The sequence below is a fragment of the Mesorhizobium waimense genome (assembly GCF_003601975.1).
Lineage (GTDB): Bacteria > Pseudomonadota > Alphaproteobacteria > Rhizobiales > Rhizobiaceae > Mesorhizobium > Mesorhizobium waimense.
The window spans coordinates 507,769-554,847 of record NZ_QZWZ01000001.1 but is presented as its reverse complement, the minus strand read 5'-3'; the positions used below and the strand labels follow the sequence as shown (position 1 = coordinate 554,847).

General features: G+C 63.7%; 42 protein-coding genes (1 of these 42 only partly in view). 30 read left to right on the top strand and 12 right to left on the bottom strand.

What is annotated here, in order from left to right:
• Positions 1-145: 145 nt before the first annotated feature.
• Complete coding sequence (locus D3227_RS02610; RefSeq protein ID WP_120012139.1) at positions 146-937, bottom strand: cyclase family protein; 792 nt, start codon at positions 935-937, stop codon at positions 146-148.
• Positions 938-1,056: 119 nt separating this feature from the next.
• Here D3227_RS02610 and D3227_RS02605 point away from each other — a divergent pair, with 119 nt between their 5' ends.
• The 12 genes from D3227_RS02605 (at position 1,057) to D3227_RS02550 (ending at position 13,958) form a co-directional block, all read left to right on the top strand.
• Positions 1,057-2,631, top strand: coding sequence for a phytoene desaturase family protein (locus D3227_RS02605; protein ID WP_120012137.1), 1,575 nt, complete (start codon positions 1,057-1,059; stop codon positions 2,629-2,631).
• A gap of 108 nt (positions 2,632-2,739) precedes the next feature.
• Positions 2,740-4,266 (top strand): ABC transporter substrate-binding protein, encoded by a 1,527-nt coding sequence (locus tag D3227_RS02600; protein ID WP_120012135.1) that lies wholly within the window; start codon positions 2,740-2,742, stop codon positions 4,264-4,266.
• A gap of 71 nt (positions 4,267-4,337) precedes the next feature.
• Positions 4,338-5,345 (top strand): ABC transporter permease, encoded by a 1,008-nt coding sequence (locus D3227_RS02595; RefSeq protein WP_120012133.1) that lies wholly within the window; start codon positions 4,338-4,340, stop codon positions 5,343-5,345.
• Entirely contained in the window at positions 5,338-6,186 is an 849-nt protein-coding gene (locus D3227_RS02590) for an ABC transporter permease (RefSeq protein ID WP_120012131.1), read from the top strand. The genes D3227_RS02595 and D3227_RS02590 overlap by 8 nt, the downstream gene beginning before the upstream one ends.
• Entirely contained in the window at positions 6,183-7,061 is an 879-nt protein-coding gene (locus D3227_RS02585) for an ABC transporter ATP-binding protein (RefSeq protein WP_120012129.1), read from the top strand. The genes D3227_RS02590 and D3227_RS02585 overlap by 4 nt, the downstream gene beginning before the upstream one ends.
• Positions 7,054-7,890 carry an ATP-binding cassette domain-containing protein gene (locus tag D3227_RS02580; protein ID WP_120012127.1) on the top strand — a complete coding sequence of 279 codons (837 nt, stop codon included), beginning with the start codon at positions 7,054-7,056 and terminating at the stop codon, positions 7,888-7,890. Before D3227_RS02585 ends, D3227_RS02580 begins: the two co-directional genes overlap by 8 nt.
• A gap of 116 nt (positions 7,891-8,006) precedes the next feature.
• A complete protein-coding gene (locus D3227_RS02575; RefSeq protein WP_120012125.1) occupies positions 8,007-10,301 on the top strand; it encodes a bifunctional salicylyl-CoA 5-hydroxylase/oxidoreductase in 2,295 nt (764 codons plus the stop codon).
• Complete coding sequence (locus D3227_RS02570) at positions 10,298-11,071, top strand: SDR family NAD(P)-dependent oxidoreductase (protein WP_120012123.1); 774 nt, start codon at positions 10,298-10,300, stop codon at positions 11,069-11,071. The genes D3227_RS02575 and D3227_RS02570 overlap by 4 nt, the downstream gene beginning before the upstream one ends.
• Complete coding sequence (locus D3227_RS02565; RefSeq protein WP_120012121.1) at positions 11,065-11,535, top strand: MarR family winged helix-turn-helix transcriptional regulator; 471 nt, start codon at positions 11,065-11,067, stop codon at positions 11,533-11,535. Before D3227_RS02570 ends, D3227_RS02565 begins: the two co-directional genes overlap by 7 nt.
• Complete coding sequence (locus D3227_RS02560; protein ID WP_120012119.1) at positions 11,532-12,344, top strand: enoyl-CoA hydratase family protein; 813 nt, start codon at positions 11,532-11,534, stop codon at positions 12,342-12,344. Before D3227_RS02565 ends, D3227_RS02560 begins: the two co-directional genes overlap by 4 nt.
• The gene (locus tag D3227_RS02555) at positions 12,344-13,492 is read left to right on the top strand and encodes an acyl-CoA dehydrogenase family protein (RefSeq protein WP_120012117.1); all 1,149 of its coding nucleotides are present in this window, start codon (positions 12,344-12,346) and stop codon (positions 13,490-13,492) included. The genes D3227_RS02560 and D3227_RS02555 overlap by 1 nt, the downstream gene beginning before the upstream one ends.
• Before the next feature lie 70 nt (positions 13,493-13,562).
• Positions 13,563-13,958 (top strand): RidA family protein, encoded by a 396-nt coding sequence (locus D3227_RS02550; protein ID WP_120012115.1) that lies wholly within the window; start codon positions 13,563-13,565, stop codon positions 13,956-13,958.
• Position 13,959: 1 nt separating this feature from the next.
• On the opposite strand, the gene D3227_RS02545 is transcribed toward D3227_RS02550, so the two are convergent.
• Complete coding sequence (locus D3227_RS02545) at positions 13,960-15,051, bottom strand: LLM class flavin-dependent oxidoreductase (RefSeq protein WP_120012113.1); 1,092 nt, start codon at positions 15,049-15,051, stop codon at positions 13,960-13,962.
• 123 nt (positions 15,052-15,174) lie between these two features.
• On the opposite strand from D3227_RS02545, the gene D3227_RS02540 reads away from it, so the two are divergent.
• The 5 genes from D3227_RS02540 to D3227_RS02520 all read left to right on the top strand — a co-directional run bounded on the left by D3227_RS02540 (position 15,175) and on the right by D3227_RS02520 (position 20,423).
• Positions 15,175-15,951 carry an HpcH/HpaI aldolase family protein gene (locus D3227_RS02540; protein WP_120012251.1) on the top strand — a complete coding sequence of 259 codons (777 nt, stop codon included), beginning with the start codon at positions 15,175-15,177 and terminating at the stop codon, positions 15,949-15,951.
• A 79-nt stretch (positions 15,952-16,030) separates the two neighbouring features.
• Complete coding sequence (locus tag D3227_RS02535) at positions 16,031-17,326, top strand: pyridoxal phosphate-dependent aminotransferase (protein WP_245451621.1); 1,296 nt, start codon at positions 16,031-16,033, stop codon at positions 17,324-17,326.
• A 73-nt stretch (positions 17,327-17,399) separates the two neighbouring features.
• Positions 17,400-18,194, top strand: coding sequence for an ABC transporter substrate-binding protein (locus D3227_RS02530; RefSeq protein WP_120012111.1), 795 nt, complete (start codon positions 17,400-17,402; stop codon positions 18,192-18,194).
• A 213-nt stretch (positions 18,195-18,407) separates the two neighbouring features.
• Positions 18,408-19,082, top strand: coding sequence for an amino acid ABC transporter permease (locus tag D3227_RS02525; RefSeq protein ID WP_120012109.1), 675 nt, complete (start codon positions 18,408-18,410; stop codon positions 19,080-19,082).
• A gap of 48 nt (positions 19,083-19,130) precedes the next feature.
• On the top strand, positions 19,131-20,423 hold the full coding sequence (locus D3227_RS02520) for a cysteine desulfurase-like protein (RefSeq protein ID WP_120012107.1): 1,293 nt from the start codon (positions 19,131-19,133) through the stop codon (positions 20,421-20,423).
• A gap of 39 nt (positions 20,424-20,462) precedes the next feature.
• Here D3227_RS02520 and D3227_RS02515 read toward each other — a convergent pair whose 3' ends face one another.
• From D3227_RS02515 to D3227_RS02495, 5 genes are read right to left on the bottom strand one after another with little or no spacing between them, the layout of a single operon-like run.
• Positions 20,463-21,293 carry a dipeptide ABC transporter ATP-binding protein gene (locus D3227_RS02515; protein WP_120012105.1) on the bottom strand — a complete coding sequence of 277 codons (831 nt, stop codon included), beginning with the start codon at positions 21,291-21,293 and terminating at the stop codon, positions 20,463-20,465.
• Entirely contained in the window at positions 21,290-22,147 is an 858-nt protein-coding gene (locus D3227_RS02510) for an ABC transporter ATP-binding protein (protein ID WP_120012103.1), read from the bottom strand. Before D3227_RS02510 ends, D3227_RS02515 begins: the two co-directional genes overlap by 4 nt.
• Positions 22,147-23,007: an ABC transporter permease subunit gene (locus D3227_RS02505; protein ID WP_245451627.1), complete on the bottom strand. Its 861-nt coding sequence runs from the start codon at positions 23,005-23,007 to the stop codon at positions 22,147-22,149. The genes D3227_RS02510 and D3227_RS02505 overlap by 1 nt, the downstream gene beginning before the upstream one ends.
• A gap of 47 nt (positions 23,008-23,054) precedes the next feature.
• Positions 23,055-24,062 carry an ABC transporter permease subunit gene (locus D3227_RS02500; protein WP_120012099.1) on the bottom strand — a complete coding sequence of 336 codons (1,008 nt, stop codon included), beginning with the start codon at positions 24,060-24,062 and terminating at the stop codon, positions 23,055-23,057.
• A 46-nt stretch (positions 24,063-24,108) separates the two neighbouring features.
• Positions 24,109-25,707, bottom strand: a complete 1,599-nt coding sequence (locus D3227_RS02495) for an ABC transporter substrate-binding protein (RefSeq protein ID WP_120012097.1) — start codon at positions 25,705-25,707, stop codon at positions 24,109-24,111.
• Between the two features lie 101 nt (positions 25,708-25,808).
• Between D3227_RS02495 and D3227_RS02490 the strand changes: the two genes are divergently transcribed.
• From D3227_RS02490 to D3227_RS02480, 3 genes are all read left to right on the top strand, one after another.
• Positions 25,809-26,060 (top strand): hypothetical protein, encoded by a 252-nt coding sequence (locus tag D3227_RS02490; protein ID WP_120012095.1) that lies wholly within the window; start codon positions 25,809-25,811, stop codon positions 26,058-26,060.
• A 117-nt stretch (positions 26,061-26,177) separates the two neighbouring features.
• Positions 26,178-28,133, top strand: coding sequence for a long-chain fatty acid--CoA ligase (locus D3227_RS02485; RefSeq protein ID WP_120012247.1), 1,956 nt, complete (start codon positions 26,178-26,180; stop codon positions 28,131-28,133).
• Between the two features lie 8 nt (positions 28,134-28,141).
• Positions 28,142-28,870 (top strand): class I SAM-dependent methyltransferase, encoded by a 729-nt coding sequence (locus D3227_RS02480; RefSeq protein ID WP_120012093.1) that lies wholly within the window; start codon positions 28,142-28,144, stop codon positions 28,868-28,870.
• A gap of 334 nt (positions 28,871-29,204) precedes the next feature.
• Here D3227_RS02480 and D3227_RS02470 read toward each other — a convergent pair whose 3' ends face one another.
• A complete protein-coding gene (locus D3227_RS02470; RefSeq protein ID WP_120012245.1) occupies positions 29,205-29,927 on the bottom strand; it encodes an HAD family hydrolase in 723 nt (240 codons plus the stop codon).
• A 5-nt stretch (positions 29,928-29,932) separates the two neighbouring features.
• Complete coding sequence (gene pgi, locus D3227_RS02465; protein ID WP_120012243.1) at positions 29,933-31,576, bottom strand: glucose-6-phosphate isomerase; 1,644 nt, start codon at positions 31,574-31,576, stop codon at positions 29,933-29,935.
• A gap of 435 nt (positions 31,577-32,011) precedes the next feature.
• Between pgi and pdxR the strand changes: the two genes are divergently transcribed.
• The gene (pdxR, locus tag D3227_RS02460) at positions 32,012-33,505 is read left to right on the top strand and encodes a MocR-like pyridoxine biosynthesis transcription factor PdxR (protein ID WP_120012089.1); all 1,494 of its coding nucleotides are present in this window, start codon (positions 32,012-32,014) and stop codon (positions 33,503-33,505) included.
• Positions 33,506-33,703: 198 nt separating this feature from the next.
• A complete protein-coding gene (locus tag D3227_RS02455) occupies positions 33,704-35,293 on the top strand; it encodes a trimethylamine methyltransferase family protein (RefSeq protein ID WP_120012087.1) in 1,590 nt (529 codons plus the stop codon).
• Positions 35,294-35,311: 18 nt separating this feature from the next.
• On the opposite strand, the gene D3227_RS02450 is transcribed toward D3227_RS02455, so the two are convergent.
• On the bottom strand, positions 35,312-35,710 hold the full coding sequence (locus D3227_RS02450) for a hypothetical protein (RefSeq protein WP_120012085.1): 399 nt from the start codon (positions 35,708-35,710) through the stop codon (positions 35,312-35,314).
• A gap of 163 nt (positions 35,711-35,873) precedes the next feature.
• On the opposite strand from D3227_RS02450, the gene D3227_RS02445 reads away from it, so the two are divergent.
• Positions 35,874-36,293 carry a GFA family protein gene (locus tag D3227_RS02445; RefSeq protein WP_120012083.1) on the top strand — a complete coding sequence of 140 codons (420 nt, stop codon included), beginning with the start codon at positions 35,874-35,876 and terminating at the stop codon, positions 36,291-36,293.
• 102 nt (positions 36,294-36,395) lie between these two features.
• Here the strand turns inward: D3227_RS02445 and D3227_RS02440 are convergent, their stop codons facing one another.
• Complete coding sequence (locus tag D3227_RS02440; protein WP_120012241.1) at positions 36,396-38,201, bottom strand: IlvD/Edd family dehydratase; 1,806 nt, start codon at positions 38,199-38,201, stop codon at positions 36,396-36,398.
• Between the two features lie 148 nt (positions 38,202-38,349).
• Here D3227_RS02440 and D3227_RS02435 point away from each other — a divergent pair, with 148 nt between their 5' ends.
• Positions 38,350-38,799, top strand: a complete 450-nt coding sequence (locus D3227_RS02435) for an SRPBCC family protein (protein WP_120012081.1) — start codon at positions 38,350-38,352, stop codon at positions 38,797-38,799.
• Between the two features lie 12 nt (positions 38,800-38,811).
• Here the strand turns inward: D3227_RS02435 and D3227_RS02430 are convergent, their stop codons facing one another.
• A complete protein-coding gene (locus D3227_RS02430; protein WP_120012079.1) occupies positions 38,812-39,981 on the bottom strand; it encodes an Mrp/NBP35 family ATP-binding protein in 1,170 nt (389 codons plus the stop codon).
• 199 nt (positions 39,982-40,180) lie between these two features.
• Between D3227_RS02430 and D3227_RS02425 the strand changes: the two genes are divergently transcribed.
• From D3227_RS02425 to fdhD, 6 genes are all read left to right on the top strand, one after another.
• Positions 40,181-40,558: a VOC family protein gene (locus D3227_RS02425; RefSeq protein ID WP_120012239.1), complete on the top strand. Its 378-nt coding sequence runs from the start codon at positions 40,181-40,183 to the stop codon at positions 40,556-40,558.
• A gap of 53 nt (positions 40,559-40,611) precedes the next feature.
• Positions 40,612-41,511 (top strand): LysR family transcriptional regulator, encoded by a 900-nt coding sequence (locus tag D3227_RS02420; protein ID WP_120012077.1) that lies wholly within the window; start codon positions 40,612-40,614, stop codon positions 41,509-41,511.
• Between the two features lie 134 nt (positions 41,512-41,645).
• Entirely contained in the window at positions 41,646-42,125 is a 480-nt protein-coding gene (locus tag D3227_RS02415; RefSeq protein ID WP_120012075.1) for a formate dehydrogenase subunit gamma, read from the top strand.
• Entirely contained in the window at positions 42,122-43,678 is a 1,557-nt protein-coding gene (locus tag D3227_RS02410) for a formate dehydrogenase beta subunit (RefSeq protein WP_120012073.1), read from the top strand. The genes D3227_RS02415 and D3227_RS02410 overlap by 4 nt, the downstream gene beginning before the upstream one ends.
• 10 nt (positions 43,679-43,688) lie before the next feature.
• The gene (fdhF, locus tag D3227_RS02405; RefSeq protein ID WP_120012071.1) at positions 43,689-46,598 is read left to right on the top strand and encodes a formate dehydrogenase subunit alpha; all 2,910 of its coding nucleotides are present in this window, start codon (positions 43,689-43,691) and stop codon (positions 46,596-46,598) included.
• A 2-nt stretch (positions 46,599-46,600) separates the two neighbouring features.
• On the top strand, positions 46,601-47,079 hold the 5' portion of the coding sequence (gene fdhD, locus D3227_RS02400) for a formate dehydrogenase accessory sulfurtransferase FdhD (RefSeq protein ID WP_120012069.1). 352 nt of this gene lie beyond the right edge of the window; the window shows 479 of its 831 coding nt (coding positions 1-479); its start codon is at positions 46,601-46,603; its stop codon lies off the right edge, out of view.

The following is a 47,079-nucleotide window of genomic DNA, read 5'->3' as shown; positions in this document are numbered from 1 at the left end:
GGTTGTAAGAGACAGGAACAAGTGGGCGGGGTGGCGCTCCTTCGCGCCCCCCTCTGTCCTGCCGGACATCTCCCCCGCTTGGGGGGAGATTGGCCGTCACCACCGCCTTCGCCATGATCTTCTCCCGAAGACCGCCACCTTGCCCCTATTTCCCTGGCACCAGCGCCAGCGCGCGGATCGGGCTGCCGGTGCCGTGCTCGATCTTGAGCGGTGCGGCGATCAGGATCGCGCCTTTCGGCGGCAGCTGGTCGAGGTTGCAGAGGCTGGCGAGGCCGTAGCGGTTGGCCTTGTGCATCAGCGTGTGCGCCGGGAATGGCGGCTCCATGCCGCCGGCCTTGCCGGCATCGGTGCCGATCGTCTCGCTGCCCCAGCCCTTGATGTCCTTGCTGATCAGGAACTGGATCGCCTCGGCCGTCGGTCCTGGCGTATGCGGGCCGGTCTCGTTGGCGTTGAGGAATTCGGCTTCCGAGCCGTTGCGCTTGTACCAGTCGGTGCGCATTACCACCCACTCACCGGCGTTGATGGCGCCGTGCTTTGCTTCCCATGCCTTGATGTGGTCGACGGTAAGCAGGAAATCGTGATCGGCGGCGGCTTCCTTCGAGCAGTCGATGACATTGACCGGGCCGACGAAATTCTGCGCCGGAATGGTGTCGGTGGCGCCGTCCGGATAATCCTTGCCGGTGATCCAATGCTGCGGCGCGTCGAAATGCGTGCCCGAATGCTCGCCGAGCTTCAGCCAATTCCAGGCCCACCACGGGCCGTTCTTGTCATAGCGGGAGATCGAGTGGATCTCGACCTTCGGCGTGTCGACGGCAAGCTCTGGCGGCAGCTTGATCAGCGGTGTGTCGGGTCCGAGCGGCGCCGACAGGTCGACCACCTTGATGCCGCCTGAAAGCAGCTGGCCGGCGACTTCGCCGAGGAGTTTTTGCGTGTCCATGGTCTCAGTTCCCTCTTTGTCGTTGATGATCGAGGCTCGTCTCGGCCCTTAATATCCTACTAGACGAAAACATATGCATCTGCAATTATCTTTAAGCATAAAGGAAATGGGTTTGGGGCGTGAGCGAGTTCGACGCCATCTTTGTCGGGGCAGGCCACAACAGTCTGGCATGCGCCGCGCATCTGGCGCTCAAGGGTTGGAAAACAGCGGTTTTTGAACGCAGTGCAGCAATAGGCGGCGCGGTCCAGACCCACGAGTTCACCCTGCCTGGCTTCAAGCATGATTTCGGCGCGATGAATCTGAGCCTGTTTGCCGGCTCAGCCTTCCACCGGAAATATGCAAATGAATTGAAAACACACGGACTGGAATTCGCCCCGGTCGGCGACTGCTTTGCCAGCGCCTTTCCGGATGGACGCTGGTTCGGCGTCAGCAACGACCTGGAAAAGACCGCGGCGCGGCTGGAGGCTTTCTCCGCCGCCGACGCTGCCACATGGCGCCGGCTGGTTGCCGGTTTTCTACCCGAGGCCGAGCATCTGTTTCGCCTGCTGGGTTCGCCGATGAGCGCACGCGCCCTTGCCGGCACGGCCTGGAACCTGTGGCGCAAGAAGGGTTTTTCCGGCGCGCTCGATACTGGCCGTTTGCTGCTTTCCTCACCTCGCGCGTGGCTCGAGGAGAATTTCCAGTCCCCGCATTTCAGGGCAACGCTTGCCGCCTGGGGCATGCATCTCGACTTTGCTCCCGACATCGCCGGGGGCGCCGTGTTCCCCTATCTGGAATCGATGGCCAACCAGAGCTTCGGCATGGTGCTGGGCAAGGGCGGCGCGGACACGATGATCCGGGCGCTGTCCGGCATGGTCACAGCGGCCGGCGGCAAGATCGCCACCGGAGCGGAAGTGGCTGAGATCACGGTCGCCGGCGGTAGAGCGACCGGCGTGCGGCTCGCATCCGGCGATTTCCACATCGCCAGCAAGGCGGTCATCGCCAGCGTCGCGCCCAGGGCGCTCGCCGGCAGGCTGCTGCCCGATGGCTCCGGCGATGCAACCTTCGACGCAGCGATGAGAAAGTTCCGTCATGCCCCGGGCACGATGATGATCCATCTGGCACTGGACGATCTGCCGGACTGGCGCGCCGGGGCAGAGCTTCGGCAATTCGCCTATGTACATCTGTCGCCATCGCTCGATGCGATGTCGCGCACCTATCAGCAGGCGATGGCCGGCATGTTGCCGGACGAGCCGGTGCTGGTCGTGGGCCAGCCGACCGCAATCGATCCATCGCGGGCGCCCGAAGGCAAGCATGTGCTCTGGGTGCAGGTGCGCATGTTGCCGGCCGAAATCCTGGGGGATGCGGCTGGGCAGATCGCGCCGGACCGCTGGGACGAGGTCAAGCAAGTCTACGCCGAGCGTGTGCTCGACATCATCGAAACCTATGCGCCCGGCCTGCGCCAAAAAATCCTTGGCCGCGCCGTGTTCTCGCCGCTCGATCTCGAGCGTGAGAATCCGAACCTGGTCGGCGGCGATCAGATCTGTGGCAGCCATCATCTAGCGCAGAATTTTCTCTTCCGCCCGGCGCGCGGCTACGCCGGCTGGAACACGCCGGTCGCCAATCTGCACCTGACGGGTGCCGCAACGTGGCCGGGCGCCGGCACCGGTGCGGCCTCGGGCTTCATGCTCGCGCAACAGCTTGGCGGGAGGTAGCAGCCAAAAAATCTTAGGGTGAAGGAAGGTTAAGGCGCGGTTGCCCAGGAGCCTGAACCCAGCGAACGACAATGATACCGCGCAGATAAAACCAACAGGGGAACGACCATGACAATCAACAGACGAGACTTGCTCGGATACAGTGCTGCCGCACTCGGCGCGACCGCACTCGGCCTGCCGCAGATCGCCAAGGCGGCCGGTGAACTGACCATCGCCTACAACGTCAACCTGCCATCCTGGGATCCGACCACCGGACCCTCGGCGGTCAACCCGACCATCCAGGGCCTCTACCAGTCGGTGTTCGACCAGTTCATCCCGCAGAAGCCGGACCTGTCCTTCGCGCCCGGCCTGCTCACCGAATGGGGCTGGAACGACGACCGAACCAAGATCACGATGACGGTACGCGACGGCGTGAAATGGCATGACGGCTCGCCGTTCACGGCCGAGGACGTGGTCTGGTCGCTGCAGCGGGCGGGCGACGAGAAGACCGGCAACCCGATCCAGTTCGTCTGGAAGAACGTCAACAACTTCAAGATCGACGGCAACAAGATATCAGGCGACGTCGTCCAGTTCGACCCGGTATATTTCAAGTGGATGTCGTTCCTCACCGGCTACATCATGCCGAAGGCCTATTACGAGAAGGTCGGCGCCGAGGGTTTCGAGAAAGCGCCGATCGGCACCGGCCCCTATATGGTCGACAAATTCGAGCGCAACGCCTTCCTGCGGCTCAAGGCCAATCCGAACTACTGGGGCGATAAGCCGGCCTTCGAGAATGTGACGATCAAGTTCGTCACCGATGCGGCGAGCCGCGTCGCCGAAATCGAGTCGGGTTCCTCGCAGGTGACACTCGAAATCCCCTATGAGGAATATGACCGGCTGATTGCCAAGGACGGGCTTGCCGGCTCGTGCAAGAACGTTTCCGACATCGGCATGATCTTTTTCAACGACATCGAGGCGATGCTGGACAAAAACGTCCGCCAGGCGGCCGTCATGGCGGTGGACAAGGAGCTGCTGGTCAAGCGGCTGCTGCGCGGCTACGGCCAGCCAATCGCTACGCTGGAGACGCCGGAATACACCGCCTTCGATGCCTCAATCAAGGTCGAGCACAATCCGGAGAAGGCCAAGGAACTGCTCGCCGCTTCCGGCTATTCGCCGGAAAAGCCAGTCAAGTTCACCATCCAGACAACCAAGGGCTTCAAGCCCAAGGATTACGAGATGATCCAGGCGATTGTCGGTATGTGGCGCAAGGTCGGCATCGAGGCGACGATCGAGGTCTACGAGATCGCCAAGCACTACGAGCTGCGCGCCGCCGACAAGCTGGCACCGGCGGCCTTCTACAATTGGGGCAACGCCATCGGCGATCCGACGACGTCGACCGGCTTTGCCATGTACGGCCCGAGTCCGCATTCGGTCTGGGACAGCCAGGACCTGATCGACATGATCAACCCGCTGTGGGGCGAGAAGGACGAAGCCAAGCGCATCGCCGGCTGGAAGGCGGTCGACAAATACATTGCCGAGCAGGCCTATGTGCTGCCGCTGATCCAGTATGCGCAGCCGATCGTGCATGCCAAGGGCGTCAACGTGGTGCAGCATGTGTCCGGCGCACTGCTGCCGGCGCTGATGACCCCGGCCTGATAGCGGCATAGACTGCATGCGCGCCACCGCAACCGGTGGCGCGCCCTTTTTCGCCAGACGTACAGGCGACCATGCTTCTGCAAAGATTTCTGATCCGTCTTCTGACGATGCTGGTCACGCTGTTCGGCGTCGCTGTCGTCGTCTTCGTCGTCATCCGCGTCGCGCCGGGCGACCCGATCGCGATGATGCTGCCGCCGGGCGCGACCGACGCCGACATCGCCCGGCTGCGCGCGCTCTATGGGTTGGACAAGACCATCGTGCAGCAATTCTTCATCTGGCTGTCCGGTGTCGTCAGGGGCGATTTCGGCACCTCGATCTCGCTGCGCCAGGATGTGCTGAGCCTGGTCTTAAACCGGCTGCCGGCGACGCTGGAGCTTGCCACCTTCGCATTGCTGATGGCGGTGGCGATCGGCGGTACGGCGGCGATCCTCGGCGCGCGCGAGCGCGGCACGGCGGTCGAGGCCGGCATCGACATTGCCAGCGGGACGGCGCTCGCCATTCCGGACTTCCTGTGGGGGCTGGTGCTGATCCTGCTGTTCGGTGTGCTGATGCCGGTGTTCGACATTTCCGGCCGGGTGTCGCCGCAGCTCGACCTGCCCTTCGTCACGCAATTCTATCTGGTCGAGAGCATTCTGCGACTGCGCTTCGACCTGACCTGGGACCTGCTGAAACATATGCTGATGCCGGCCGTGGCGCTGGCGCTGCCCCTAGCGGCGATTATCACGCAGCTTTTGAAACAGTCTCTGAAGGAAGTGCTCGACCTCGACTATGTCGTGCTGGCGCGGGTGAAGGGTTTTTCCGAAACGCAGGTCATCCTGCGCGAGGCGCTGAAGAATGCCGCGCTGCCGACGCTGACGCTGGTCGGCGTGCAGTTCACCTTCCTGATCGGCGGCACGGTCATCGTCGAGCGCCTGTTTTCCTATGAAGGTCTCGGCAACATGGCGATCGATGCCGTCATCAACCGCGATCTGCCGCTGATCCAGGGCATCGTGCTGGTCTTCGCGCTATTGTTCGTGCTGATCAACCTTGCCGTCGACATGATGTATGCGCTGCTCAATCCGAGGCTGCGCCATGGATGAGGCCCGCATGGCCAGGCGTGGCGTCGGACCAAGGCTGTGGCTGGCCGGTGGCTGGCTGCTGCTGGCACTGCTGGCGGCGATCCTGGCGCCACTGATCGCGCCGCAGGACCCGCTGGCGCAGGATCTGATGCTGGAACGGCTGCCGCCTTTCTGGCTGGACGGGGCAGAGCCCGGCTACTGGCTCGGCACCGACAGCCTCGGCCGGGATCTCTTGTCGCGATTGATCTTCGCCGGCCGCATCGCCTTCATAGTCGCATTCGCCGCTGCAATCGCCGCTTGCCTGGTCGGCTCGGCGCTCGGTCTGATCGCTGGCTATTTCGGCGGCTGGGCCGACCGCATCATCTCGCGTATCGTTGATATCTGGATGGCCTTCCCGCCGGTGCTGTTCGCCATCCTGCTGGTTGCGGTACTGGGCACCGGCCTGAGCTCGGTCATCATCGCCATCGCGGTCATCGACTGGACGCGCTTTTGCCGGGTGATCCGGGCCGAGGCGATGGGCCAGTCGCGCATGGACTATGTCGAAAACGCGCGCATCGCCGGCTATGGCCGCATCGGCATCATGCTGCGCGAAGTGCTGCCCAATGTGGTGCCGTCGATCGTGGCGCTTTTGTCGCTGGACATGGGCATTGCCGTCATCGTCGAGGCGATCCTGTCCTTCGTCAATCTGTCGATTTCGACCGACGACCCGACCTGGGGAGGCATCATCGCCGAGGGCCGGTTGTCGATCCATCAGGCCTGGTGGGTGCTGGTGTTCCCGCTGATCACGCTGATCCTGACCGTGTTGTCGTTCAGCCAATTCGGCGAAGCGCTGAAGGCGCGTTTCGATCCGGTGCTGCGATGAGTGCTTGTCTCGACATCCGCTCCTTGAGCGCCGTGCTGCCCAATGGCCAGCGCGTGCTGCGCTCGGTGTCGCTGTCGGTCCAACCCGGCGAGGTGCGCGCGCTGGTCGGCGAGAGCGGCGCCGGCAAGACGATGATCGGCAAGGCAGTGCTCGGCGTGCTGCCGTCCAGCGTGCGCATCGTCGAGGGCGACATGCTGCTCGAAGGCGAGGATCTCGGCCGGCTTGCACCCAAGGCACGGCGCACGCTGATCGGCGCCCGTACCGCGCTGATCCCGCAAGATCCGCTGACTGCGCTCAACCCGTCGCGCCGCATCGGCCCACAGATCACCGACCGGCTGGTCCGCATTCTCGGCTGGAGCGGCGAGAGGGCCGACAAGCGCATCCGCCAGTTGCTGGACGCGGTGCAGATTCGCGATCCGGAGCGCGTGCTGAAATGCTATCCGCACGAGCTTTCCGGCGGCATGCGCCAGCGCGTGCTGATCGCCGCCGCCTTCGCCGCAGAGCCAAGACTGATCGTCGCCGACGAGCCGACGACGGCGCTGGACGTGACCGTGCAAAAGCAGATCCTGCGCCTGATCGCGCAACTGCAGCGCGACCACGGCACGGCGATCCTGTTCGTCACGCATGATCTCGGCGTCGTTGCCAAGATCAGCCAGAAAGTCTCGGTGCTTTATGCCGGCAAGGTGGTGGAGGAGGCCGCGACGGCCGATCTCTTCACCGCGCCGCAGCACCCCTATTCGCGGGCACTGATGGCGGCGACACCGCGTTACACCGATCCGCTTGCGTCGCTGAAACCAGTGGATGATGCGGTGCTCGCCGGACTGGCGGCGGAGATCGCGGCGGCAGACCAGGCCTGGAGGCGCCCCCATGGCTGAGCCGCTGATTTCCGTGCGCGGGCTGAAGGTCGCGCTGCCTGACATGACGCGCAAACCGCTGATCGGCCGAGCGCCGTTGGCCGAGATCCTGAAGGGGCTGGACTTCGACCTGCCGAAGGGGTCGGTGACCGGCATTGTCGGCGAATCCGGCTCCGGCAAATCGACGCTCGGCCGCGCCTTGGTGCGGCTGATCGAACCCTGCGCCGGGTCGATCAGTTTCGATGGCCGCGACATCAGCCATCTTTCGGAGGCTGAGCTCAGGCCGCTGCGCCGCAATCTGCAGATGATCTTCCAGGATCCGATGTCGTCGCTCAATCCGCGCCGCACCATCTTCAGCATCATCGCCGCACCACTCAAGCAGAACGGCCTTGGCGACAATCTGAAGGCCCGGGTCGCCGAGGCGCTGCAGCGTGTCGGCCTGCCGCAGAGCTTCGCCAGCCGCTATCGCCACCAACTGTCGGGCGGCCAGCGCCAGCGCGTCGGCATCGCTCGCGCCCTGGCGCTGTCGCCGAAATTCGTGCTCGCCGACGAGATCGTCTCCGGCCTCGATGTGTCGACGCAGGCGCAGATCCTGACCTTGCTGGAGAAACTCGCGACTGAGATGGGCCTGACGGTCGCTTTCATCAGCCACGATCTGTCGGTGATCCGGCGGCTCTGCCAGCAGGTGATCGTCATGCGTGAAGGCAGGATCATCGAAGCGAGCGCCACCGACGCCCTTTTCGACAGTCCCAAGGACGCCTACACACGCGAGCTGATATCAGCCATCCCACTGCCTGAAATCGATGCGGGCTGGCTAGGCACGCTTGCCACGACAAAGGCCCTGACGTGAGTTCATTCGCATGCCATACGCGGATGCGGGGATCGTTTCGATATAAAACTTTAAGCTTGAAATAATTTGCCTGCTGCGCGATACTCGGACCAGCAAGCGAAGAGGAGATCGCACGCATGAAGGTTGCGGTTCTCGGCGGTGGACCAGCCGGCCTCTACTTTGCCATTTCGATGAAGCTCCGCGATGCCGCGCATGACGTGACGGTGTTCGAGCGCAACCGTGCCGACGATACATTCGGCTGGGGCGTGGTGCTGTCGGCCGAAACGCTTGAAAACCTCTCCAAGAACGATCCGGTGAGCGCCGTCTGGATCAAGAAGCACTTCGCCTATTGGGACGACATCGCGGTTATCCATGACGGCGTGCGCACGGTCTCGACCGGCCACGGCTTTTGCGGCATCGGCCGCAAGCGGCTGCTGACCCTGCTGCAGCGGCGGGCGCGCGAGCTCGGCATCAAGCTCGTCTTCGAGACCGATATCGCCGACCCCAGGCCCTATATGGAAACGCACGATCTGGTGGTCGCCGCCGACGGTCTGAACTCGAGAGCGCGCAGCACTTTCGTCGATGTGTTCAAGCCCGACATCGACACCCGCAAATGCAAGTTCGTCTGGCTTGGCACCAACCAGAAATTCGACGACGCCTTCACCTTCATCTTCGAGAAGACGCAGCATGGCTGGGTGTGGGCGCACGCCTACCAGTTCGACAGCGAGACCGCGACTTTCATCGTCGAATGCAGTGAGCAGACCTGGCAGCGCTTCGGCTTCGGCGCGATGACGCAGCAGGAATCGATCGCGGTCTGCGAGCGCATCTTCGAAAAACATCTCGGCCGCCATGCGCTGATGACCAATGCCAACCATATAAGAGGTTCGGCCTGGATCAATTTCCCGCGCGTCCTGTGCGAGCGCTGGTCGTACAATAACCTTGCCCTGATGGGCGATGCGGCGGCATCGGCGCATTTTTCTATCGGCTCCGGCACCAAGCTGGCGCTGGAAAGTGCGGTGGCGCTGGCCGACTATGTCGAGTCCGAGCCGGATCTCGAGGCAGCCTTCCGCAAATATGAGGATGCGCGGCGCACCGAAGTGCTGAAGCTGCAGTCGGCGGCGCGCAATTCGCTGGAATGGTTCGAGGAGGTCGAGCGCTATCTCGGCCTCGACCCGGTGCAGTTCAACTATTCGCTGCTGACCCGCTCGCAGCGCATCAGCCACGAGAATCTCCGGCTGCGCGATGCCGAATGGCTGGCCGGCGCCGAGGAATGGTTCCAGCGCCAAGCCGGCGCCGGCGGCAACAGCCTGCGCCGTGCGCCGATGTTCGCACCGTTCAAGCTGCGCGACATGGTGCTCGCCAACCGCATCGTCGTCTCGCCGATGGCGCAGTACAAGGCCGTCGACGGATGTCCGACCGACTGGCATTTCGCCCACTATGCCGAGCGCGCCAAGGGCGGCGCGGGGCTGCTCTATATCGAGATGACCTGCGTCAGCCCGGAAGGCCGGATTACGCCCGGCTGCACAGGATTCTACGCCCCGCGGCACGAGGCGGCGTGGAAGCGGCTGGTCGATTTCGTCCATGCCGAAACCGAGGCGAAGATCTGCGCCCAGATCGGCCATTCCGGCGCCAAGGGTTCGACCCGGCTCGGCTGGCAAGGAACCGACGTGCCGCTGGTATCGGGCAACTGGCCGGTGATGGCGGCCTCGGCAGTCGCATGGTCGCCGCAGAACCAGGTGCCGAAGGCGATGGACCGCACCGACATGGATCTGGTGCGCGACCAGTTCGTAGCTTCCGCCGAGATGGCAGCGCGTTGCGGCTTCGACATGCTGGAGATCCACGCCGCGCATGGCTATTTGCTGTCGTCCTTCATCACGCCAATCACCAACCGGCGCACGGATGAACATGGCGGCTCGCTGGAAAACCGCATGCGCTACCCGCTGGAAATCTTCCGTACGGTGCGCGCCGCCTGGCCGGCGGAAAAGCCGATCTCGATGCGCATTTCGGCCAATGACTGGGTCGGCATCGAAGGCGTAACGCCTGCCGAGGCGGTCGAGATCGCGCGCATGCTGCACGAGGCCGGCGTCGATATCTGCGACGTCTCGGCCGGCCAGACTTCTGCGCTGGCAAAACCTGTCTACGGCCGCATGTTCCAGACGCCGTTTTCCGATCGCATCCGCAACGAGGTCGGCATGGCGACCATGGCGGTCGGCAACATCTACGAGCCGGACCATGTCAACTCGATCCTGATGGCCGGCCGCGCCGACCTCGTCGCGCTGGCAAGGCCGCATCTCACCGATCCCTACTGGACGCTGCATGCTGCCGTCGCGCTCGGCGACCGCGGCGTCAAATGGCCGGATCCCTATCTGCCGGGCCGCGACCAGATCTATCGGCTGGCCGAGCGCGACGCGGCAGCGGGGCTGAAAGTATGATCGCCACCACGACATTGGCCGACCGCCATGCGCTGGTCACCGGCGGTGGCTCCGGCGTCGGCCGGGCGATCGCGCTGGCATTGGCCGGTGCCGGTATCAAGGTCACCATCTGCGGCCGGCGCGAGGCGGCACTTGCCGAAGTCGCGGGGGAAAGCGACCGCATCTTCGGCATCGCCGCCGATGTCACCAACGAAGCATCGATGACCTCCCTCTACAGCCAGGCGGAAGCGGCGCGCGGACAATTCGACATCGTTGTCGCCAATGCCGGCATGTCCGGCAGCGCGGCTGCGCAGCGGACCTCACTCAGCGACTGGCAGCGCACGCTCGACGTCAACCTGACGGGCGCGTTCCTGACGGTGAAGCCGGCACTGGCCGGCATGGCGGCGCGCAAGGCGGGCCGGATCGTCTTCGTTGCCTCGACCGCCGGCCTGAAAGGCTACGCTTACGTTTCGGCCTATGTCGCCGCCAAGCACGGTGTCGTCGGGCTGATGCGGGCGCTGGCCGCCGAGACCGCCAGATCCGGCGTCACCGTCAACGCCGTTTGCCCAGGCTTCGTCGAAACCGAGATGCTGGAAACCTCCATCCAGCGCATCGTCGAAAAGACCGGGCGCTCGCTCGAGGACGCGCGAACAAGTCTTTCTTCGACAAATCCGCAGGGACGTTTCATCCAGCCGGAGGAAGTCGCAGCCGCAGTGCTGTGGCTGTGCGGCGATGCGGCAGCATCGATCACCGGACAGGCGATTTCGATTTCAGGAGGCGAGACATGGTAGCCGGTCCCCTGCCCACCCCTTCAGGACCCGGCAAGGACCGGCTGCGCCTGTGGATACGCCTGCTGCGCGCCTCGCGCACCATAGAGGCCGAACTGCGCGAGCGGCTGAAGAAGGAATTCAACACCACGCTGCCGCGCTTCGACGTGATGGCGGCGCTCTACCGTGCGCCGGAAGGCATGCTGATGAGCGACCTGTCGCGCTTCCTGCTGGTCTCCAACGGCAATGTCACGGGCATCGTCGACCGGCTGGTGTCGGAGGGGCTTGTCGCGCGGGCCCGCCGCAACGGCGACCGCCGCACTTCGATGGTGCGGCTGACCGAGGAAGGTTCGAAGGCCTTCGCCGTGATCGCCGCCGCGCATGAAGGCTGGGTCGGCGAGTTGCTCGGCAATGTCAGCGAGGAGGAAGCGCGCCGGCTGACCGGCATGCTGACCTCATTCCGCAGCAATTGGGAGGGACGCGAATGACCCAAATGGCAGGCCGCAAGTCCAAGCACTTTCTCTGGCAGGTCGAAGGCAAGATCGCAAAGATCCGGCTCGACCGGCCGGAGCGCAAGAACCCGCTGACCTTCGACAGCTATGCCGAGCTGCGTGATGCGTTTCGCGACCTCGTCTATGCCGACGATGTCGATGCCGTAGTGTTCCTGCCCAATGGCGGCAATTTCTGCTCGGGCGGCGATGTCCACGACATCATCGGGCCGCTGGTCAGGATGGGTATGAAGGAACTGCTCGCCTTCACGCGCATGACCGGCGACTTCGTCAAGGCGATGCTGAATTGCGGCAAGCCGATCATCGCGGCGGTCGACGGCGTGGCGGTCGGCGCCGGCGCCATCATCGCCATGGCGTCGGACATCCGCATCGCGACGCCGCAGGCCAAGACGGCGTTCCTGTTCACGCGCGTCGGCCTCGCAGGCTGCGACATGGGTGCCTGTGCGATCCTGCCGCGCATCATCGGCCAGGGCCGCGCCGCCGAACTGCTCTACACCGGCCGCACGATGACGGGGGCGGAAGGCGAGCGCTGGGGGTTCTACAACCGGCTGGTCGAGGCAGCGGCGCTCGAGGCCGACGCACTGGAGATGGCCGCGCGCATCGTCTCCGGCCCGACCTTCGCCCACGGCATCACCAAGACGCAGCTCAACCAGGAATGGTCGATGGGTCTCGACCAGGCGATCGAAGCGGAAGCACAGGCGCAGGCGATCTGCATGCAGACCGGCGATTTCGAGCGCGCCTACAAGGCTTTTGTCGCCAAGGAAACGCCGGTGTTCGCGGGGAATTGATGGCTGACCGTTCCTTCCTCAACTGGCCGTTCTTTGAGGATCGCCACCGCGCGCTCGCCGAACAGCTGAACGCATGGTGCGCGAAAAACCTGCCGGTCGATCACCATGATGTCGATGCCGCTTGCCGCGAGCTGGTGGCGAAGCTCGGGCGGGACGGTTGGCTGAAGCCGACGGCGCTCGATACCAACAATCCCGGCCCCCTTGACGTGCGCACGCTTTGCCTAACACGCGAGACGCTGGCCCGCCATGACGGGCTGGCCGACTTTGCCTTTGCCATGCAAGGGCTCGGCACCGGCGCGCTCAGTCTGTTCGGCACGCCGGAACAGCAGCAATGGCTGGCGAAGACACGCGCCGGCAAGGCGATTTCAGCCTTTGCGCTGTCGGAGCCGCGCTCGGGATCGGATGTCGCCAACATGGAGATGACCGCCACGCGCGACGGTGGCGACTATCTGCTGTCGGGCGAAAAGACTTGGATCTCCAATGGAGGCATCGCCGACCTCTATGTCGTCTTTGCCCGCACCGGCGAGGCGCCGGGCGCCAAGGGGCTTTCAGCCTTCATCGTGCCGGCAGAGACGAAGGGCCTGAGCACCGCCGAACGGCTGGAGGTGATCGCGCCGCATCCGCTGGCACGGCTCTGCTTCGAAAACGCCCGCGTTCCATCCTCGGCGCTGATCGGCAGACCGGGTGACGGCTTTCGCATCGCCATGTCGGTTCTCGACGTCTTCCGCTCGACAGTGGGTGCAGCGGCACTCGGCTTTGCTCGCCGCGCACTGGACGAAAGCATCGGCAGGGTGGCCGAACGAAAACTGTTCGGCGCGCCGATGGCAGAGCTGCAGATGGTGCAGGGTCACATCGCCGACATGGCACTCGATGTCGATGCCGCTGCCTTGCTCGTCTACCGCGCCGCCTGGACCAAGGATATGGGGGCCACGCGAGTGACGCGCGAGGCGGCCATGGCAAAACTGTTCGCCACCGACAAGGCACAGGAAGTGATCGACAAAGCCGTGCAACTGCACGGCGGCGACGGCGTGCGCAAGGGTCATATCGTCGAAAGACTCTATCGCGAGATCCGGGCGCTGCGCATCTACGAGGGCGCCTCCGACGTGCAGAAAGTGGTGATCGCCAGGCAAGTGATGGGCGCGGCCTGAGGGCCATAGATCGGACTGTTTTCGAAGCTGACATTTTTTGAGAAGAAGATTGAATATCGGGAGGCATGACATGCACACGATCCTGCAGCCGGAAGGCTGGGCGAAACCCGTCGGCTATGCCAATGGCGTCGCCGCGCGGGGGCAGCTCGTGTTCGTCGGCGGTCAGGTCGGCTGGAACGGGCAATGCCGGTTCGAGACCGACGATTTTGTCGGCCAGGTGCGGCAGACGCTTGAGAACATCGTCGCGGTGCTGGCCGAGGCCGGCGGTGAGCCTGGGCATATCACCTCGATGACCTGGTATTTCACCGACAAGGCCGAGTATCTGGCCAATCTCAAGGGGATCGGCGAGGCCTATCGCGCGGTGATCGGGCGGCACTTTCCGGCGATGGCTGCCATGCAGGTGGTGGCGCTGGTCGAGGACCGCGCCAAGGTGGAGATCCAGGCGACGGCTGTCATTCCTGAATAAGCTATCCTCGGTAGCCCGCCTGCCTCAGCAAAGGCAGCACGCGGTCGCAGAAATAGGGCAGTTCCTGCGTGTAGTTGACGAAGGACAGCGCAATGCCCTGGTAGCCGTGCCCGGCGATGGCAATCATGTCTGCGGCGATGGTTTCCGGCGTTCCAATCAGCGGGTAGGTGCCGGCGCCGCCGGCGAAGCGCTGCCGGTAGCGGTCATAGGCATGCGTATCGTGCGACTGCGAGAATTCCTTCTTGCCTGCCATATGCGCATCGACCGCATCATGGTCGGCCATATCAACGGCATACCGCGTGTAGTAGGCTTGCGCCTCCTCCATCGTCTGTCGGCAGACTACATGCGCCACTGTGTAGACGCCTACATCGCGCCCAAGCTTCTCCGCCCGTTCGCGAATGTCGGTCACGTGCTTTCCGGCATCGGCCATTTCGGAAAAGGTGGTGAACAGATAGTCGCATTTGGCGGCGGCGAAATCGCGGCCCGGCCCGCCGAAGGCGGCGTTCATGGTCACCGGCCGTGGCCGCTGCAGGCTGGCCGGGCGGCTCACCGCCTGCTTGAGATGGTAGTAGGTGCCTTCATAGTCGAGAGGCTGGTCCGAGGCGTAGAGTTTTTCCAGGATTTCGATCCACTCGGCTGCCTGGTCGTAGCCCTTCTCGACCAGAGGTGTGCCGAACATGCCGAATTCCTTTGGGTTCCAGCCGCAGACGATGTTGAGCCCGGCGCGGCCCTGGCTGATGTGGTCGACCGTGGCCAACGCCTTGGCGGCGTAAAGCGGGTGCACGAGTGGCACGTGCACGGTCATGAACAGGCCGATCTGTCCGGTGGCTACCGCAAGCGCGGCCGCCCAGGTGAATGTCTCGAACGACCACTCGCGCACCTTGTTGCGGCCGCCAAAACCGCGCCAGCGCGCGATCGGCAGCATGAATTCCAACCCGGCTCGGTCAGCGATCCGGGCCGCCGTCAGATTGTCCTGCCAGCTTGCCGTCCAGCGTTCCGGAACGTCGGTGATGGCGAGCCCGCCATCGGCGTTGGTCGAAAAGACTCCGAGCTTCAACCTGTTCGGGCCGTGCAGGGGATGGGTTTTGATCATGTCGCGAACTCTTGGGCGGAGACGGCACGCTACGGCTCCGGAAAAATATTTCAAGCCTGAAATAGCTTCGCGCGATCGCGGTTTGCGGATATGGATTTGGGCAGGACCAAGAAGGGGATCGGCATGAGCGAATTCCGCCAGAAATGCATCGGCAAGAAAAGCCTCATCGGATCGTTTGCCGCCATACCGCATGCCGTTGCAGTGGAGGTGATGGCGCAGTCCGGTCTCGATTTCCTCTGCATCGACTGGGAGCATGCCCAGATGTCCAGAGGCATGATCGAAAACATGGTGCGGGCGGCCGACCTGCATCAGGTGCCTGCCATGGTGCGCGTGCCCGGCCACCAGCCGGAGGCGATCGCAGCAGTGCTGGACAGCGGCGCGCAAGGTGTGCTCGTCCCGCGCATCTCGACCGCTGCCCAAGCTGAGGCGGCGGTGAAGGCCTGTCGCTATCCGCCGCAAGGCGAGCGCGGCGTCGGGCCTGGCCGGGCCGCCGGCTATGGCTACCGCATCCCGGAATACATCGCCGAGGCCAATGCCAGGACGGTCGTCGCGGTACAGGTCGAGACCGCCGAGGGGCTCGCCAATATCGAGGCGATCGCGGCTGTCGAAGGCGTCGATGTGATCTTCGTCGGCCCCGGAGACCTTTCGGTGTCGATCGATGCGATTGGCGCGCAAGGCGCCGACAAGCTCAACGCGGCAATCCGGACGATCATTGGCGTGACGATCGCGCACGGCAGGACCGCCGGCATATTTTGCGCCAGCCCGCAGCCTGTCGGCCAATGGGCAGCCATCGGCGCCAGCTTCTTCATCCTGGCCAGCGACACGATGTTTCTCGGCGCCGGCGCTGCGGCCAACTATGCCGCGGCACGCGCTGAACTGGCACGAGGCGAACGCCTGTAGTTCGGCTTGACGTACAGCGTCGGTGGTACAGCGGAAATCTTTTTAAGCTTAAAACTTTTGCCTTGAAAAGTCCGGCGCTTTGGATAAGCATTCAATATCGGTCGTGGCTGCCGTGCCGGACGGGCTTGCCGGCAGCCTGCCGAGGCGTTCAGGGTGCGAGGTTCAGTCCTTGTCGTTCATGCTGCCCCAGTCGTCGTCTCTGGCCAGCGCGCGTTACGCTTTCGATGGCGTTCGCGCCCAAATCCGCGATCTGCATACTGAAAACATCGCCAACCTTGCCGTGCGCGCTCGTGAACTGGGCGACGTGATCGCGCTTTGGTATGGCGAAGGCGACATGGCGACACCGGTCTTCATCCGCGACGCAGCCAAGGCGGCGTTCGACGAAGGCCTGACTTTCTACGTGCCCAACATGCGTGGCCACGCCCCGTTGAACGAAGCGCTGTCGGAGTACCAGACGCGCATCCACGGCCGGCCGATCCCGATTTCACGCACAACGGTCACTCCCGGCGGCATGCAGGCCCTGTTCCTGGCGCTGGATCTGCTGGTCGATACCGGCACCAACGTTGTCTATGTCGCGCCGCAATGGCCCAACATCCACAACGCCATCCACCTTATCGGTGGCGAGCCGCGGCCGTTTTCACTCGACTTCAAAGGCGACTGGCAGCTCGATCTCGAGCGGCTGTTTGCGACCTGCGACGCGCGCACCAGGGCGATCTTCCTGTCGACGCCCTCCAACCCAACGGGCTGGACCGCATCGCGCGAGGAGATGCAGGCCCTGCTCGACTTCAGCCGGCGCACCGGCATCTGGATCATTTCCGACGAGGTCTATGGCCGGCTCTATTTCGACGGCGACGTGGCGCCTTCGATCCTGCAGATCGCCGAGGATGGAGACAGGGTGCTCTCGGTCAACAGTTTCTCGAAGGCCTGGGCGATGACCGGCTGGCGCGTCGGCTGGCTGACGCATGCGTCGGGGGTGGCGGACCAGCTCGGCGCCATGACCCAATATGTCAACAGCGGCACGGCAGCGCCGATCCAGGCCGGCGCCGTCGCGGCGATCCGCCAGGGCGAGCCGCTGGTCGAGGAGATCCGGCAGCGGATCAAGACCGGCCTCGACCTAGCCTATGGCAGACTGGCTGAGATCCCCGGCATCGTGCTGCCCAAGAAGCCGCGCGGCGGCATGTATGCATTCTTCGCCATGGAAGGCGAAAGCGACGCCCGTCGCGTCTGCGCAAAAATCCTGGAGACGGCGCATGTCGGGTTGGCGCCTGGCCATCTGTTCGGAAATTCGTCGACGGCCTTCCTGCGGATGTGCGTCTGCCGTGACCGCGACCAGATAGCGACCGCGCTCGAGCGCATGGTCGCTGCCATGAATTGACGCCCTGCCGGAAACGGGGCGGCAAAAAGCCGTGCGGGACCAACCCGCCCGTTCAACAACAGAGGGAACACCAATGAGCTTAACGCGTCGCAACCTGCTTCTTCTCGCTGCCGCCATCGGCATCGCAACCGGCCCCGCCGCCTATGCCGCGGATGTGCTCAATGTCGGCGCCTATCCGACCAACCCGCCCTTCGAATACAAGAACGAGAGCGGCACCTTCGAGGGCTTTGAAGTCGACATCGTCAACGAAGCGGCAAAGCGCATAGGCATGACCACGGAAATCGCCGATCTCGGCTTCCAGGCGCTGTTTGCCGCCACCACGTCGAAGCGCATCGATGTGGCGATTTCGTCGATCACCATCACGCCGGAGCGGCTGAAGTCGCAGTCCTTCACCCAGCCCTACTATGATTCCGACATGGGCATCGCCACCAAGACCGACAGCCCGATCAAGGCCGAAGCCGACCTCAAGGGCAAGATCATCGGCGTGCTGTCCGGATCGACCGGCGAGACCTGGGTCAAGGAGCACCAGGCGGCCGACGGGTTCAGCGACGTGAAGGGCTATGACACGCAGCAGAACCTGCTGCTTGATCTCAGCGCCGGCCGCGTCGACGCCGCCGTCAGCGACATCCCCGGCATGGAGTATTCCTTCACCAAGATGAAGGACCTCACCGTGAAGGAGCGCATCAAGACCGGCGAACAGTACGGCCTGATGATGACCAAGGACCATCCGCTGCTCGGCAAGCTGAACGACGCGCTGAGCGCGATGAAGAAGGACGGCACGATCGCCGCGATCCACAAGAAGTGGTTTGGCAGCGACGCACCCGCCGATTCATCGACCGTCAAGGAAATGCCGCTGCCGAAGGCCTGATCGGCAGGTTTCGCTGCAATCGTGCCGGCTCTCCAGGCCGGCACGATTTCATCGCGCCGCCGCACATACTGCCGGTCCGTAGCGGGCCGCACAGCACTTTGATTTGACGCACCAGCGCCGGCTTTCGCGCAGTCTCGCCATCAACGAGTAGTTTCAACTTGTGCATCCTTTGCTCTAGCGTCGCGGGACGCCAACCGTTTCGGGAATGCTCCCATGTCGCTGCTGGACACCTTCTTCAACGCCGACGTCATGATGTCGAGCCTGCCGGCGCTGTTGCGCGGCTTCCTGAACACGCTGCTGCTCGGCATCCTCAGCATCGGTATCGGCATCCCGATCGGCCTGGCGATCAGCCTGGTGCGGCTCTATGCGCCAAAGCCGTTGCGGTGGCTCGCGGTCGGCTACATCGACATCTTCCGTGCGATGCCGGTGCTGGTCGTGCTGATCCTGATCTATTACGCGCTGCCGTTCCTCGGCATCCGCCTGTCGTCGTGGAGCTCCGCGGTGACGGCCTTCGCGATCATCATGGCGGCCTATTCGGCCGAGGTGTTCCGCTCCGGCATAGAGAGCATTCCAAGCGGCCAGTTCGAGGCGGCGCAGGCGCTCGGCCTGCCGTTCCTGCTGACCTTGCGCAAGGTGGTGCTGCCGCAGGCGATCCGCGTGGTCATTCCGCCGATGACCAGCAATTGCGTTTCGATGTTCAAGGACACTTCGCTCGCCTCCACCGTGGCGCTGCCCGAATTGCTGAAGGAAGCGACCAACGCCCAGTCGCTCTACGCCAACCCCTCGCCGCTGATCGGCGCGGCCCTGGTCTATCTCATCTTCCTCTGGCCGATGGTCCGCCTCGTCAGCCTGCTTGAACGTCGCTTCAAGACCGAAAAAACGCGCTGACCTCTGCAATCGAACCCATCCGCAAAAGCACTTCGCAGGAGACGACCCTTGAACAAGCATCAAACCGCCAATGCGAACAACGCCGCCGGCGCGTTTCCGGTCGAGGCCATCCGCGCGATGTTCCCGGCCCTGCAGCGGGCCGGCGACTTCATCTTCCTGGACAATGCAGCCGGCGCGCAGATCCCGCAGAGCGTGCTCGACGCGGTGACCAACCACCTGGTGGCGCACAATGTGCAGCGCGGCGGCCGCTATGGCCGCAGCGTCACTGTCGACCAGTCGGTCGCCGATGCCCGTGAAAGCGTGGCGCTGCTGATCAACGCCTATAGCCCATCGGAAATCTGCTTCGGCATGAACGCCACCTCGTTCATCCGCCTGGTCAGCCTGGGCATCGGCCAGATGCTCGCCAAGGACACAGATGGGGAACGCGACGAGATTGTCATCACCGACATGGACCACGACGCCAACATCGCGACCTGGCTGGCGCTGGAATCGGCCGGCGCCAAGTGCAAATGGTGGCGCATGCGCGAGGACGGCAATCTGCATGTCGACGACCTACGCCCGCTGGTCTCGGACCGCACAAGGCTCGTCGCCTGCACGGTGACGGCGCATTCGATCGGCTCGATCGTCGACGTTGCTTCCGTGGCCAAGATCGCGCACGCGGCCGGCGCCGAAGTGTTCCTCGACTGCGTGCATTACGGACCGCACGGGCTGATCGACGTGCAGGCCTGGGATTGCGACTATCTGGTCTGCTCCGGCTACAAGAATTTCTCGCCGCATATGGGCTTCCTGTGGGGGCGCTTCGACACGCTGAAGCGGCTGCCGACTTTCCGCGAGGATTTCATCCCCGACGAGCCGCCCTACAAGGTCGAGGCCGGCACCTTCATCTACGAGAATGTCTCGGGCATGGATGCCGCCGTGCGCTATCTGGAATTGATCGGCCGCAACCTGTTGCCCGAGAACAACCGCTCGCGCCGCGACAACATCGTCGCCGGCATGAACGCCATCCGCGACTACGAGCTGGTGCTGGCGCGCGAGATGTTTGGTGTGCTCAAGAGCTGCAATGCCACGATCTACGGCGTCGCCGACGAGGCCCGCATTCATGAGCGCGTGCCGACCTTCTGCTTCAACATCGGCACGCTGTCGCCGCAGCGGATCGTCGAGGAAATGGCGGAAATGCAGATCGGCATCCGCGACGGCCACATGTATGCGCCGCGGCTGATGAAGCGCCTCAATCTCTCGATGGACAGCGGCGCCATCCGCGCCTCGCTGGTGCACTACAATACGGTGGATGAAGTGCGCCGCTTCGGCGAAGCGCTGCGCACGATCATCGCCAAGCTGTAGTGATCACTTTGAAAATTGCGCTGATGCGACTTGGCCGCGTCAGGCAGCCTTCTTCTTCGCCAGCCTGGCTTTGATCGAGGCGACGTCGGCGCGCGGCGTCGCGGCGAACAGCGTCCTGGTGTAGTTGTGCTTGGGGTCGGCGAAGACCTCGTCGCGCGAGCCGTATTCGACCGCTTCGCCGAAATACATCACCATGACGTCGTCGGCGATGTAGCGCACCACCGAAAGGTCGTGGCTGATGAAGACGTAGGTCAGCTGGAACTCGTCCTGCAGGTCTGCGAGCAGATTGAGCACCTGCGCCTGGACCGACAGGTCGAGCGCGGAGACCGGCTCGTCCAGCACCAGGAGGCTCGGGTTCAGCATCAGCGCACGGGCAATGGCGATGCGCTGGCGCTGGCCGCCCGAGAACATGTGCGGGTAGCGGTTGTAGTGCTCGGTGCCGAGGCCAACCTTCCTCAGCATCTTCATGGCGAGGTCGCGGCGTTCCTCGGCCGGCTTGTCGGTGTTGATCAACAGCGGCTCGCCCAGCACGTCGCCGATCTTCTGGCGTGGATTGAGGGAGCCGTAGGGGTTCTGGAAGACGATCTGCACCTTACGGCGCATCTCCTTGGTCAGCCCGCCCCTGGCGATGTCGACCTTGTTGCCGTCGATGAACAGTTCGCCCGATGTCGCCGGATCGATCAGCGTGATGATGCGCGCCAGCGTGGACTTGCCGCAGCCGCTCTCGCCGACGATGGCCAGCGTCTTGCCCTTGTCGACGCTGAAGGAGACGCCCTTGACCGCATGCACTGTGCGTGCACCACGGAACAGCCCGCCACCGACATGGTAGTCGCGCCTGATGTCCTTGCCCTCGAGGACCCTGACGCTCATCGGGCGGCTCCTGCTGCTGACGGCGCCGGTTCGAACAGCATGTCGGAAACGGTCGGCAGCCGGTCACCGACGGCGTTTTCCGGCAGCGCCGAGAGCAGCGCGCGCGTGTAGTTGCTCTTTGGGCTTTCGAACAGCGACAGTACGTCGGCCTCTTCCATCTTGCGGCCCTTGTACTGGACGATGACGCGGTCGGCAGTCTCGGCCACGACGCCCATATTGTGGGTGATCATGATCAGGCCCATGCCGTATCTGGCCTGCAGCGAGACAAGCAGGTCAAGGATCTGCTTCTGGATGGTGACATCAAGGGCTGTCGTCGGCTCGTCGGCGATCAGAAGCTTCGGATTGCAGGCAATGGCAATGGCGATCATGACGCGCTGGCACTGGCCGCCCGACATCTGGTGCGGAAAGGAGTCCAGCCGTTCCGCCGGCTCGGCAATGCCGACCTGCTTCAGGAGTTCGACGGCGCGGGCACGGCGCTGTGCGCGGTCCATGCCCATATGGAAGCGCAGCACCTCCTCGATCTGGAAACCGATCGTGAAGCAGGGATTGAGGCTGGCCATCGGCTCCTGGAAGATCATCGACATGTCCTTGCCGACGATCTTGCGCCGCTCGGCGGAGCTCAATTTCAGGAGATCGCGTCCGGCAAAGCTCATCTTGTCGGCCGTGACCGTGGCCGTCCACGGCAAGAGGCCCATGACGGCCAGCATCGACACCGACTTGCCGGAGCCGGATTCGCCGACGATGGCCAGCACTTCGCGCTCATCGACATGGAGCGAGACACCGTCGACCGCCCGGAACGGACCCGAAGCGGTCTGGAACTCGACGACGAGATTCTGGATGTCGAGTAGCGCCATCACGACCTCCTGAGCTTCGGATCGAGCGCGTCGCGCAGGCCATCGCCGACCAGATTGATTGCGAGCACGGTGATGAGGATGGCGAGGCCGGGGAAGGTCACGACCCACCAGGCGCGCAGGATGAATTCACGCGCCGAGGCGAGCATCGTGCCCCATTCGGGCGTCGGCGGCTGGGCACCCAGACCGAGGAAGCCGAGGGCCGCCGCTTCGAGAATGGCATTCGAGAATGACAGCGTGCCCTGGACGATCAGCGGCGCCAGGCAATTCGGCAGGATGGTGCGAAGCATCAGCCTGAGATGTCCGGCACCCGCAACCTTCGCGGCCACAACATATTCGCGGCTTTTCTCCGCCATGACGGCGGCGCGCACCAGCCGGGCGAAATGCGGCTGCAGCACGAGCGAGATCGCCAGCATCGCGTTGAACAGGCCAGGACCGAGGATGGTGACCAGCACCAGCGCGAGCAGCAGCGACGGAAAGGCAAGGATCAGGTCCATGACGCGCATGATCGCCACGTCGACCCAACCACGGAAGTAGCCAGCAAGCAGGCCGAGCGTGATGCCGCCGAACAGCGACAGCGTGACCACGACCGCACCGATGAGGAGAGAGAAGCGCGCGCCATAGAGCAGGCGCGAGAGCATGTCGCGGCCGACCGCGTCGGTGCCGAGCAGGTATTGGGTGCTGCCGCCAGCCTGCCATGCAGGAGGCCTCAAGAACGCGGTCTTGTCCTGGACGTCCGGCGCATAGGGCGCCAGCACCGGTGCAAGCACCGCCGCCACCACCAGCAGGATGAAGACGAACAGGCCGATGACGGCGCCACGGTTCACCGAGAAATAGTGCCAGAAGGTCCTGAACCCCAACATGCGGTCAGGGCTGGCGGCAAGCGGCGTGATTTCGGTCGACTGGCTCATCATGACGCCCGTATGCGCGGGTTGATGACGGCATAGAGCACATCGACGATCAGGTTCACGGCCATGACGATGAGCGCGATCAAAAGCAAGCCTGACTGCACGACGACATAGTCGCGCTTGAAGATGGAATCGACCATCCACTTGCCGATGCCCGGCCAGGCGAAGATGGTTTCGGTGAGGATGGCGCCGGCAAGCAGCGTGCCGACCTGCAGGCCGATGGTGGTGACCACCGGGATCAGGGCATTGCGCAAGGCATGCACGCCGATGACACGGGCCGACGACAGGCCCTTGGCGCGCGCGGTCCGCACATAGTCCTCGCCCAGCACCTCCAGCATCGCCGAACGCGTCTGGCGGGCGATCACCGCCAGCGGGATGGTGCCGAGCACGATGGCGGGCAGGACGAGGTGGCTCAACGCCGAGCGAAAGGCATCCCATTTGCCATAGATCAGGGTGTCGATGGTCATGAAGCCGGTGATCGGCTTCAGGAAGAATTGCAGGCCGATGCGGCCTGAAACTGGGGTCCAGCCGAGGTAGCCGGAGAAGAAGATGATCAGCAGCAGGCCCCACCAGAAGATCGGCATGGAATAGCCGACGAGCGCCGTGCCCATCAATGACTGGTCGAACCAGGAGCCGCGCTTGACCGCAGCGAATATGCCGGCGGGGATGCCCAGCACCATGGCGAAGATCATGGCGAAGAACGACAATTCGAGCGTTGCCGGAAAGAGGGTCTTGAACTCTTCCATCACCGGCCGCTTGGACGAGATCGAGACGCCGAAATCACCGGTCGCGACCTCGCCGACATAGCGCGCATATTGCTGCCAGATCGGCAGATTGTAGCCGAACTGTTCCTTGAGCTGTTCGTAGCGCGCCGGCGCAACGCCGTGCTCGCCGGCCATGGCAAGGATGGGATCGCCGGGCAGCAGCCTGACGAAAGCGAAGGCACAGATGGTGATGCCGATGAGTGTCGGGATCACCAATGCGATTTTGTTGAGGAGGTATCGGAGCATCTTGAAAAGGGGCGGCGCTTGATCGCGCGCCGCCCGCCTAACAGTTCTATTCGGCCTTGTCGACGCCGTCGAAGCGATGAATGCCGAGCGGGTCCATCATGAAACCGCTGACATTCTTGCGCACGACTGCATAGACTTGGCTGTGTGCCATAAGGAAGGCAGGAGCCTGCTTCTGGAAGACAACTTGCGCCTGCTCATAGAGCTTGGTGCGCTCGGCCTGGTCGCTGGTCTTCTTGGCCTTCTGGATCAGGTCCTCGAAGTCCTTGTCGCACCAGCTCGAATAGTTCGACACGCCGATGGCCGAGCAAGCGAACAGCGTGGCGAAGAAATTGTCCGGATCGCCATTGTCGCCGGTCCAGCCGATCTGGAAGGCGCCGGGACGGTCCTTCTTCTTGCCTTCCTCACGATACTTCGTCCACTCGTAGTTGACGATCTCCGCCTTGACGCCGACCTTGGCCCAGTCGGCCTGGATCAGTTCGGCGGCACGCTGGAAGTTCGGGTTATAGGGACGAACGCGATCGGAAGCCCACAGCTGGATTTCCTTCAGTCCGGCATCGGCCAGCACCTTCTTGGCCGCTTCCGGATCGTAGGAATCGAACTTCACGTCCTTGTCCCACGACCACATGGTCGGCGGGATCAGATTGTCGGCAGGCGTGGCGCCGGCGTCCTGGAACAGCGACTTGATCAGGGCTTCGCGATCGATCGCCTGGTTGAGCGCGTGGCGCACCTCAGGCTTGTCGAGCGGCGGGACGGTGGTGTTGTAGCTCATATAGCCGATGTTCAGGCCGGCCTGATCCATCAGGGTCACGTCCTGGTTGGCCTTGATCGTGCCGATGTCGGCAGGATTCGGATAGGGCGCGATGTCGCATTCGCCGGCAAGCACCTTCTGGATGCGGGCGGTCGCGTCGGGCGTGATGGCGAAGACGAGATCGTCGATCTTTTCCTTGCCCTTGAAGTAGTCCGGGTGGGCCGCATAGCGGATGACCGAATCCAGCTGGTAGTCGACGAACTGGAACGGACCGGTGCCGATCGGCTTGGTCGAGAAATCGGCCATCTTGCCGGACTTCTCCAGCTGCTCGGCATATTCCTTCGACACGATCGAGGCGAAGTCCATGCCGAGATTGGCAAGCATCGGCGCGTTCGGCTCGGTCAGCGTCAGCTTCACGGTCAGGTCATCGACCTTTTCCCACTTGGCGACATATTTCGGCATGTCCATGCCGGTGTAATAGTCCCAGGTCAGGTTCGGCAGGTACTTCTCGCCGTTCCAGGGGTTTTCCTTGTTGAATTGGCGATCGAAGGAGAAGACGACGTCGTCGGCATTGAGGTCGCGCGTCGGCTTGAAATAGTCGGTGGTCTGGAACTTCACGCCCGGATGCAGGTGGAAGGTATAGACCAGGCCGTCGTCCGAGATTTCCCACTTGTCGGCGAGACCGGGCTCGATCTCGGTGCCACCATGCTTGAACTCGACCAGGCGCGAATAGACCGTGCGCGACGAGGCGTCGAAATCGTTGCCGCCAGTTGTGGTACCCGGATCGAAGTTGGCCGGCGATGCCTCCGAGCAGTAGACCAGCGTCTTTGCGCTGGCCACGCCGCTGAGGACGCTTGCAGCCAGCAACGCGGCTGCAAAAGTCAGTTTCTTTTTCATTGAGCACTCCCTGATGTTCTTCCAAGCCCCTCTATCAGGCTCGCGAAGCGCGCATATAAGCACCGTTTTTCTGGCTTTGGAACACCTCGTTTGCGTACCCCATGGTAAGCAGAAAAAAATTCCGCCCATACGATAAATGGCAGAAAAATCTGGCAGATTCCACCGATCACGACATTATTAACGACCTCATTTTTTTATTGATCCGCGATGCGTTCGACAGCGCCGCCGCAGGGCCTTCGATTGGGCGCGCGTGTCTGAAGATATCGGTCCGGGCCGGCACGCCCGGAGAAGATTTCGACGGCAAATCTTTTCCCGTTCTGCCGCAAGGGCAAGACTTGCACGGTCGCCGATAGTCGCAATACATAGGCGGCATGCTGGATTTCTTGGGGAATCCGCAACCGCTGCAGCGGAGGACGCTTCTGTCATTTCAGCAGCGGCGCGGCACGAAGGAAAGATCGAGGGAGGAACAGGTGGCAAAAGCAGCAAAGACAACGGCCCCGGAGAAGGCAAATTCTGCTTCAAAGCCGGCCTCGGGCCTCGGCAAGGCTAAAGCGCCAGCCGCCAAAACCGCCACGCCGGCCAAGCCGGCCAAGCCGAAGGCGGCAGTTGCACCTGCAAAGGCAGGCGCAGGGCCTGCGACCAAGACCGCGGCTGCCAGCCCGGCAGCCAATGCGGCATCGGCAAAGCCTGCCTCGAAGCCGGCATCGGGCCCGGCCAAGCGACTGCCGAAGGCGCTGACCGCACTGGCCGCCGGCCTGCCGCAAAAGCCGTGGCTCGCCAGCTACCCGAAAGGCGTCCCGGCCGAGATCGGCCCCCTGCCCTACAATAGCATCGGCGACTTGCTGGTGGGCGCCTGCAAGCAGTTTGCCGGCCAGCCGGCCTTCGTATGCATGGGCAAGTCGATCACCTATGCCGAACTCGAACTGCAGTCGGCCGTCTTCGGCGCCTACCTGCAATCGACAGGACTGAAGAAGGGCGCGCGCGTGGCGCTGATGATGCCGAACGTGCTGCAATATCCGGTGGCGATGATGGCGATCCTGCGCGCCGGCTATACGGTGGTGAACATCAATCCGCTCTACACGCCGCGCGAGCTGGAGCATCAGCTCAAGGACTCCGGCGCGCAGGCCATCCTCATCCTCGAGAATTTCGCCGGCACGCTGCAGGCGGTGATCGCCAGGACGGCGGTCAAGCATGTCGTTGTCGCCGCGATGGGCGACATGCTTGGCGCTCTCAAGGGGACGATCGTCAACCTCGTCGTGCGCCGGGTGAAGAAAATGGTGCCGGCATGGTCGCTGCCCGGCCATGTAAAGTTCAACGCGGCCCTGAAGGCCGGCGCGGGCGTCGCCTTCAAGCCGGCCAAGGTCGCGGCCGACGACATCGCCTTCCTGCAATATACGGGCGGCACCACCGGCGTCTCGAAGGGCGCGACGCTGCTGCACTCCAACGTGCTCGCCAATGTCGCGCAGAACGCGCTCTGGCTCGAGGACGCCTATACGGTCAGGCCGCGACCGGCGCATCCCAACTTCGTCTGCGCGCTGCCGCTCTACCATATCTTCGCGCTGACCGTGAACGCGCTGATGGGCATGCAGCAAGGCGCCCAGAACGTGCTTATTCCCAACCCCCGCGACATCCCCGGCTTCGTCAAAGAGTTGCAGAAATACCCGATCCACATTTTCCCCGGCCTCAACACGCTGTTCAACGCGCTGCTCAACAATGAGGATTTCCGCAAGCTCGACTTCAAGCCGCTTGTGCTGACGCTGGGCGGCGGCATGGCGGTGCAGAAGGGCGTCGCCGAGCGCTGGAAGGCGCTGACCGGCTGCCCGGTCAGCGAGGGCTACGGATTGTCGGAAACCTCGCCGGTGGCGACCGCCAACAAGTTCAGCGCCGGCGACTTCACCGGCACGATCGGCCTGCCGCTGCCCTCGACCGAGATCGCCATCCGCGACGACGACGGCAACAATGTGCCGCTCGGCGAGGTCGGCGAGATCTGCATCAAGGGTCCGCAAGTGATGGCCGGCTACTGGAACCGGCCGGACGAGACCGCCAAGGTGATGACCAAGGACGGTTTCTTCAAGTCGGGCGACATGGGCTTCATGGACGAGCGCGGCTACACCAAGATCGTCGACCGCAAGAAGGACATGATCCTGGTCTCCGGCTTCAATGTCTATCCGAACGAGCTGGAAGAGGTCGTGGCCCAGCATCCGGGCGTGCTCGAAGTGGCGGCGATCGGCGTGCCGGACGAGCATTCGGGCGAAGTGCCGAAGCTGTTCGTGGTCAAGAAGGACCCGGCACTGACCGCCGAGACCCTGACCGCCTATTGCCGCGAGAACCTGACCGGCTACAAGCGGCCGAAATATATCGAGTTCAGGACCGAACTGCCGAAGACGCCGGTGGGCAAGATCCTGCGCCGAGCATTGAGGGACTAGACGCGATCTTGAACGACGGCATTATCGATGGCGGGATCGCGGGCGATCGTCCGCGCCTCGACCCGGCCACGTTCATCAAAGCGAACTTGCGCCTTGAGCCTGTTCCGGCGATTCCCGAAATCCGGCTCTACTCGGCTCATCCCGGCAGCGGGCTGAGGCGGCTTGTCGAAGCAGACGAGGTCGAACAGGCGGAAGGAAACGAGGCCGACGCGCCGGAGCCGCAGCCGCCCTACTGGGCCTACGTCTGGGCTGGCGGCTCCGTGCTTGCCCGCTACATAATCGACCGGCCGCAAACGGTCGCGGGGCGCCGCGTGCTCGACCTCGGCGCCGGTTCGGGCCTCGTCGGCATCGCCGCGGCAAAGGCCGGCGCCAGCGCGGTGATTGCGGCTGAGATCGATCGCAACGGCGTTGCCGCGCTCGGCCTCAACGCGGCTGCGAACGGCGTGACGATCATGGTTATTGGGGAAGACATCACGACAGGCCCGCCACCGGTGGTCGATCTCGTGCTTGCAGGCGACGTGTTTTATGGCCGTGAGGTTACCCTACGGGTTACCCCGTTTCTCGACCGCTGCCTGGCAGCCGGCATCGATGTGCTGGTCGGCGACCCCCGTCGCACCGACCTGCCGCTGTCGCGGCTGCGATTGCTCGCCGAATATCAGGTGCCGGATTTCGGCGACGCGAAGGGTGCCGCGAGCAAGCCGAGCGGCGTCTTTTCGTTTGAACCGGAAGATCGCTAGCGCTGAGATCAGCCTGGCACCTGTTCTAGGCGCCTGCACGATGCCTGCTATTGCCTTCCGTCCAAGCGCCATCAACCACTCAAATGATGGGCATTACCGCCACGGGACCGCAAGCCGACTTGGACCGGTTGCAGGCCCTCACGACGAAGAGCGGCTTTCCGAGCAAGCAAATGGACTCCCCGGAAGGATGGGAACTCTTTGTCGTATTCCCGCCCGGCAGTGACGCCTCTGCCGTTGCAGCCTTTCTCGATCAGTTGCGCGGCAGTGAGTTTTCAACACTTCAGTTTGGATCCGTTATGGCGCCTGCGAGCCAGTAGTCTCCCCGCCTTGCCGGTCAGACCGTTTCCTTGACCCGCGCCGAAAGAAAGCCGGGCAGGTCGGCAACCGAATCCAGAACGACGTCGGCGATCGACGACAGCGATTCGCGCGTGCCGGTGCCGGAGAGCACCCCGACCGCCAGGCCGCAGCCGCCGGCCCGCGCCATTTCGAGGTCGTGGCGGTTGTCGCCGACCATGGCGATCTCCGCCGGCCTGAGCCCGGTCAGGTCGCAAAAAGCGAGGATCGTATCCGGCGCCGGTTTCGGCCTTGCCACGGAGTCGTAGCCATAGGCGGCGTCGAAAAGCTGCGCCACCCCGAGCGTCACCAGTGTCTTCTCGGCGCCACTGGTCGAATCGTTGGTGGCGACGCCCAGCCTGTAGGATCTCTTGTGAAGCGCCCTCAGCGAATCGACGATCCCGGGCAGTTCCACCGCCATGGCCGAGCCCTGGACCGAGGTGATCTCGTTGAAGCGGGCGACGGCAAGCATCTGGTCCTCGTCGGACAGGCGCGGGAACCACAGCTCGACGACATCCATGTTCGAGCCGGAGGCGAAGATCGAATCCGGCTTGAAGCGCTTGTTGACGAAATCGAAGCCGGCCGCGGCCAGCAGCCTGTCGGCCTTCCAGCGATCGCCTTCGGCGGCGTCCATGGCCATGAAATCGGCAATGCCGAGCCATGTCGCGTTGAAGTCGACAAGCGTGCCGTCCTTGTCGAACAATATGCCCTTGATATCCGCCAAACTTTTCACTCCTGACCGCGCAAGCGGTGAATGTGTTCCACCAGTCCGGCAGTCGAGGCGTCCCGCTTTGCGGCATTCTCCTTGCCTTCCACGACAGGCAGCAAGCCGGTCGCAAGTTCCTTGCCTAGTTCGACGCCCCACTGGTCGAAAGAATTGATGTCGAACAGCGTGCCCTCGACGAAGACGCGATGCTCGTAGAGCGCGATCAGTCGACCGAACGTGCGCGGGTCGAGCTTCCTGTAGAGGATGGTCACCGACGGACGATCGCCTGAAAAGACGCGATGCGGCGCGATCTTGTCGACATCGGCCGGTTTCATGCCCTTGGCCATCATCTGCGTGCGCGCTTCCTCCAGCGTGCGGCCCTTCATGAGGGCTTCCGATTGCGCCAGGCAGTTGGCGAGCAAAAGGTCGTGGTGGTGCTTGAGATCGGGTTCGTGGCCGACGGCAGCGGCGAGGAATTCGACCGGAATGACGTCGGTGCCCTGGTGCAGCAACTGGAAGAAGGCGTGCTGGCCGTTGGTGCCCGGCTCACCCCAGACCAGGGGGCCGGTCGGCGTGGTGGGCGCGCCACCGTCCAGCGTCACGCTCTTGCCGTTCGATTCCATGTCGAGTTGCTGCAGATAGGCCGGCAGCCGCGACAGGCGCTGGTCGTAGGGAATGACCGCACGGGCCGGATATTTGCAGACGACGCGGTGCCACCAGCCGATCAGCCCCATCAGCGCTGGCAGGTTCTTTTGTAGCGGCGCGGTGCGGAAGTGCTCGTCCATCTCATGCGCACCGTCGAGAAAGGCACGGAAATTCTTCGGGCCGATGGCGATCATGACAGGCAGACCGATGGCGCTCCAGACCGAATAGCGGCCGCCGACCCAGTCCCAGAAGCCGAACACGCGGTCCGCTTCGATACCGAACTTCGCCACCAGGTCGAGCGCGGTCGAAACGGCGGCGAAATGCTTGCCGACGGCTTCCTTGCCGAGCGCCTTCTGCACCCACTTTCTGGCCGTCTCGGCATTGGTCATCGTCTCGACCGTGGTGAAGGTCTTGGAGGCGATGATGAACAGCGTGGTTTCGGCGGACAGGCCCTTCAGTGTGTCGTGGATATGGGCGCCGTCGATGTTGGAGACATAATGCGCGCGCGGCCCGTCGTGATAGGGCGCCAGCGCCAGCGTCGCCATGGCAGGGCCGAGATCGGAACCGCCGATGCCGATGTTGACGATGTCGGTGATCTTCTTGCCGGTGGCGCCGGCCGCCTTGCCGGAACGCACGGCGTCGGCGAAGGCGCCCATCGCGTCGAGCACGGCGAGGACCTCTGTCTTCACATCCTGCCCGTCGAGCACCACGCCCTTGCCGCTGAGGTTGCGCAGCGCCGTGTGCAGCACGGCGCGGCCTTCGGTGACGTTGATCTTCTGGCCGGAGAACATCGCTGCGCGGCGACCCTCGAGATCGGCGGCTGCCGCGAGTTGCTCCAGCAGGTCCATCGTCTTCGCGTCGACCGCGCATTTCGACCAGTCGAGCATCAGGTCGCCGTCGGTGGCGGAGAATGTCTCGAAGCGCTTGGGATCGGCGGCGAAAGCTTCGCGCATGCTGGCGGACGCGGCTGTGCGATGATCGCGCAACGCGGCGAACTGTTTTTGAAAGGACGATTGATCCACTGCAAACTCCGAGACCTGAGCCATCATTAAGGACCGGATGTTTCCGGCGCGTGTCGTCGCGACAATGTATTGAGCCGAATTCCATCCGGTTCAATGCGTGGGGATGACGCAGTGCGTCACGCGGCGATGAGGCTTTGCCTCACGCTTGGATGAGGCTTTGCCTCACGCTTGGATGAGGCTTTGCCTCACGCTTGGATGAGGCGCCGCCTCACGCCTGGATGAGGTTTGCCTCACGCTTGGATGAGGCGCTGCGCCACGCCGCGATGAGGCTTTGCCTCACGCTTGGATGACGCAGTGCAGTATCAAAATCACGTGAAGGATCACTGGCATAAATCCCAGCGATCAGAAAAATTGATTGGCGCAACCCCTTGTGCCACGGTTACGTTCGGCTGGTCCAGCCAAGCGAAAAAGGCTGGCCATCGAGGAACAATTCCCATGCCACAGCGTAACGACACGGCCATATGGTCCGGCCTGTTCCGGATTTCGGCGGAATCCGGTCAGACCCTGCAGGCGCAGATCCGTCAGGCGATCGTCGCCGCCATCCTCGACCGGCAGATCGCCGCTTCAATGCCGCTTCCGTCCTGCCGCATCCTGGCCGAGAAACTCGGCGTCGCCCGCGGCACCGTGGTGCTCGCCTTCCAGCAGTTGGTCGACCAGGGCTTCCTGGTGGCGCGCGAACGGCGCGGCCATTTCGTCAACCCGGACGTGCTGGCGACGCCGGCCAAGCCGCACCAGAAGGCGCCCGACCAGGCCAATGAGATCGACTGGAAGGCGCGCCGGCAGATCGCCGCCAGCGACATGCCGCCGCCCGCCAAGCACGACAACTGGATCAAGTCGTCCTACCCCTTCGTCTACGGCCAGTTCGACCCGGCGCTGTTCCCGACCGCCGAATGGCGCGAATGCAACCGCATGGCGCTGGCCGTGCTCGAGATCCGCAACTGGGCCTCCGACATGGTCGATCGCGACGATCCGCTGCTGATCGAGCAGATCCAGGCGCGGCTCTTGCCGCGGCGCGGTATCTTCGCCAATCCGGACGAGATCATCGTGACGCTGGGCGCCCAGAACGCGCTCTATATGCTGGCTACGCTGCTGATGACCAAGGGCTCGAAGGTGGCGATGGAAGACCCCGGCTACCCCGACGCCCGCTCGATCTTCCGGCTGGCGGGCGCCGAAATCCAGCCGGTTCCTGTCGACCAGTCCGGCATCGTCACCTCGGCCATCCCCAGCGATTCCGGCTTTGTCTTCGTGACGCCCAGCCACCATTGCCCGACCATGGTGCCGCTGTCGGCGGAGCGGCGGCAGGACCTTCTGGCGCGCGCCAGCCGCCACAACCAGATCATCATCGAGGACGGCTATGACAGCCAGCTTCTCGACGAGGCGCCGCAGCAGGCGCTGAAGAGCCTCGATCGCTCAGGCCGCGTCGTCTATGTCGGCTCGATGTCGAAGACCTTGGCTCCCGGCCTTCGGCTTGGCTACATCGTCGCCTCCGCCGGGCTGATCGCCGAGCTTCGCGCGCTGCGCCGCTTCATGCTTCGGCACCCGCCGGCGAATAACCAGCGCGCGGTCGCGCTGTTCCTGTCGCTCGGCCATCACGAGGCGCTGGTGCGACGGCTGTCCAGCGCCTTCGACGAGCGGCGCAAGCGTCTGGTCCATGCGATTTCCGCCTTCCTGCCGGAATGGCGCTCGACCGACTCGGCCGGCGGCACGTCGCTCTGGCTCGAAGGGCCGCGTGGCACCGATTCGCGCGGCCTGGCCGAGGCGGCTGCGTCGCGCAGCGTCATCATCGAACCCGGCGACCGCTTCTTCGACAGGACCGAAAAGCCGTCGCGTTTCATGCGTTTGGGCATTTCCTCGATCGCGCTGCAGCACATCGAGCCCGGCATTCGCGAACTGGCGACGGCGGCAGGCCGCAGGCCGGCGGCAGCCTGACAGGCCGTTTGGAGGCAATTCACAACGGGGTCGGAAACGGCCCCGTTTTCTTTTAGCGCTCTGGCATATGCGACGGAACCCTCTGGCTCATAGGCTGTGCCAATGCCGGCGGCATAGTCGAGGCATAAAGGGGACGAAGCAGGTCGATGGTGGACCAACCACCGCCTCCCGCTTCGCAGCTAAAGGTGGAGTGCCTCCATGTCAGTGGCTCTTGAGAAGCAAGATGCGTCGACGGACCAACGTTCGCGGCGCTCTGGCGGGCGCGAAGCGCGCCGCGCCATGCGGGCGGCACCGCTCGCCGACGACATCAGACCGGTGCGCGCCGGCCTCGAAGGCGGCAGTTATGGGCCACTCAGCGAGAACGATCGCGAGCGCATTCATGAGGCGGTGCTGACGCTGCTGGAAACGGTCGGCTTCGCCAACGCCATTCCCTCCTGCATCGAAGCGCTGACCAAGGCTGGCGCCATTTATAGCGATGATGGTCGTGTTCGGTTCCCGCGCGCGCTCGTACTGGACACCATCAAGAAGGCGGCGCGGCATTTCACCCTGCACGGCCAGGACCCCAGGCACGACATGCTGATCAAGGGCAAGCGCGTGCATTACGGCACGGCCGGCGCCGCGGTGCATCTGGTCGATGTCGAGAAGCGCGAATACCGCGAATCGCTGCTGCAGGACATCTATGATGCCGCCCGCATCGTCGAGGGGCTCGACAACATCCACTTCTTCCAGCGGCCGATGGTGCCGCGCGACATTCCCGATCCGCTCGATATGGACTTCAACACGCTCTACGCCTGCGTGATGGGCACGTCCAAGCATGTCGGCACCTCATTCACGGTGCGCGAGAACGTGCAGCCGGCGCTTGAGATGCTCTACGCGATCGCCGGCGGCGAGGAGAATTTCCGCGCCCGGCCGTTCGTGTCGAACTCGAACTGTTTTGTCGTACCGCCGATGAAGTTTGCCGAGGACGCCTGCGGCGTGCTCGAAGCCTGCGTCGAAGGCGGCATCCCGATCCTGCTTTTGTCTGCTGGCCAGGCCGGCGCGACTGCTCCGGCGGCGATTGCCGGCGCCGTTGTGCAAGCGGTGGCCGAAGTGCTGGTCGGCCTCGTCTACGTCAACGCCATCAAACCGGGGCATCCGGCGATCTTTGGCACCTGGCCGTTCGTCTCCGATCTCAGGACCGGCGCCATGTCGGGCGGCTCAGCCGAGCAGGCGGTGCTGACCGCGGCCTGCGCGCAGATGGCGCAATTCTACGATCTGCCGGGCGGCTCGGCCGCCGGCATGACGGATTCGAAACTGCCCGACATCCAGTCCGGCTATGAAAAGGGCATCACCGACGTGATGGCCGGTCTGGCCGGGCTCAATCTCGTCTACGAATCGGCCGGCATGCACGCCTCGTTGCTCGGCTTCTGCCTGGAAAGCCTGATCATCGACAATGACATGCTCGGCCACTGCCTGCGTTGCGTGCGCGGTATCGAGGTGACGGACGAAGCGCTGTCGATCGACACTATCGCCGATGTCTGCCTGAAGGGACCGGGTCATTATCTCGGCAACGAGCAGACGCTCAGGCTGATGCAGACGGAGTATTTCTATCCGGCCGTCGGCGACCGTTTCTCGCCGAAGGAGTGGAACGAGAAGGGCAGGCCCGACATATTGCAGCGGGCGATCATCGAGAAGAAACGTGTGCTTGCCGAACGCTTCCCGCGCCACGTGCCGAAGCTGGTGGACGATAAATTGCGCGCCCGCTTCGGTGAGATGATCAAGCTGCCGCGCGGCGGCATGGGCGGCTAGGCCCGCCTCTCTTTCAGATCAATCAGCGCGCACCCCGTAGCGCTCGACGACTTCGGCGCTGATCAGCTTTGCATGCAGCGCCATCAGCACGATCTGCGCATCGAAACTGTCGCCGGCTTCGAGGGCCGCCTCGATCCGGCGTTCCGCGTCCAGCCGCCGCTCGGTGCCATTGGCCTGCTCGAACGTTTCCGGCCCGGCAATGCAGTAGGCGAATAGCTGCGCCATGGATCGATAGGCGTCTGGCGGCGGCTCGTCGGGCCAGTGGTCCTTCATCAAATTGACGATGGTGAGTTTCACGCCTTCCGGGACAAGGGCTGGATGAAGGTCGGCACCGCGTAGCGCTGCGTCGAGTTCCCTGAGGTCGCCCGAGCGGCCGAACATTCCAAGGAAACCGAGGGAAGAGCGCCGTTTCGTCATGATGGATCCTGTTCCGCTTTCAAACAATATGGGCACCGCGCGCCGCTATTGCACACAGAGGCGGATTGCCAGGAGAGATTGGGAGCCTATCTGGCGTAGCTGCAAGCACGAGTCTGGCTTCGCCGACCATCGACGGGACAGTGCAATTCTGCGAGGAGACCCCATGAAGAAGACCTATCACGGCAGCTGCCATTGCGGCGCGGTGCATTTCGAGGCCGATCTCGACCTCGCCGAGGGCATCCGCAAATGCAACTGCAGTTTCTGCTGGAAACTCGGCTACAGGAAATCCTTCACGGCCTTCGAGGCGCTGCGCATAACGGATGGCCGCGACCGGATGCGGGAATACAAGGCGAGCCCATCCAACTGGCCGGAAGGCGACATCAACCACTATATGTGCCCGAACTGCGGCGCGAATTTCTTCTCCCGCGGCTACCTCGATTTCATGGGCGGCAATTTCTGGGCGGTGAATATCGCTTGCCTCGACGACGTCACCGAGGAGGAACTCGCCGCCGCGCCGATCGTCTACGAGGACGGCAAACGCAACCGGCAGGACCAACCGCCCGAGATCACCGGATATTTGTGACTGGTCCCGGACCTAGGAAGGCCCGCCGTCAGACGTAAAAAGAGGCGGCTTGATCAGATCAAGCCGCCTTTTGTCGCTTGCACGAGCACCGCGATGTGCCACTCAGTGGTTGTCGCGCGGCACACCCCTCGTGTGCGCCACATCCTGGTATTTCACCGCAGGCTTCAGCACCATGCCGGCCGAAAACTGGTCGACCATGCCGCGCTGGATCTCCTGCCACGGCGTCTGGTGTTGCGGGTAGTGAAAGCCGCCATTGTTCTGCAGCGCCACACGCCGCTGCGCGATTTCTTCGTCGCTGACGAGGATGTTGGCGGTGCCCTTGTTCAGGTCGATGCGGACACGGTCGCCGGTCTGGAGCAGCGCCAGGCCACCGCCTATAGCCGCTTCGGGCGAAGCGTTGAGGATCGACGGCGAGCCCGACGTGCCCGACTGGCGGCCGTCGCCGATGCAGGCCAGCGCATGAATGCCCTTCTTGATGAGATAGGCCGGCGGCTGCATGTTGACGACTTCGGCGCCGCCGGGATAGCCGATCGGGCCGGCACCGCGCATGAACAGGATGGTGTGCTCGTCGATGCCTTGCGCCGGATCGTCGATACGGGCGTGGTAGTCCTCCGGACCGTCGAAGACCATGGCATTGCCCTCGAAGGCTTCCGGGTCCTTCGGATTGGACAGATAGCGCTCACGGAATTCCGGCGAGATGCCGCTGGTCTTCATGATCGCCGAATCGAACAGATTGCCCTTGAGGTTGATGAATCCGGCATTGGCCTTGAGCGGCTTGGCGACGGTGCGGATGACGTCGGCATTCTCGTTGGCCACGCCCTTGCAATTGTCGCCGATCGACTTGCCGTTGGCGGTCACGGCATCGGGGTGCGGCAACAGTCCGGCCTTCAGCAGTTCGGCCACCACGGCCGGCACGCCGCCGGCATGATGATAGTCCTCGCCGAGATATTCGCCCGTCGGCTGCAGATTGACGATCAGCGGCACATTGAGGCCGACCGTCTGCCAGTCGTCATTGTCGAGCGGCACGCCGAGATGGCGGGCAATGGCGTTGAGATGGATCGGCGCGTTGGTCGAGCCGCCGATAGCGGAATTGACGACGATGGCGTTCTCGAAGGCCTGCCGCGTCATGATGTCGGACGGCTTCAAATCCTCATGCACCATTTCGACGATGCGCCTGCCCGTCTCGTAGGAAATCTGGCCGCGCTCGCGGTACGGCGCCGGAATGGCGGCCGAACCCGGCAGCTGCATGCCGAGCGCCTCGGCCAGCGAATTCATGGTGGTGGCGGTGCCCATGGTGTTGCAATAGCCGGTGGACGGCGCCGAGGAGGCGACGATGTCCATGAACTCGTCATAGTCGATCTCGCCGGCCGACAGGCGCTGGCGCGACTCCCAGACGATGGTGCCAGAGCCGGTGCGCTTGCCCTTGTGCCAGCCATTGAGCATCGGGCCGACCGACAGCGCGATCGCCGGAATGTTGACGGTGGCCGCCGCCATCAGCATGGCGGGCGTGGTCTTGTCGCAGCCGATGGTAAGCACGACGCCGTCGAGCGGATAGCCGTAGAGCACCTCGACCAGGCCGAGATAGGCGAGGTTGCGGTCGAGTGCGGCGGTCGGGCGCTTGCCGGTTTCCTGGATCGGATGGCACGGGAATTCGAAGGGGATGCCGCCCATCGAGACGATGCCTTCGCGCACGCGCTTGGCCAGTTCGATATGGTGACGGTTGCAGGGCGACAGATCGGATCCGGTCTGGGCGATGCCGATCAGTGGCTTGCCCGACATCAGCTCGGCGCGCGTCAGGCCGTAATTCAGGTAGCGCTCCAGATAAAGCGCCGTCATGCCGGGGTTATCAGGGTTGTCGAACCACTCCTGCGAGCGAAATTTCTTCTTATCGGTGGGGGCGCCGGCCATCATGGTCTCCATATTTGTAGGACAAATCGATATGGCAACGCGCGGAAGCAGGCAAGAGGCATGCGCGATCCGAACCAACACTTTGGTGCGATAGACACAACAGCGCCCCTGCGCTAGGGCTTCGAACCAATCTTTCCGGGAGGTTTTGATGGCTTTGGTGATCGAAGGCGAGGAACGCATCGCCGCACCCCTGCAAAAAGTGTGGGAAGCGCTGAACGATCCCGAAATCCTCAAGGACACCATCCCCGGTTGCCAGAGCCTCGAAAAGAAGTCGGACACCGAGATGGCGGCGACAGTGGTGCTGAAGATCGGGCCGATCAAGGCGACGTTCAACGGCGAGGTGACGCTGAAGAACCTCAAGCCACCGCATTCCTACACGATCCAGGGCGAGGGCAAGGGCGGCATCGCCGGCTTCGCCAAGGGCGGCGCCGACGTGACGCTGACATCAGACGGGCCGGACACGACGGTGCTCAAATACGCAGCCAAGGCCGATGTCGGCGGCAAGATCGCCCAGCTCGGCAGCCGGCTGATCGAATCGACCTCGAAGAAACTGGCGGGGCAATTTTTCTCGAGTTTTGGCGAGAAGGTCGGCGGTTAAGCTGCGTCCGACTTACTCGAACACTATGCTTGGCACCGCAGCCTCGGCAGCGCCGCGTTCTTCATTGACCCGGTCCCAGACCTTGGCGGCGATGTCGCGGTAAATCTTGGCCTCGGCGCTCTCCGGCTTCGAGACCACCACCGGCGTGCCTGCATCCGAACTTTCGCGAATACCCATTTCGAGCGGCACTTCGCCAAGGAAGGTGACGCCGAGGCGCTCGGCCTCGCGGCGCGCGCCGCCATGGCCGAAAATGTCGTAGCGCTTGCCGGTGTCGGGCGCGAGGAAGTAGCTCATGTTCTCGACAATGCCGAGCAGCGGCACGTCGACCTTCTTGAACATGTTGAGGCCTTTTCGCGCGTCGATCAGGGCGAGGTCCTGCGGCGTCGAAACGATGACGGCGCCGGCCAGCGGCACCTGCTGCGCCATGGTCAACTGGGCGTCGCCGGTGCCGGGCGGCATGTCGACAACCAGCACGTCGAGCGGACCCCATTCGACCTCGCGCAGCATCTGCGTCAGCGCCGACATCACCATCGGGCCGCGCCAGATCATCGGCGTTTCCTCGTCGACGAGGAAACCCATCGACATTACCTTGAGGCCATAATTCTCCATGGGTTTCAGGATCTTGCCGTCGACGGTTTGCGGCCGGCCATGGATGTTGAGCAGCCTTGGCATGGACGGGCCATAAATGTCGGCATCAAGCACGCCGACCTTCAAGCCATTGGCGGCAAGGCCGAGCGCCAGGTTGACGGCGGTGGTCGACTTGCCGACGCCGCCCTTGCCGGAGGCAACCGCAATGATCGCCCCGATGCCGGGCACGCCGCGCTTGCCGTGGCTGTGCGAGGCCGGCGCCTGCGGCGCGGGCCGCGCGGGTGCAGCAGGCGGTGCCGGCCGTGGTGCGGGGCGCGGCGGAACCGGAGCCTCCATGCCGCCACCCTTCTTCTCCGCGGTCAGCGCGACGATGGCGCCGGCAACGCCGGGGATCGCCTTGACCACCCGCTCGGCGGCAGCGCGCAGCGGCTCCATTTCCTGCGCACGGGCAGCGGGAACGGTGATCGAAAAGAACACCTTGCCATCGGCGATAAAAATCTCCGAAACCATGCCGAGGTCGACGATGTTGCCCGTGAAGTCCGGCCCGTTGACCGTCTTCAGGCGCTCGATGACGATTTCCTTGGTAACGGACATCAGGTCTTCCTTTATGCAAGCTCGCGCCTGAGATAGTGCAGTTTCCGGACAGAACCAAGCCGTGGAGCAACAGCCGGCTTGGTGTGCCCCGGAAAACGACGGAAGCTGTCGGATTTGCCTGATCGACGGTCGCCAACCAGCCGGCGCGACCTATCTGAAGGAGCAGCATGAGCACGACATCAAGGCAAGGAGACGGATCATGCTCGCAAACAGCAACGCAACGGCCAATCTGGCGGTGAAAGACCTGGCGAAGGCAAAGGCCTTTTATGAAGGGACACTGGGCCTAAAGCAGGTGGACGACATGGGTGACGAACTGGTCGTCTACAAAAGCGGCGACACGGTCATCAATGTCTATCATTCCGAATTCGCGGGCACCAACAAGGCGACTGCGGTAACCTGGACGGTCGGCGACGAGATCGGCAAAGTCGTCAAATCGCTGAAATCGAAAGGCGTCGCCTTCGAGCACTATGAGATGCCCGGCCTTTCGCTCGAGGGCGATATCCATGTCGGCTACGGCATGAAGGTCGCCTGGTTCAAGGACCCGGACGGCAACATCCTGAACCTCGTGGACAAATAGGGCAGCGCAGGCATGATCTGGCGCAAGCATGCAGTGCCGGTTAGCTTGCGCGCATGATCGACAAGCTGGAATTCTTCATCGCGCTGGCCAAGGAAGAGCATTTCGGCCGGGCGGCGGAGGTGTGCGGGGTGACGCAACCCACGCTCTCGGCCGGGATCAAGCAGCTGGAGGGTCAGCTCGGCGTCATGCTGGTGCTGCGCGGCTCGCGCTTCCAGGGGCTGACGCCGGAAGGCGAGCAGGTGCTGGTGTGGGCACGGCGCATCGTCGGCGACAGCCGCACCATGCGCGAGGAGATGCGGGCGGCGCGCCACGGCCTGTCCGGCCGCATCCGCATTGCCGCCATCCCAACCACATTGGCCATGGTGGCGCGGCTGACGACGCCGTTTCGCGAAAAGCACCCGGGCGTCACCTTCTCGGTGCTGTCACGCACCTCGATCGAAGTGCTGTCGCTGCTCGGCAATTTCGACATCGATGCCGGTATCACCTATCTCGACAACGAGCCGCTGGGGCGGGTGACCAGCGTGCCGCTCTATGACGAGCGCTATCAGCTGATCACAGCGGTCGGAAACCCCTATTCCGACCGCGACAAAGTGACATGGGCGGAAATCAGCCATTTGCCGCTCTGCCTTTTGACGCCGGACATGCAGAACCGTCGCATCATCGACCAGCATCTGGCCGAGGCTGGCGTGCAGGTGCGGCCGACGCTCGAATCCAATTCTATGATTGTCTTGTTTTCGCATATCCGCACCGGCAAATGGTCGTCGATCATGCCGCTCAACCTTGCGGAAACATTCGGCTTTTCCGAGCCGATCCGGGCCATTCCGATCGTCGAGCCGGATGCCAGCCACACCGTCGGGCTGGTGGCGACACCGCGCGAGCCGCACACGCCGCTGGTGCAGGCGCTGCTGGACGAGGCAATGGCGCTGGCGGACGATTTCCACACCCGCCGCTGAGCTAGACAGTGCTGGCCGAGCGAGCTTGATAGAAAATTTCTATCAAGCAACGGATCAGCTTTATTGATTTCAGGGGTTTCCTCTGATTTTGTAAACACTTAGCGATAAAAGCTATCGACCAGGGAGGGCGCTGCATGACGATGCAGCCTGCAAGTACCGAGATAACATCGCGCACGGCGGCGATCGTCCAGGAGTTGAAGGACCTCGAAGGTCCACTGCTGCCGATCCTCCATGGCATCCAGGAAGAGTTCGGCCATGTGCCGCACGACGCGTTGCCGGTCATTGCCGATGGGCTGAACCTCTCCAGGGCCGAAGTGCACGGCGTCGTCACCTTCTATCATGATTTCCGCGCCAAGCCGGCCGGCCGGCACGTGCTCAAGCTCTGCCAGGCGGAAGCGTGTCAGTCGATGGGTTCGGATGCAGTCGCCGCCAAGATCAAGCAATTGCTCGGTATCGGTTTTCACGAGACCACCCGCGACGGATCGGTTACACTGGAACCGGTCTATTGCCTCGGGCTTTGCGCCTGTTCGCCGTCGGCAATGCTGGACGGCGAGGTGATCGGGCGGCTCGATGACGAGAAGATCGAAGAGATCGTCGCGGAGGTACGCTCATGATCCCGCGCATCTACATTCCAGGTGACTCCGGCGCGCTGGCGCTCGGCGCCGAGAAGGTCGCAAAGACGATCGCCAAGGAATTGGCCGAACGCGGCATCGAGGCCAAGATCGTGCGCAATGGTTCGCGCGGCGCCTATTTCCTCGAGCCGATGGTCGAAGTGGCGACCGCCAATGGCCGCGTCGCCTATGGACCGGTCAAGCCTTCCGACGTCAAGAGCCTGTTCGACAGCGGCTTCCTAACCGGCAGTCCCCACAAGCGCTGGCTGGGCGCGCCCGACAAGATCCCGTTCCTGGCCAAGCAGACCAGGCTGACCTTCGCGCGCTGCGGCATCAACGACCCGCTGTCCCTCGACGCCTACAAAGCGCTGGGTGGGCTGAAGGGCCTGCAGAACGCGGTGGCCATGGCGCCGCTCGACATCGTCAAGCAGGTGACGGAATCCGGCTTGCGCGGCCGTGGCGGCGCCGGCTTCCCGACCGGTATCAAGTGGAAAACGGTGCTGGATACCGCTGGTGAGCGCAAATACATCGTCTGCAACGCCGATGAAGGTGACAGCGCCACCTTCGCCGACCGCATGATCATGGAAGGCGACCCCTTCGTGCTGATCGAAGGCATGACGATCGCCGGCATCGCCACCGGCGCGACCAAGGGATTTGTCTATATCCGCTCGGAATATCCGCATGCGGTGGCGACGATGAACCGGGCTGTCGAGGTCGCCCGCAAGGCCGGCGTGCTCGGCGTCAGTGTGCTGGGCTCGCCCAACGGCTTCGACATGGAAATCCGCGTCGGCGCCGGCGCCTATGTCTGCGGCGAGGAAACCTCGCTGCTCAACAGCCTGGAAGGCAAGCGCGGCGTTGTTCGCGCCAAGCCGCCGCTGCCGGCGATCCAAGGCTTGTTCGGCAAGCCGACGGTGATCAACAACGTCATCTCGCTGGCCTCGGTGCCGATCATCATGGACAAGGGTGCGGCCTTCTACAAGGATTACGGCATGGGCCGCTCGCGCGGCACCATCCCGATCCAGATTGCCGGCAACGTCAAGCATGGCGGGCTGTTCGAAGCGGCTTTCGGCATGACGCTGGGCGAGATCGTCGACGATATCGGCGGCGGCACCGCGACGGGCCGACCAGTGAAGGCCGTGCAGGTCGGCGGACCGCTCGGCGCCTATTTCCCGCGCGCATTGTTCGACACGCCATTCGACTATGAAGCTTTCGCCGCCAAGGACGGGCTGATCGGCCATGCCGGCATCACCGTCTTCGACGACACCGCCGACATGCTGAAGCAGGCACGCTTCGCCATGGAATTCTGCGCCATCGAAAGCTGCGGCAAGTGCACGCCCTGCCGCATCGGCTCAACGCGCGGCGTCGAGACCATCGACAGGCTCGCGGCCGGCATCGAGCCGGAGAAGAACCTCGCTCTGGTCGCCGACCTCTGCAACACGATGAAGTTCGGATCGCTGTGTGCGCTGGGTGGCTTCACGCCTTACCCGGTGATGAGTTCGATCACCCATTTCCCCGAAGATTTCAAGCCGGCGCCGGCGCGCGTGGCTGCTGAATAGGAGCTGGCAGATGAACATCAAGGCCGACTTCCCATCGCTCATCGAAGAGATCGACTACGGAACCCCGCAATCCACTGCCGAGAAGCAGGTCACGCTGACCGTTGACGGCCGCAGCATCACCGTGCCGGAAGGCACGTCGATCATGCGTGCGGCGATGGAGGGCGGGGTCGAGATCCCAAAACTCTGCGCCACCGACATGCTGGACTCTTTCGGCTCATGTCGTGTCTGCCTCGTCGAGATCGACGGGCGCGGCGGCACGCCGGCGTCCTGCACGACGCCGGTTGGCGAAGGCATGGTGGTCAACACGCAGTCCGAGCGGCTCGACGCCATTCGACGCGGCGTCATGGAGCTTTACGTCTCTGACCATCCGACCGGTTGGAACGAAAAGGCCGGTACAGGCGCCAGCGAATTCGACGTGGTGGCGAAGTCGGTCGGCCTGACCGAGAACCGCTTCGGCGTCGAAGGCCGTAACCACGTCAAGGAAGACGGCGTCGCGCCCGGCCATGGCTCGCTGGCGGTCGACTACATCGCCCGCGACGACTCCAATCCCTATTTCACCTATGATCCGGCGCAATGCATCGTCTGCTCGCGTTGCGTGCGGGCCTGCGAGGAGGTGCAGGGCACCTTCGCGCTGACCATCGAGGGCCGCGGTTTCGAATCGCGCATGGTCGCCGGCATGCACGAGGATTTCATCGCCTCCGAATGCGTGTCCTGCGGCGCCTGCGTGCAGGCCTGCCCGACCGACGCGCTGCGCGAGAAAACGGTACTTGAGAAGGGCATGCCGGAACGCTCGGCCGTCACCACCTGCGCCTATTGCGGCGTCGGCTGCTCGTTCAAGGCCGAGGTGAAGGACGACGAGGTCATCCGCATGATGCCCTACAAGGAGGGCAAGGCGAACCACGGCCATTCCTGCGTGAAGGGCCGGTTCGCCTACGGCTACGCCACCCACAAGGACCGCATCCTGTCGCCGATGATCCGGGAAAAGATCACCGATCCCTGGCGCGAAGTGAGCTGGGAAGAGGCTGTTGCCCATACTGCCAAGGAATTCCGCCGGATCCAGTATCAGTACGGACGCACCGCAATCGGCGGCATCACCTCCTCGCGCTGCACCAACGAGGAGACCTATCTCGTCCAGAAGCTGGTGCGGCAAGGCTTCCGCAACAACAATGTCGACACTTGCGCGCGCGTCTGCCATTCGCCGACCGGCTACGGGCTCGGCCAGACCTATGGCACCTCGGCCGGCACGCAGGATTTCGACTCCGTCGACTTTACCGACGTAGCCGTCGTCATCGGCGCCAATCCGGCATCGGCCCATCCGGTGTTCGCCTCGCGGCTGAAGAAGCGGCTGCGCCAGGGCGCCAAGCTGATCGTGCTCGATCCGCGCCGCACCGAGATGGTCAAGTCGGCCCATATCGAAGCCGCCTATCACCTGCCGCTGAAGCCCGGCACCAATGTGGCGGTGCTGACGGCGCTGGCGCATGTCATCGTCACCGAAGGCCTCTTCGACGAAGCTTTCATCCGCGAGCGCTGCGACTGGGCGGAATTCCAGGATTGGGCGTCGTTCGTCGCCCTGCCGGAAAACAGCCCCGAAACCGTCGGCAAATTGTCGGGCGTCGATCCCGAGCTGATCCGCGGCGCGGCGCGTCTTTACGCCACCGGCGGCAACGGCGCCATCTACTACGGCCTCGGCGTGACGGAACACAGCCAGGGTTCGACCACGGTGATGGCGATCGCCAACCTCGCCATGGCCACCGGCAATATCGGCCGTCCCGGCGTCGGCGTGAACCCGCTGCGCGGCCAGAACAATGTGCAGGGCTCGTGCGACATGGGGTCCTTCCCGCACGAACTGCCCGGCTATCGCCATATCTCCGGCGAAGCCGTGCGCGACATCTATGAGAGCCTGTGGGGCGTGAAGCTGGACGACGAGCCGGGCTTGCGTATCCCCAACATGCTCGATGCCGCCGTCGACGGCTCCTTCAAGGGCATCTACATCCAGGGCGAGGACATTCTGCAGTCCGATCCCGACACCAAGCATGTCGCCGCCGGCCTCGCCGCGATGGAATGCGTGGTCGTGCACGACCTCTTCCTCAACGAGACGGCGAACTACGCGCATGTATTCCTGCCGGGCTCGACCTTCCTCGAGAAGGACGGCACTTTCACCAATGCCGAGCGCCGCATCAACATGGTGCGCAAGGTTATCGAGCCGAAGGCGCGCTACGCCGATTGGGAGGCGACGCAGGAGCTTGCCCGCGCGATCGGGCTGGACTGGAACTATCAACATCCTTCCGAGATCATGGACGAGATCGCCAAGACGACGCCGAGCTTCGCCAACGTCTCCTTCGAGCTGCTCGACCGTGTCGGATCCGTGCAATGGCCCTGCAACGAGAAGGCGCCGCTCGGCACCCCGATCATGCATGTCGACGGTTTCGTGCGCGGCAAGGGCAAGTTCATCCGCACCGAGTATGTGGCGACGGACGAAAGGACTGGGCCGCGCTTCCCGCTGCTGCTCACCACCGGGCGGATTCTGTCGCAGTACAATGTCGGCGCGCAGACCAGGCGCACCGAAAATGTGATGTGGCATGCCGAAGACATGCTGGAGATCCATCCGCACGATGCCGAGAACCGCGGCATTCGCGAAGGCGACTGGGTGCGGTTGGCGAGCCGTTCCGGCGAGACGACGCTGCGCTCGCTGATCACCGACCGCGTCTCGCCTGGCGTGGTCTACACGACCTTCCACCACCCCGACACGCAGGCGAACGTGATCACCACCGACTTCTCGGACTGGGCGACCAACTGTCCGGAATACAAGGTCACCGCCGTCCAGGTGGCGCCGTCCAACGGCCCGACCGAGTGGCAGAGGGATTATAACGAGCAGGCCCGCCAGAGCCGCCGCATCGCCCCGCTGGAAGCGGCGGAGTAACTTTGGCCGCGCGCCGCAAAGCGACGACGCAGATATCGCGGCTGGCGCACCGCGCCAGCGGGACGGCGGCCGCGAACCGCATGGTGCCGGAAGAGACGCCGGTGGCGTTCTCCTTCGCCGGAACGACGCATGCGGTGATGATGGCAAGCCCGGCCGATTTCGAGGATTTCGCGCTCGGCTTCTCGCTGACGGAAGGCATTGTTGCCGCTGCTGAAGAGATTGAGGCGATCGAGGTCGAAGATCTTGGTTCCGGCATCGACATCCAGATCCGGTTGAAGGACAAGGCCAATACGCGCTTCCAGGCGCGGCGGCGCCGGCTTGCCGGTCCGGTCGGCTGCGGGCTGTGCGGCATCGAGTCGATCGAAGAAGCGATGCGGTCGGTAGACGCTGTCGGTGCGTCAAAATTTACGCTTGAGGCCGAGCACATCACCCGCTCGGTCAAGCTCTTGTCGAAGGTGCAGCCGTTGCACACCGAGACCGG

Coding starts and splice junctions, on each gene's coding strand:
- D3227_RS02595 (WP_120012133.1), top strand. CDS start 4,338: ATGCTTCTGCAAAGATTTCTGATCCGTCTTCTGACGATGCTGGTCACG.
- D3227_RS02590 (WP_120012131.1), top strand. CDS start 5,338: ATGGATGAGGCCCGCATGGCCAGGCGTGGCGTCGGACCAAGGCTGTGG.
- D3227_RS02550 (WP_120012115.1), top strand. CDS start 13,563: ATGCACACGATCCTGCAGCCGGAAGGCTGGGCGAAACCCGTCGGCTAT.
- D3227_RS02415 (WP_120012075.1), top strand. CDS start 41,646: ATGACGATGCAGCCTGCAAGTACCGAGATAACATCGCGCACGGCGGCG.
- D3227_RS02545 (WP_120012113.1), bottom strand. CDS start 15,051: ATGATCAAAACCCATCCCCTGCACGGCCCGAACAGGTTGAAGCTCGGA.
- D3227_RS02505 (WP_245451627.1), bottom strand. CDS start 23,007: ATGTTGGGGTTCAGGACCTTCTGGCACTATTTCTCGGTGAACCGTGGC.
- D3227_RS02490 (WP_120012095.1), top strand. CDS start 25,809: ATGGTAAGCAGAAAAAAATTCCGCCCATACGATAAATGGCAGAAAAAT.
- D3227_RS02530 (WP_120012111.1), top strand. CDS start 17,400: ATGAGCTTAACGCGTCGCAACCTGCTTCTTCTCGCTGCCGCCATCGGC.
- D3227_RS02565 (WP_120012121.1), top strand. CDS start 11,065: ATGGTAGCCGGTCCCCTGCCCACCCCTTCAGGACCCGGCAAGGACCGG.
- D3227_RS02540 (WP_120012251.1), top strand. CDS start 15,175: ATGAGCGAATTCCGCCAGAAATGCATCGGCAAGAAAAGCCTCATCGGA.
- D3227_RS02420 (WP_120012077.1), top strand. CDS start 40,612: ATGATCGACAAGCTGGAATTCTTCATCGCGCTGGCCAAGGAAGAGCAT.
- D3227_RS02500 (WP_120012099.1), bottom strand. CDS start 24,062: ATGCTCCGATACCTCCTCAACAAAATCGCATTGGTGATCCCGACACTC.
- D3227_RS02510 (WP_120012103.1), bottom strand. CDS start 22,147: ATGGCGCTACTCGACATCCAGAATCTCGTCGTCGAGTTCCAGACCGCT.
- D3227_RS02575 (WP_120012125.1), top strand. CDS start 8,007: ATGAAGGTTGCGGTTCTCGGCGGTGGACCAGCCGGCCTCTACTTTGCC.
- D3227_RS02435 (WP_120012081.1), top strand. CDS start 38,350: ATGGCTTTGGTGATCGAAGGCGAGGAACGCATCGCCGCACCCCTGCAA.
- fdhF (WP_120012071.1), top strand. CDS start 43,689: ATGAACATCAAGGCCGACTTCCCATCGCTCATCGAAGAGATCGACTAC.
- D3227_RS02555 (WP_120012117.1), top strand. CDS start 12,344: ATGGCTGACCGTTCCTTCCTCAACTGGCCGTTCTTTGAGGATCGCCAC.
- D3227_RS02570 (WP_120012123.1), top strand. CDS start 10,298: ATGATCGCCACCACGACATTGGCCGACCGCCATGCGCTGGTCACCGGC.
- D3227_RS02580 (WP_120012127.1), top strand. CDS start 7,054: ATGGCTGAGCCGCTGATTTCCGTGCGCGGGCTGAAGGTCGCGCTGCCT.
- D3227_RS02455 (WP_120012087.1), top strand. CDS start 33,704: ATGTCAGTGGCTCTTGAGAAGCAAGATGCGTCGACGGACCAACGTTCG.
- D3227_RS02450 (WP_120012085.1), bottom strand. CDS start 35,710: ATGACGAAACGGCGCTCTTCCCTCGGTTTCCTTGGAATGTTCGGCCGC.
- D3227_RS02585 (WP_120012129.1), top strand. CDS start 6,183: ATGAGTGCTTGTCTCGACATCCGCTCCTTGAGCGCCGTGCTGCCCAAT.
- D3227_RS02560 (WP_120012119.1), top strand. CDS start 11,532: ATGACCCAAATGGCAGGCCGCAAGTCCAAGCACTTTCTCTGGCAGGTC.
- pdxR (WP_120012089.1), top strand. CDS start 32,012: ATGCCACAGCGTAACGACACGGCCATATGGTCCGGCCTGTTCCGGATT.
- D3227_RS02525 (WP_120012109.1), top strand. CDS start 18,408: ATGTCGCTGCTGGACACCTTCTTCAACGCCGACGTCATGATGTCGAGC.
- D3227_RS02425 (WP_120012239.1), top strand. CDS start 40,181: ATGCTCGCAAACAGCAACGCAACGGCCAATCTGGCGGTGAAAGACCTG.
- D3227_RS02410 (WP_120012073.1), top strand. CDS start 42,122: ATGATCCCGCGCATCTACATTCCAGGTGACTCCGGCGCGCTGGCGCTC.
- D3227_RS02495 (WP_120012097.1), bottom strand. CDS start 25,707: ATGAAAAAGAAACTGACTTTTGCAGCCGCGTTGCTGGCTGCAAGCGTC.
- D3227_RS02440 (WP_120012241.1), bottom strand. CDS start 38,201: ATGGCCGGCGCCCCCACCGATAAGAAGAAATTTCGCTCGCAGGAGTGG.
- D3227_RS02430 (WP_120012079.1), bottom strand. CDS start 39,981: ATGTCCGTTACCAAGGAAATCGTCATCGAGCGCCTGAAGACGGTCAAC.
- D3227_RS02610 (WP_120012139.1), bottom strand. CDS start 937: ATGGACACGCAAAAACTCCTCGGCGAAGTCGCCGGCCAGCTGCTTTCA.
- D3227_RS02445 (WP_120012083.1), top strand. CDS start 35,874: ATGAAGAAGACCTATCACGGCAGCTGCCATTGCGGCGCGGTGCATTTC.
- D3227_RS02515 (WP_120012105.1), bottom strand. CDS start 21,293: ATGAGCGTCAGGGTCCTCGAGGGCAAGGACATCAGGCGCGACTACCAT.
- D3227_RS02600 (WP_120012135.1), top strand. CDS start 2,740: ATGACAATCAACAGACGAGACTTGCTCGGATACAGTGCTGCCGCACTC.